Source organism: Pseudoxanthomonas sp. LjRoot143 (genome assembly GCF_964252945.1).
Lineage (GTDB): Bacteria > Pseudomonadota > Gammaproteobacteria > Xanthomonadales > Xanthomonadaceae > Pseudoxanthomonas_A.
In genome coordinates, this window is sequence record NZ_CAXUPM020000001.1 from 2,258,261 (window position 1) to 2,312,258 (window position 53,998).

Annotated in this window: 59 protein-coding genes and 2 tRNA genes (1 of these 61 only partly in view); 16 read left to right on the plus strand and 45 right to left on the minus strand. The window is 67.2% G+C overall.

The features are described 5' to 3' along the window. The first annotated feature begins 72 nt into the window (after positions 1-72). From ACSQ1W_RS10690 to ACSQ1W_RS10715, 6 genes are all read left to right on the plus strand, one after another. Positions 73-1,005, plus strand: coding sequence for an endonuclease/exonuclease/phosphatase family protein (locus ACSQ1W_RS10690; protein WP_436043393.1), 933 nt, complete (start codon positions 73-75; stop codon positions 1,003-1,005). Positions 1,006-1,032: 27 nt separating this feature from the next. Next, positions 1,033-2,160 (plus strand): homoserine O-acetyltransferase MetX, encoded by a 1,128-nt coding sequence (gene metX, locus ACSQ1W_RS10695; RefSeq protein WP_436043394.1) that lies wholly within the window; start codon positions 1,033-1,035, stop codon positions 2,158-2,160. A gap of 238 nt (positions 2,161-2,398) precedes the next feature. Further along, positions 2,399-2,986, plus strand: a complete 588-nt coding sequence (locus tag ACSQ1W_RS10700) for a cysteine dioxygenase family protein (RefSeq protein WP_192271558.1) — start codon at positions 2,399-2,401, stop codon at positions 2,984-2,986. A 58-nt stretch (positions 2,987-3,044) separates the two neighbouring features. Next, positions 3,045-3,130, plus strand: a tRNA-Leu gene (locus ACSQ1W_RS10705). A gap of 90 nt (positions 3,131-3,220) precedes the next feature. Continuing rightward, positions 3,221-4,249, plus strand: a complete 1,029-nt coding sequence (locus ACSQ1W_RS10710; RefSeq protein WP_436043396.1) for a helix-turn-helix domain-containing protein — start codon at positions 3,221-3,223, stop codon at positions 4,247-4,249. A gap of 81 nt (positions 4,250-4,330) precedes the next feature. Next, positions 4,331-5,503, plus strand: coding sequence for a nuclear transport factor 2 family protein (locus ACSQ1W_RS10715; protein WP_436043398.1), 1,173 nt, complete (start codon positions 4,331-4,333; stop codon positions 5,501-5,503). Between the two features lie 147 nt (positions 5,504-5,650). On the opposite strand, the gene ACSQ1W_RS10720 is transcribed toward ACSQ1W_RS10715, so the two are convergent. After that, positions 5,651-6,217 (minus strand): hypothetical protein, encoded by a 567-nt coding sequence (locus tag ACSQ1W_RS10720; protein ID WP_436043400.1) that lies wholly within the window; start codon positions 6,215-6,217, stop codon positions 5,651-5,653. 262 nt (positions 6,218-6,479) lie between these two features. Here ACSQ1W_RS10720 and ACSQ1W_RS10725 point away from each other — a divergent pair, with 262 nt between their 5' ends. Next, the gene (locus ACSQ1W_RS10725; RefSeq protein ID WP_436043402.1) at positions 6,480-7,121 is read left to right on the plus strand and encodes a TetR/AcrR family transcriptional regulator; all 642 of its coding nucleotides are present in this window, start codon (positions 6,480-6,482) and stop codon (positions 7,119-7,121) included. Further along, positions 7,118-7,633: a hypothetical protein gene (locus ACSQ1W_RS10730; RefSeq protein WP_436043404.1), complete on the plus strand. Its 516-nt coding sequence runs from the start codon at positions 7,118-7,120 to the stop codon at positions 7,631-7,633. The genes ACSQ1W_RS10725 and ACSQ1W_RS10730 overlap by 4 nt, the downstream gene beginning before the upstream one ends. 234 nt (positions 7,634-7,867) lie before the next feature. Here ACSQ1W_RS10730 and ACSQ1W_RS10735 read toward each other — a convergent pair whose 3' ends face one another. The 4 genes from ACSQ1W_RS10735 to ACSQ1W_RS10750 all read right to left on the minus strand — a co-directional run bounded on the left by ACSQ1W_RS10735 (position 7,868) and on the right by ACSQ1W_RS10750 (position 11,634). Further along, a complete protein-coding gene (locus ACSQ1W_RS10735) occupies positions 7,868-8,629 on the minus strand; it encodes a hypothetical protein (protein ID WP_436043405.1) in 762 nt (253 codons plus the stop codon). Positions 8,630-8,748: 119 nt separating this feature from the next. Continuing rightward, on the minus strand, positions 8,749-9,018 hold the full coding sequence (locus tag ACSQ1W_RS10740) for a hypothetical protein (protein ID WP_436043407.1): 270 nt from the start codon (positions 9,016-9,018) through the stop codon (positions 8,749-8,751). A 386-nt stretch (positions 9,019-9,404) separates the two neighbouring features. Then, positions 9,405-11,051 carry a GMC oxidoreductase gene (locus ACSQ1W_RS10745; RefSeq protein ID WP_436043409.1) on the minus strand — a complete coding sequence of 549 codons (1,647 nt, stop codon included), beginning with the start codon at positions 11,049-11,051 and terminating at the stop codon, positions 9,405-9,407. Between the two features lie 187 nt (positions 11,052-11,238). Beyond that, complete coding sequence (locus ACSQ1W_RS10750; RefSeq protein ID WP_436043411.1) at positions 11,239-11,634, minus strand: hypothetical protein; 396 nt, start codon at positions 11,632-11,634, stop codon at positions 11,239-11,241. Positions 11,635-11,800: 166 nt separating this feature from the next. Here ACSQ1W_RS10750 and ACSQ1W_RS10755 point away from each other — a divergent pair, with 166 nt between their 5' ends. Further along, complete coding sequence (locus ACSQ1W_RS10755; protein WP_436043413.1) at positions 11,801-12,496, plus strand: aspartate/glutamate racemase family protein; 696 nt, start codon at positions 11,801-11,803, stop codon at positions 12,494-12,496. Between the two features lie 10 nt (positions 12,497-12,506). On the opposite strand, the gene ACSQ1W_RS10760 is transcribed toward ACSQ1W_RS10755, so the two are convergent. Further along, complete coding sequence (locus ACSQ1W_RS10760) at positions 12,507-12,899, minus strand: RidA family protein (RefSeq protein WP_192271574.1); 393 nt, start codon at positions 12,897-12,899, stop codon at positions 12,507-12,509. Positions 12,900-13,035: 136 nt separating this feature from the next. On the opposite strand from ACSQ1W_RS10760, the gene ACSQ1W_RS10765 reads away from it, so the two are divergent. After that, on the plus strand, positions 13,036-13,959 hold the full coding sequence (locus ACSQ1W_RS10765) for a LysR substrate-binding domain-containing protein (RefSeq protein WP_436043415.1): 924 nt from the start codon (positions 13,036-13,038) through the stop codon (positions 13,957-13,959). A gap of 65 nt (positions 13,960-14,024) precedes the next feature. Here the strand turns inward: ACSQ1W_RS10765 and ACSQ1W_RS10770 are convergent, their stop codons facing one another. From ACSQ1W_RS10770 to ACSQ1W_RS10830, 13 genes are all read right to left on the minus strand, one after another. Further along, positions 14,025-14,459 (minus strand): hypothetical protein, encoded by a 435-nt coding sequence (locus tag ACSQ1W_RS10770; protein ID WP_436043417.1) that lies wholly within the window; start codon positions 14,457-14,459, stop codon positions 14,025-14,027. A 71-nt stretch (positions 14,460-14,530) separates the two neighbouring features. Then, positions 14,531-14,884, minus strand: coding sequence for a PilZ domain-containing protein (locus tag ACSQ1W_RS10775; protein ID WP_192271587.1), 354 nt, complete (start codon positions 14,882-14,884; stop codon positions 14,531-14,533). Positions 14,885-14,903: 19 nt separating this feature from the next. After that, a complete protein-coding gene (locus ACSQ1W_RS10780) occupies positions 14,904-15,878 on the minus strand; it encodes a DNA polymerase III subunit delta' (RefSeq protein ID WP_436043419.1) in 975 nt (324 codons plus the stop codon). Beyond that, positions 15,875-16,537, minus strand: coding sequence for a dTMP kinase (gene tmk / locus ACSQ1W_RS10785; RefSeq protein ID WP_436043420.1), 663 nt, complete (start codon positions 16,535-16,537; stop codon positions 15,875-15,877). The genes ACSQ1W_RS10780 and tmk overlap by 4 nt, the downstream gene beginning before the upstream one ends. After that, entirely contained in the window at positions 16,534-17,601 is a 1,068-nt protein-coding gene (mltG, locus tag ACSQ1W_RS10790; protein WP_436043422.1) for an endolytic transglycosylase MltG, read from the minus strand. Before mltG ends, tmk begins: the two co-directional genes overlap by 4 nt. Positions 17,602-17,685: 84 nt before the next feature. Continuing rightward, positions 17,686-19,047, minus strand: coding sequence for an aminodeoxychorismate synthase component I (locus ACSQ1W_RS10795; protein ID WP_436043424.1), 1,362 nt, complete (start codon positions 19,045-19,047; stop codon positions 17,686-17,688). 112 nt (positions 19,048-19,159) lie between these two features. After that, the gene (fabF, locus tag ACSQ1W_RS10800; RefSeq protein WP_436043426.1) at positions 19,160-20,401 is read right to left on the minus strand and encodes a beta-ketoacyl-ACP synthase II; all 1,242 of its coding nucleotides are present in this window, start codon (positions 20,399-20,401) and stop codon (positions 19,160-19,162) included. A gap of 114 nt (positions 20,402-20,515) precedes the next feature. Continuing rightward, positions 20,516-20,755 carry an acyl carrier protein gene (gene acpP / locus ACSQ1W_RS10805; RefSeq protein WP_014161144.1) on the minus strand — a complete coding sequence of 80 codons (240 nt, stop codon included), beginning with the start codon at positions 20,753-20,755 and terminating at the stop codon, positions 20,516-20,518. Between the two features lie 142 nt (positions 20,756-20,897). Beyond that, entirely contained in the window at positions 20,898-21,641 is a 744-nt protein-coding gene (gene fabG, locus ACSQ1W_RS10810) for a 3-oxoacyl-ACP reductase FabG (RefSeq protein WP_436043427.1), read from the minus strand. A gap of 63 nt (positions 21,642-21,704) precedes the next feature. Next, on the minus strand, positions 21,705-22,649 hold the full coding sequence (fabD, locus tag ACSQ1W_RS10815) for an ACP S-malonyltransferase (protein WP_436043429.1): 945 nt from the start codon (positions 22,647-22,649) through the stop codon (positions 21,705-21,707). Positions 22,650-22,870: 221 nt separating this feature from the next. Next, positions 22,871-23,866 (minus strand): beta-ketoacyl-ACP synthase III, encoded by a 996-nt coding sequence (locus ACSQ1W_RS10820; RefSeq protein ID WP_192271604.1) that lies wholly within the window; start codon positions 23,864-23,866, stop codon positions 22,871-22,873. Between the two features lie 88 nt (positions 23,867-23,954). Then, positions 23,955-24,149 (minus strand): 50S ribosomal protein L32, encoded by a 195-nt coding sequence (rpmF, locus tag ACSQ1W_RS10825; RefSeq protein ID WP_162336389.1) that lies wholly within the window; start codon positions 24,147-24,149, stop codon positions 23,955-23,957. A 67-nt stretch (positions 24,150-24,216) separates the two neighbouring features. Then, a complete protein-coding gene (locus ACSQ1W_RS10830) occupies positions 24,217-24,723 on the minus strand; it encodes a YceD family protein (RefSeq protein ID WP_192271606.1) in 507 nt (168 codons plus the stop codon). A gap of 123 nt (positions 24,724-24,846) precedes the next feature. Here ACSQ1W_RS10830 and ACSQ1W_RS10835 point away from each other — a divergent pair, with 123 nt between their 5' ends. Beyond that, entirely contained in the window at positions 24,847-25,416 is a 570-nt protein-coding gene (locus ACSQ1W_RS10835; RefSeq protein WP_436043432.1) for a Maf family protein, read from the plus strand. Between the two features lie 9 nt (positions 25,417-25,425). Here ACSQ1W_RS10835 and ACSQ1W_RS10840 read toward each other — a convergent pair whose 3' ends face one another. After that, positions 25,426-27,267 (minus strand): ArnT family glycosyltransferase, encoded by a 1,842-nt coding sequence (locus tag ACSQ1W_RS10840; protein ID WP_436043434.1) that lies wholly within the window; start codon positions 27,265-27,267, stop codon positions 25,426-25,428. A gap of 44 nt (positions 27,268-27,311) precedes the next feature. Here ACSQ1W_RS10840 and ACSQ1W_RS10845 point away from each other — a divergent pair, with 44 nt between their 5' ends. The 4 genes from ACSQ1W_RS10845 to ACSQ1W_RS10860 are packed head-to-tail and all read left to right on the plus strand — an operon-like array spanning position 27,312 to position 31,690. Beyond that, positions 27,312-28,265: an AAA family ATPase gene (locus tag ACSQ1W_RS10845; protein ID WP_436043436.1), complete on the plus strand. Its 954-nt coding sequence runs from the start codon at positions 27,312-27,314 to the stop codon at positions 28,263-28,265. Positions 28,266-28,267: 2 nt separating this feature from the next. Continuing rightward, positions 28,268-29,221 (plus strand): DUF58 domain-containing protein, encoded by a 954-nt coding sequence (locus tag ACSQ1W_RS10850; protein ID WP_436043438.1) that lies wholly within the window; start codon positions 28,268-28,270, stop codon positions 29,219-29,221. Continuing rightward, entirely contained in the window at positions 29,208-31,160 is a 1,953-nt protein-coding gene (locus ACSQ1W_RS10855; RefSeq protein ID WP_436043439.1) for a transglutaminaseTgpA domain-containing protein, read from the plus strand. The genes ACSQ1W_RS10850 and ACSQ1W_RS10855 overlap by 14 nt, the downstream gene beginning before the upstream one ends. A 17-nt stretch (positions 31,161-31,177) precedes the next feature. After that, positions 31,178-31,690, plus strand: coding sequence for a Slp family lipoprotein (locus ACSQ1W_RS10860; protein WP_436043441.1), 513 nt, complete (start codon positions 31,178-31,180; stop codon positions 31,688-31,690). Positions 31,691-31,751: 61 nt separating this feature from the next. On the opposite strand, the gene ACSQ1W_RS10865 is transcribed toward ACSQ1W_RS10860, so the two are convergent. From ACSQ1W_RS10865 to dnaX, 4 genes are read right to left on the minus strand one after another with little or no spacing between them, the layout of a single operon-like run. After that, positions 31,752-32,105 (minus strand): histidine triad nucleotide-binding protein, encoded by a 354-nt coding sequence (locus ACSQ1W_RS10865; protein WP_436043443.1) that lies wholly within the window; start codon positions 32,103-32,105, stop codon positions 31,752-31,754. Positions 32,106-32,133: 28 nt separating this feature from the next. Beyond that, complete coding sequence (gene recR, locus ACSQ1W_RS10870) at positions 32,134-32,730, minus strand: recombination mediator RecR (RefSeq protein ID WP_192271619.1); 597 nt, start codon at positions 32,728-32,730, stop codon at positions 32,134-32,136. A gap of 52 nt (positions 32,731-32,782) precedes the next feature. After that, on the minus strand, positions 32,783-33,103 hold the full coding sequence (locus ACSQ1W_RS10875) for a YbaB/EbfC family nucleoid-associated protein (protein ID WP_062358613.1): 321 nt from the start codon (positions 33,101-33,103) through the stop codon (positions 32,783-32,785). A 7-nt stretch (positions 33,104-33,110) separates the two neighbouring features. Next, entirely contained in the window at positions 33,111-34,874 is a 1,764-nt protein-coding gene (dnaX, locus tag ACSQ1W_RS10880; RefSeq protein WP_436043445.1) for a DNA polymerase III subunit gamma/tau, read from the minus strand. Between the two features lie 131 nt (positions 34,875-35,005). Here dnaX and ACSQ1W_RS10885 point away from each other — a divergent pair. Further along, positions 35,006-35,098 (plus strand) — tRNA-Ser (locus ACSQ1W_RS10885). 92 nt (positions 35,099-35,190) lie between these two features. Here the strand turns inward: ACSQ1W_RS10885 and ACSQ1W_RS10890 are convergent. The 21 genes from ACSQ1W_RS10890 to ACSQ1W_RS10990 form a co-directional block, all read right to left on the minus strand. After that, positions 35,191-35,403, minus strand: coding sequence for a hypothetical protein (locus tag ACSQ1W_RS10890; RefSeq protein WP_436043447.1), 213 nt, complete (start codon positions 35,401-35,403; stop codon positions 35,191-35,193). 411 nt (positions 35,404-35,814) lie between these two features. Then, complete coding sequence (locus ACSQ1W_RS10895) at positions 35,815-36,558, minus strand: hypothetical protein (protein WP_436043449.1); 744 nt, start codon at positions 36,556-36,558, stop codon at positions 35,815-35,817. A 29-nt stretch (positions 36,559-36,587) separates the two neighbouring features. Further along, a complete protein-coding gene (locus ACSQ1W_RS10900) occupies positions 36,588-38,120 on the minus strand; it encodes a hypothetical protein (protein WP_436043451.1) in 1,533 nt (510 codons plus the stop codon). Continuing rightward, complete coding sequence (locus ACSQ1W_RS10905; RefSeq protein WP_436043452.1) at positions 38,120-38,893, minus strand: hypothetical protein; 774 nt, start codon at positions 38,891-38,893, stop codon at positions 38,120-38,122. Before ACSQ1W_RS10905 ends, ACSQ1W_RS10900 begins: the two co-directional genes overlap by 1 nt. Before the next feature lie 3 nt (positions 38,894-38,896). Continuing rightward, positions 38,897-41,026, minus strand: a complete 2,130-nt coding sequence (locus ACSQ1W_RS10910) for a hypothetical protein (RefSeq protein ID WP_436043454.1) — start codon at positions 41,024-41,026, stop codon at positions 38,897-38,899. Then, entirely contained in the window at positions 41,023-41,541 is a 519-nt protein-coding gene (locus ACSQ1W_RS10915) for a hypothetical protein (RefSeq protein ID WP_436043456.1), read from the minus strand. Before ACSQ1W_RS10915 ends, ACSQ1W_RS10910 begins: the two co-directional genes overlap by 4 nt. Further along, the gene (locus ACSQ1W_RS10920; RefSeq protein WP_436043458.1) at positions 41,541-41,864 is read right to left on the minus strand and encodes a hypothetical protein; all 324 of its coding nucleotides are present in this window, start codon (positions 41,862-41,864) and stop codon (positions 41,541-41,543) included. The genes ACSQ1W_RS10915 and ACSQ1W_RS10920 overlap by 1 nt, the downstream gene beginning before the upstream one ends. Before the next feature lie 2 nt (positions 41,865-41,866). After that, on the minus strand, positions 41,867-42,739 hold the full coding sequence (locus ACSQ1W_RS10925) for a hypothetical protein (RefSeq protein WP_436043460.1): 873 nt from the start codon (positions 42,737-42,739) through the stop codon (positions 41,867-41,869). An 8-nt stretch (positions 42,740-42,747) separates the two neighbouring features. Beyond that, on the minus strand, positions 42,748-46,656 hold the full coding sequence (locus ACSQ1W_RS10930; RefSeq protein WP_436043462.1) for a hypothetical protein: 3,909 nt from the start codon (positions 46,654-46,656) through the stop codon (positions 42,748-42,750). 81 nt (positions 46,657-46,737) lie between these two features. Then, positions 46,738-47,016, minus strand: a complete 279-nt coding sequence (locus ACSQ1W_RS10935; RefSeq protein ID WP_436043464.1) for a hypothetical protein — start codon at positions 47,014-47,016, stop codon at positions 46,738-46,740. A 17-nt stretch (positions 47,017-47,033) separates the two neighbouring features. After that, positions 47,034-47,405, minus strand: coding sequence for a hypothetical protein (locus tag ACSQ1W_RS10940; protein ID WP_436043466.1), 372 nt, complete (start codon positions 47,403-47,405; stop codon positions 47,034-47,036). Between the two features lie 100 nt (positions 47,406-47,505). Then, positions 47,506-47,973, minus strand: a complete 468-nt coding sequence (locus tag ACSQ1W_RS10945; RefSeq protein ID WP_436043468.1) for a phage tail tube protein — start codon at positions 47,971-47,973, stop codon at positions 47,506-47,508. A gap of 69 nt (positions 47,974-48,042) precedes the next feature. Continuing rightward, complete coding sequence (gene gp17 / locus ACSQ1W_RS10950) at positions 48,043-48,402, minus strand: tail completion protein gp17 (RefSeq protein ID WP_436043470.1); 360 nt, start codon at positions 48,400-48,402, stop codon at positions 48,043-48,045. Next, positions 48,403-48,906: an HK97-gp10 family putative phage morphogenesis protein gene (locus ACSQ1W_RS10955; RefSeq protein ID WP_436043471.1), complete on the minus strand. Its 504-nt coding sequence runs from the start codon at positions 48,904-48,906 to the stop codon at positions 48,403-48,405. Beyond that, a complete protein-coding gene (locus ACSQ1W_RS10960) occupies positions 48,896-49,246 on the minus strand; it encodes a phage head closure protein (protein ID WP_436043473.1) in 351 nt (116 codons plus the stop codon). Before ACSQ1W_RS10960 ends, ACSQ1W_RS10955 begins: the two co-directional genes overlap by 11 nt. Further along, on the minus strand, positions 49,243-49,821 hold the full coding sequence (locus ACSQ1W_RS10965; RefSeq protein WP_436043474.1) for a head-tail connector protein: 579 nt from the start codon (positions 49,819-49,821) through the stop codon (positions 49,243-49,245). The genes ACSQ1W_RS10960 and ACSQ1W_RS10965 overlap by 4 nt, the downstream gene beginning before the upstream one ends. Before the next feature lie 51 nt (positions 49,822-49,872). Continuing rightward, complete coding sequence (locus ACSQ1W_RS10970; protein WP_436043476.1) at positions 49,873-50,169, minus strand: hypothetical protein; 297 nt, start codon at positions 50,167-50,169, stop codon at positions 49,873-49,875. 73 nt (positions 50,170-50,242) lie between these two features. Continuing rightward, positions 50,243-51,460, minus strand: a complete 1,218-nt coding sequence (locus tag ACSQ1W_RS10975; RefSeq protein ID WP_436043477.1) for a phage major capsid protein — start codon at positions 51,458-51,460, stop codon at positions 50,243-50,245. An 89-nt stretch (positions 51,461-51,549) separates the two neighbouring features. After that, positions 51,550-52,209, minus strand: coding sequence for a head maturation protease, ClpP-related (locus ACSQ1W_RS10980; protein WP_436043479.1), 660 nt, complete (start codon positions 52,207-52,209; stop codon positions 51,550-51,552). A 61-nt stretch (positions 52,210-52,270) separates the two neighbouring features. Continuing rightward, entirely contained in the window at positions 52,271-53,596 is a 1,326-nt protein-coding gene (locus ACSQ1W_RS10985) for a phage portal protein (protein ID WP_436043481.1), read from the minus strand. Between the two features lie 17 nt (positions 53,597-53,613). Beyond that, on the minus strand, positions 53,614-53,998 hold the 3' end of the coding sequence (locus ACSQ1W_RS10990; protein WP_436043483.1) for a terminase large subunit. Its footprint extends 1,367 nt past the window's final position; only the last 385 of its 1,752 coding nucleotides appear in the window; its start codon lies beyond the right edge, outside the window; it ends in the stop codon at positions 53,614-53,616.

Consider the following 53,998-nt stretch of genomic DNA (forward strand, 5'->3'; position numbering starts at 1 on the left):
GCACCTACATGACATGGCATCGCCTCTGCGCCATGCCTACACTCCGGCGATGATCCATTTCCCGCCTGTCGCATGAGCCGCGCACGCCTCGTTTCCCGGCTCGCGCCGTGGATCGCCGCACCCGCCCTACTCGGACTCCTGCTGCCGCTGCAGCGCGCGTGGATGCCGGGCCAGGGATCGATCGGCTGGGCCTTGGACCTGTTCGCGCACTGGCAGCCGCTCTACGCCCTGGCATGGCTGCTCGCCTGCGCGCTCGGCGCGCTGCGCGACAGGCGCTGGCTGCTGGCGCTGCCGTTGCTCGCCTTGCCATGGTTCACCGCCAGTCCCGTCGCACCGCACGCGGACGGGCCACCGGAACTGGTCATCGCCGTCGCCAACGTCAACATCCGCCAGCGCGACCCCATGGCACTGCTCGACTGGCTGGATCGCCAGCCGGCACACATCGTCGTGCTGACCGAGCTATCGCCCGACTACGCGGAGGCGCTGGCGCGGCAGGGATACGGCGGGTTCCCGCACCGGGCATTGCATCCGCTCGCATCGCCGCCGGGCCTGGGCATCCTGTCCGACCGTCCCCTGCACGATGTGCGCGTGGTGGCCGACCGTCTCGGCGCATTGCGGATGGAGATCGGCCTGGACATTGAAGGACGTCGCGTTCGCTTCGTCGCGGCGCACCCGAAGCCGCCAATGGCCACGCGCAAGTACCGCGCACGCGATGACCTGTTGCGCGAACTGGCGGCATCGGCACAGCAGACGCCGATGATCGTCGCCGGCGACCTCAATGCGACGCCTTGGTCCAGCGCGCTGCTGGGTACCGATCTGCGGTCGCTGAGACGTGCCACAGGCTGGACACCGACGTATCCGAACGAAGGCAAAGGTCTGTTCAGCATTGGCATCGATCACGTGCTGGTCTCGTCAGGGTTCGCGCAGACGGGCGCGGAGCGTGGGCCCGACATCGGTTCGGACCACCTGCCGGTGCGTGCCGGGCTGCGGTGGCGGGGCGAATAGCGGCGCCCGGATCGCTACACTTGGCGGATGACCGAATTCACCCCCCCCGGTACCCGCTTCCATCCCCTGCCCTCGCCGTTCCGCATGAAGCGCGGCGGCGAGCTGCACGGGGCGCGGATGGCGTACGAGACCTGGGGCACGTTGAACGAACGCCGCGACAATGCGGTGCTGATCGTCACCGGGCTGTCGCCGGATGCGCATGCCGCACGTAACGCCGGCAACGAGGCCGAGGGCTGGTGGGAAGCGATGCTCGGTCCGGGCAAGCCGATCGACACCGACCGCTGGTTCGTGGTCTGCGTGAACTCGCTGGGCAGCTGCAAGGGCTCGACCGGCCCCGCCTCGATCAATCCGGATACCGGTGCGCTGTACCGCCTGGACTTCCCCGAGCTGTCGGTGGAAGACGGCGCGAACGCGGCGTTCGACGTGGTGCGCGGACTGGGCATCGAGCAACTGGCCTGCATCATCGGCAATTCGATGGGCGGGATGACGGCGCTGGCTTACCTGCTGCTGCATCCGGGTGCGGCGCGCACGCACATCAACATCTCCGGCAGCGCGCAGGCGCTGCCGTTCTCGATCGCCATCCGCTCGCTGCAGCGCGAGGCGATCCGGCTGGATCCGAACTGGAACCACGGCCAGTACGACGACGAGACATATCCGGAATCCGGCATGCGCATGGCGCGCAAGCTGGGCGTGATCACCTACCGCTCGGCGCTGGAATGGGATGGCCGCTTCGGCCGCGTGCGCCTGGAATCGGATCGCCCGGACGAGGAGCCGTTCGGCCTGGAGTTCCAGGTGGAAAGCTATCTGGAAGGCCATGCGCGCCGGTTCGTGCGCCGCTTCGATCCGAACTGCTATCTCTACCTGAGCCGGTCGATGGACTGGTTCGATCTTGCCGACTATGCCGGTGAAGAGCGGGCGGACGGTGACGTGGAGAAGGGGCTGGCGAAGATCCGCGTGCAGCGGGCGCTGGCGATCGGCGCCACCACCGACATCCTGTTCCCGCTGCAGCAGCAACAACAGATCGCCGAGGGGCTGGCGGCCGGCGGGGCGCAGGCGGAGTTCCTGCCGCTGGAGTCGCCGCAGGGGCACGACGCCTTCCTGGTGGATTTCGAGCGGTTCGGGCCGGCGGTGGCGGAGTTCCTGGGCTCGATCTGAGCGTGGATTGCTCCCTTCTCCCCGCTAGGCGGGGAGAAGGTGCCCGGAGGGCGGATGAGGGGCAAGCGCGGTACTTGCCCATGCGCCGAAGCGCTCCCACTCCGTTCGCCCCTCACCCGCCTTCGGCACCCTCTCCCCGCACGCGGGGCGAGGGGAAACACTGGCCATCCCGCACCGCACGACCCCCTCCACGCCCCGGCCGGCTAAAATGGCCCCACTCTCTCAAGCGGGCCGTGCCATGACCCTCGATTTCCCCGGCGCCGACAAGCTGGTCGCCTCGCTGGACGCCGCCGTCACCTTGGGCGACGACCGTGCCGTCACCGATGCGTTGCGCAAGTCGTTGTGCGAACTGATCTGCGACGAGGAGGTCAGCCTGCCGGCCTGTGTGCTGGAGCCGATCTCCGACCATTACGCACGCCGTGAGCTGTACACCAGTCCGGAGCATGGCTACAGCGTGATCGCGATGACGTGGGGTCCGGGCCAGGGCACGAAGATCCACGATCATTCGGGCATGTGGTGCGTGGAGGGCGTGTGGCGCGGGCGGTTGGAAATCACGCAGTACGAGCTGGCCGAGCACGACGATGTGCGGTACCGCTTCGTGCCGGCCGGCACGATCGAGGCCGGTACGGGCTCGGCGGGCAGTCTGATTCCGCCGCACGAGTACCACACGATCCGCAATCCGAGCGACAAGGCGATCGCGGTCAGTCTGCATGTGTACCAGCGCACGATGGTCCGCTGCGGGATCTTCACGCCGGAGGAAGAGGCCGGCGCCGAGGGCTGGCAGCGCCGCGGCGAGCGGCTGCTGGGCACGGACCAAGTCAACTGAGGCCGCTGGCCCGGCCCCTGTCGGCCGGGAGCCGGGCTCGGCTATACTTCGCGTCCGCGCCGGAGTGGCGGAATGGTAGACGCAGCGGACTCAAAATCCGCCGCCCTTAAAAGCGTGTGGGTTCGAGTCCCACCTCCGGCACCAAGATCAAACCCTGGACCTCCAGGGTTTTTTCGTTTGGGACATGGAGTGCTTTCGCAGAGTGGGTGGAGCCCGGTTCTCGATGCGACGATCATGCTGAGCCAACATTTCCTGTTCTTCTTCGCCATGCTCGGCGCCTTCAACGGCATCGCTGCAGCAGCGTTTCTCTGGTGGCAGGCGAACGGCAGGCCGACGCAGCGTTGGCTGTCGCTGCTGATCCTGGCGGTCAGTGTGCGGGCAGGAAAGTCCGTGGCGTTCTACTTCTGGCCACATGTTCCCAAGATCGTCCTCCAGATCGGCCTGACCGCCTGTTTCATGATCGGGCCCTGCTTGTTCTTCCTGGTGCGTTCGAGCCAGGGCGACAGTCCCGCACCCGGGCGAGCCGACCGTTGGCATATCGTCGGCTTGCTGATCATTGCCGCCGCCGTGAACATGTTTCTGCCCTATGCCGACCATCTCGATCTTTGGCGACACATCATCGTGCCGACGATCACTTACACGTGGCTGGGCTACCTGCTGCTGGCCACGGCGCAGGTGTACCTCCACCGCACACGACTTCCACGTGCGCCATCCGGCACGTTGCTGCTGGGGGTCGTAGGCAGCATCTGGTTGATCTGGATCGCCTACTACACGTCCGGCTACACCTCCTACATCGTGGGAGCGCTGTCCTTCACCTTTGTTCTGGCGGCGAGCGTCCTGGTCTACCTTCGCCTCCGGTCCGGCCAAGCCACGATCGAGCCCTATCAGGATCGGCGGATTCCGCAGCCCGAGGCCGTCGCGCAGTTGGAGATCTTGGCGGAGTTGATGGCGCGCGAGCGCTTGTACCTTGACCCTGCCTTGACCCTGCCCCGCCTTGCTCGCCGGCTCGGCGTTCCACAGATCCGCCTGTCGCAGCTCCTGAACGACAACAACCAGACCTCGTTCAAGCAGTACCTGGCGCAACTGCGCGTGGGCGAGGCGAAGACGCTGCTGCGACATGTTCCCCCCAAGCCGCTCGACGTCGTGGCCGAAGAAGCGGGCTTCCAATCGATGTCGACCTTCTACAGTGCCTTCAAGAAGGTGGAAGGCACCACCCCGGCGGCGTTCCGACAAAGCGTCCCGACTCCGGGAATCGATTCCTAGAGTCCTGAAGCAGATTCCAACGCATTGATTCGAAAAGGCGCCTGTAGCGTTCGCGGCGTCTTTCCACTCCGAGCATGCGTCATGTCCCCATTTCGATTCCTGCGATACGTCGTCCTGCCTCTGGCCTGGCTGACGATCCTGCCCGGCGCCCACGCGGCTGATGAGACCGCCGACCGGATCGCCATCACCCGCACCCTGACCGACTACATCGATGGCAGCGCCTACGCGCGGCCTGAGCAGTTGCGGCGCGCCTTTCATCCTGACGCACGCCTGCTGCTCAGCCGGCCTGACACCGCCTACTGGCCGGTCAGCGTCGATGAGTACGTCGGCTGGTTCTCTGGGCCCAAGGAAGGCAAGCCAACCGGACGGATCGGAAACGTGCTGTCGATTGACGTCGAGGCGGACACCGCAACCGTCAAGGCCGAGATCCTGGTTCCCAGCCAGGGGGCACGGTTCATCGACTTGTTTCTGCTCCGAAAACTGGAGGGCGAATGGCGAATCGTCTCCAAGACGGCCACCCGCGAGTCGACCCCTCGCACGGGGGATCGTGTGCTGCTCATCCTGTCCAGTGCGAAGTTCCACGGGGATTCGACACTGCCCGCAGGGGTGAGTTTCGGAGAGGTCGTAGAGGCCTGGGATGCTTTTCTTGCCGCCGGCCTGACGATGGACTTCGTATCTCCCGATGGCGGCGCCGTGCCGATCAACGTGACCGAAGCGGGGGAATTCCGCAGCAGGTTCTATGACGCGGACCTGATGTACGCGCTGGAGCACACCCATTCGCCTTCCCAGATCGACCCCGCGCGCTACCGTGCGGTGTACTTCGTCGGAGGCAGCAACGCCGTCTACGGCGTGCCGGAAAACACCTTGCTGCAGGACATCGCCATGCACGTCTACGAGCAGAATGGCGTGGTGTCGGCTGTGTGCCATGGCACGGCGGGGCTGGTGAACCTCAAGTTGTCCGACGGCCGATACCTGCTGGGCGGGAAGCGCGTCAGCGGCTATCCCGAGGAGTTCGAAAGGCAGGACGCCGCATACTTCAAGGAGTTCCCTTTCCTCATCCGGCAGACGGTCGAGGCGCGCGGCGGCACGTTCCTCACGTCGGCACGCGACAAGGGATACGTCGTGGTCGACGGCAGACTGATAACGGGACAAAACTACCTCTCTGCGAAGCAGGTAGCGGAAGCCGTCATCCGCCTCCTGCAGAACCAATCCGGGCAACCCTCCGGTCGCAGTACATCGGAAGACGAAAAATAGCGCGCAGATTGTGCGTGCCCCTGCCAACCCCACGGCCATGGCCACCGGGTTGCCACGGCGCAACGCTTCATTCACCGCACCCTGCCCTGCGCCACATGCCACCGGGAGCGCGGTGCGGCGCAGGGGAAGGCGTCAGCGATCACTCGCTCAGTCGGCAGCGCAGTACTTGCCCGAGGCGACGATCTGCGCGGCGTCCTGCGGGGTGTAGTGGGTCTCGCCCCAGTTCTCGTCATCGCCCCACCGGGTTTCGCTCTGGTAGTAACCCGAGAACGTGCAGTCCGCCCCCGCGGCGCCGGCAATCACGGCGTACATGCCTGCGGGCGTCGGGGAGTCAGGATCCGTCCAGGTGAAGCGATGCGGTCCGTTGCCGGTGCACGCCGCCGAACCAGCCGCCGCGCGCACCTCCACACGCACCACATCGCCATCGTCCACCGGCGGCGGCATCTCGCGCACCACGCCCTCGGCATCCGCCGTGGCGCGATAGAGGAATACGCCCGAGCGCGCATCCCCTTCGCCGCAGGCGACCAGTGCGTCCGTCGATGCGGGTGCAACCGCCGCCTGCGCGGGCGCTGCATCCGCCGGGGCCACCGCCGTGGCATCGGCGGCGACCGGAGCCGCCGCTTCGTCCTGCGAGGGTGCGGAGCAACCGCCAGTGGCCAGCACCGCGGTGACGAGCAAGGGAGCGAGGGACAAACGCAAGCAACGTGTCTTCATGGAACTCCTGGTCGAAGGCTGCGCCCCGCTGCCACGGGCAGGCGAAGGCAAGGGTTGGTGGGCTCGCCGTCACCCTGCGCGGTGCGAAACCTCGCCTGCAGGAGACACGGCGCCGCGGAGTGTAGGGAATCAGGCCGCCACGGTGTACTGCGACATCGCGTCGCATCCACGCCCTTGCTCGCCGCGATGCCATCGACGACGGCATGGGCGGACAGAGGACAGTTCACCATCCACTCAGATATTTAATGTAAGTCTTACTTACATGAATAAGCCGACACGTGCCTACAAGTCCGACCTGCGACGGGAACAGGCGGACGCTACCCGCGCCCGCATCCTCGACGCCGCCGCCGCCCTGCTGGAGGCCAGCCCGGACGGTGCCGCCTCCGTCACCACCAAGCGCATCGCCGAGGAGGCCGGCATCACCGAGGTCACCCTGTACCGGCATTTCCCCAGCCGGACAGACCTCAACCAGGCGCTCTGGCAACACATGAACAACCAGCAGGGCGTCGCGGGCGGATTCCCCACCCGGCTTTCCGAGATGCCGCCGCGCCTGCTGCCACTGTTCACCTCATTCGACGCCACCCCCGCGCACATCCTCAACACGCTGACCAGCGCCACCGGCCGCGAGATGCGCAGCAGCCAGAACGCTGCACGCAGCGCGGCCTTCCTGCAGGCCGTGCAGTCCGAAAATCCTCACTTGGCGGACACCGACCGCATGCAGGCGGCCGCCGTCCTGCAACTGCTCTACTCGGCCTATTCCTGGCTTTCCCTGCGTGAACAGTGGGGATTGAACGGCGCCGACACGGCGCGTGCCGTCGGCTGGGCCCTGGAAACCCTGTCCCAGGATCTCCGCATGCGCGGCGACCTGCCCCTCGACCAACCCCTGAAGACACCCTCCCCATGATTGCCCACTTCTCCCTCCCCGCCCGCAACCCCGAACGCGTCGCCCGCGTGTTCGCCCGCCTGATCGACGGCGAAGCCATGCCGTTCCCCGTCGTCCCCGGCGCCTGGGTGGCCATCGCCCGCGATGGCTCCGGCTGCGGTGTCGAAGTGCTGCCCCACGCGTCCGCGCACACGCCCGGTGCCGGCGACCGTGATCCCACACGCGTGGCGCAAGGTCCCGAAGTGATGCCGTGGGAAGTGCAGATCCGCCAGGAAGGCCGCCTGCAGGACCACAGCGGTTTCCACGTGGCGTTGAGCAGTCCGCTGAGCGCGGAGGAGATCCTCGCCATCGGCGATGCCGAAGGCTGGCGCAGCGTCTACTGCGAGCGCGGCGGTGTGTTCGACCTGGTTGAAGTGTGGGTGGAGAACCACTTCATGCTGGAAGTGCTGCCGCCGCACGGCCTGCAGCGTTACCTCAGCTTCTACACGCCCGAAGTGGCGGGCCGGATGTTCGCCGCGCCGCCGCCGTGCTGAGCACGCAGTGGCAAAGCGGGCGCTTTCGCACGCGCCTGGTGTCGATGGCGTTCCAGTACCTCACGTGCCAAGCCGGCACGGATTCCTGCCATCGCCGCTCGACACCACGGCGGGCAGGAACCGCATCCTGGTCTTGAAGGGAACGACGTGGAAGGTGCGCGCGCCGTGCGCGGCTACCTTCGAGTGACATGCGGTGGTGGCGGCATGCGCACGCCCAGGCGGGCGTTGCGCCGTTTACCGGCGGGCGGAGCGTGCGCGCTTTCCACCGCCGCCTTTCGCGGCGGCACGGCTCTGCTCGAATTCCGGGAAGGTCTCCACCATCGAATCCTTCTCCGGCAGGATGTAGAACACCCCACCCTTTTCCAATGTCGGACGGACGATCTGCTCGTAGAACCCGGGCGCCACATTGATGCAGCCGTGGGTCACGCGGTTGTCGTCCGGCGATGCCGAGGCGAGGCGCTCGGCGCGCCGTTCGCCCGGGACCGTCGCGGTGGGATGCATGGAGACGGCGGAATCGTAGTCCACCCACAGCACGCGTCCGGCGTCTATCGACGGACCGTAACCGCCCACGTAGCGGCCCGCAGGCGTGGTGCGATCCCGGCCCGGGATCTCGCGAAGCGCGAGTCCGGCGATGCCGGGTGCGGTGTGGTCGCCGACCGCCGAACCGAAGAGCCCGGGCGCCGCGCCACGAAGCCGGCCGTCGCCACCGAACACCAGGATCTGTGCAGCCGTCTTGTCCATGATCACGAACGGATAGCCCTGGTTGTCCTTGCTGGCGACAACCCAGCCCGCGAGCGCGATCACCGTGTCGGACACGTCCTGGCCTTGCGGCAGCTGGTCGGCGCCGGTGTCCACGTGTGCAGTGGCTTTCTCGGCATCGGTTTTCTCGGCGGCGGCCTTCCCGCCCGTGGCTTTCTCGGCGCTGGCCGCACTGAAGCTGATGAACGCAAGCGCGAGTACCAGCGCGCCACCAAAGGTCCGGATCGCAGGGTGCATATACGTGCGGATGGGACAGCTCCTCGGAACGGGGATCGGATCAAACAAGGAGACCGGTGGCCCTGCAGGGCCACCGGGTCTCGGGTTCACACGGTGTATCGCAGATCGTGCAAGCGCGATCAGCCGCGCGGCACTCGGCGCGGCGCGGTTTCAAGACGCTGCACGCGGCCTTCGATCTGGTCCAGGCGCTGGTTGGCCTGCTGTGCGGACTGGTTGGCGGATTCCGCGCTCTGCGCTGCGCCCTGCACCTTCGTGTCGAGCTGGTCGAGGCGCGAGTTGATGCCTGCGAACTCATCGTCGTAGGTGGCGCAGGCGGAAAGGCTCAGGGCGGCCACGAGCGCCACGCCGAGCGTACGCGCCATCGACAGGTGTTGTTGGTTCTTGAACATTCGAATCCTCCTTCGGCTGGGGAGTCGAAATATAACGGCCTTTTTGACGGAGTTTTGACCGTCATAAACCGCCTTTACCTGAGATTGGAGTACGTCGATAACGCGTGAAGAAACACGGTTTTATGCGCGTTGTCGGCATTACGGAGGGCTCGACATTCATCCGACGCGGTTGGCCTTGACCGCAATCACAGATATGAACACGCGGACTTGATAATCGCGCCATGTTTCACTGACGGATCTCGATGACGCATTGCCCCTTTCATCAGTAAGGCGCACTACACACGCGCCTGGCTGCAATCAGATCGTCGACATCGTCGCGTTCCGCACCACGCCCGCAGCGCGCACGCGATATCCGTTTCGAATCATTCCGGGCCGGCATGGAATCACTACAGGATGACGTGCAGATGCTCCGCCAGCCGCAGGCTCATGGCCACGATAGTGAACGTGGGAAATGCCCATCCACCCGTGGGGAAGACCGAACTGCCTGCCACATGCAGGTTGGCGACCCCATGCACCCGCGCATCGAGATCGACCACGCCTTCGCGCGCAGACGACGCCATGCGCGTGGTGCCCATGTGGTGTGCGGTGCCGTGGATCGGCGCGTCGGAACGTGCATCGTCCGCCAGCCATGCGTCCGGCGTGAAGCGTCCTGCGCTGGCCTTCGCCAGTTCCGAACCGAAGATGGTCGCGGACATCCGATACGTGTGCCAGTCGAGATCGGTCAGCCGCCAGTCGACGACCACCTTGCGCTGCCCCAGCGCATCCCGTTCGTCTCCCAGGCGGATGCGGCTGTCCGGATTCGGCGCCTGCTCGAAGTAGCCGACCACATCCACCCGCTCCGCGGCGACCGGCAGTTTTCCATGACGCTTGCGGTACCACGCCCGCGCCACCTGTCCCGAATGCAGGCCCGCCGTGGCCACCGCCTTGCCCAGCGCAGTGATCGAACGGTCGGTGCGCGACGCATCGACGGCGGGCTGCGCCGATTCCAGCTGTCCATCCAGCGTCATCGCCTCGTCGTGGGTGGGTTTGCGGAAGGCCCGCCGAAGTTCCCGCAATGCACGCACGCCTGCGGGCACGGCGCCTTCCACCGCGAACGGCCTGACCCGCGCATTGAGCAGGCCGTAGTGCGCGCGCGCAGCGTCGGACAGGCACAGCTCCGGATAGGACGGCGTCGGTCCCCTGCCCCCGGTGCGGTCGTAGGGCCGGGTGACGCGTTCGGGTACGCCGCCCTGCAGCGTGCCCAGCCGGCAGGTCGGATGGTCCATGAAGTAGCGGCCCACCAGACCGTGCCGATTGCCCAGACCTTCGGGCGCCACGTCGTTCGAGAGCAGCAGCAACCGCGCATTCTCGATACCGCCGCAGGCCAGGACGTACTGCCGCGCCACCAGTCGTGTCGTCTGGCCGGACAGCGAGCGGATGGTGAGCGACTCCACATGCGTCGCCTCCGGACCGGCATCGAGCGAGGTGACGTTGGCGTGCAGCAGGAGCGTCACGTTGCGCGCCTGCGCCAGTTCGTCGCGGAACGCTTCGCCGAAGAAGACCGGGCTCCTGACGAATGTCCGGTGCTCCAGCAGTTCGCTCACGACGGCGCGTGTTTCCTGCCCGTCCTGCTGCAGGAACGAGCCATCCGCCAGGGCGTGGTGCCCGATGCCGAAGGTCTCGCGCGCACGCTCATAGAACGGCTGCAACGCCTCGTATGCCAGCGGCCAGCCGCTGTTAGGCACCCAGGTGCGCCGTGAGAGATCGCCATTGCTCAGCGGGATGCAGCCGCCGCCCCATACATGGGTGCTGCCGCCGAGCGCACGCAGGCGGCTGCGCACGGGATCGAAGCGCCCGTCGCCGACGGCGGCGCCTTCGTAGAGCGATTGGCTGAGCGATTCGGGACGGTGGCCCCCGCCTTCGACCAGGCAGACGTTGACTGGGGTATTCAACCAGGATCGCGCGAGGGCGATGCCGGCGGGGCCCGCGCCCACGATGCAGAGGTCCGCATCGATACGGCTCGGCAAGGGGGCGCTGTTCGCATCCAGGATCACGGGACCATCCGGGGGTTGATACCGCGACGCGCGGCATCTCGGTGGAGTGGCGTGGCCGTCGGCGGGCAGGCGCGGAAGCGGGAACGGGCGCGTGCTCGGAACGGGCGCCGCAGACACTGCGACCCGTTCTGTTACTCCCGCGTGATGACAGGCCGCCCGGCGATGCCGTCCGGCGTCCCCATGTGCGCTAAGGCGCCGGTGTTGCGTCGCCGAAGACCAGCTTCACCGTCGGACGCGCGGGGTCGCCCGCGCTGTACTGCGTCTGCGGGAAGTCGGGATAGCCGGGATAGCTCGCGTGCAGGGTATCGCCGGACAGCCACTGCAGTGCCAGGGGCGCGTGGTCCAGGGGCGCGTCGAAGCCGGCCACGCCGGTGGACGCCATGCATTCGGCCTTGCGCGACGATTCCAGCACGGTGACCTGCGTGCGACGGTAGGTCGTGAGGCTGCAGCCGCAGTGGCGCAGTTCGGCCTTCAACGTGCCATCGGGGGACGGCAGTGCGTACACCGGTTCGTCCACGCATCCGCAGGCGGCAAGGCCGGACAGCACAACGCACGACACGACGAGGCGGGACAGGCGCTTCATGGCAGGACGGACTCCCTGGAACGTGACCCTCCCGATCGTAGGGGCCACGCACGCGATGGGCAACGCCGCGCCAGTTGCCGCACGTCGCGGTACGCGTTGCCAACGGCTCAACACGCGCGCGTTCGGCCCCGCATAATCGCGTCATGGAGACACGGCGAACATGCGCATGAAGACGATCGGACTGATCGGTGGGATGAGCTGGGAATCGACGGTGCCGTACTACCGCCAGATCAACGAAGGCGTCAAGGCGAGGCTGGGGGGACTGCATTCGGCGAAGGTGGTGCTGTACAGCGTCGACTTCCACGAGATCGAGCAATTGCAGCGCGACGGCGACTGGGACGCCGCTGGCGAACGGCTGGCCGACGCCGCGCGCCGCCTGCACGCGGCCGGCGCCGACCTGCTGGTGCTGTGCACCAACACCATGCACAAGGTGGCGCCGCAGATCGAAGCGGCCGTGCCCATTCCGCTGCTGCACATCGCCGACGCCACCGCCGCGGCCATCCTGGCGGCCGGCCATCGCAGCGTCGGCCTGCTCGGTACCCGCTTCACCATGGAGCAGGACTTCTACCGGCAGCGTCTGCAGGAACGGCATGGCCTCCAGGTCATCGTGCCGGACGCGGACGACCGTAGCGTCGTCCATGACGTGATCTACGACGAGCTGTGCCGCGGCGTGGTCCGCGATGCCTCGCGCGACCGCTATCGCCGCATCATGGACGACCTGGTGACCGGCGGTGCGGAGGCCATCATCCTCGGCTGCACCGAGATCGGCCTGCTGGTGACGGCGCAGGATGCGCGCGTCCCGTTGTTCGACACCACGGCCCTGCATGCCGCCGCGGCCATGGAGGCCGCACTGGCGGCGTGACGCGGCACGCTCACGCCGGGATGCGGGCGATGGCCTTGATCTCGAAGTCGAACCCGGCCAGCCAGTTCACGCCGATCGCAGTCCAGTTCGGATAGGGCCGCGCCGGAAAGACCTCGTCCTTCACCGCCAGCACGGTCTCGAACTGGCGCTCGGGGTCGGTGTGGAAGCTGGTCACGTCGACGATATCGTCCAGGCTGGCCCCGGCGGCATGCAGGATCGCTTGCAGGTTCTTGAAGGCCAGCCGGACCTGCTGTTCGAAGTCCGGCTCCGGCGAGCCATCCTCGCGGCTACCCACGGTCCCGGACACGAACAGGAAGCCATCCGAGCGCACGGCGGCCGAGTAGCGGTGATGGTCATACAGGGCCTGTCGGCCAGCAGGGAAAACGACGTCGCGCGTGCTCATGGGAATCTCCTGGAGGGGCCGGCGGCCCCGATGGGGTAGCGATCACTCTAGGTGCCCGATGCGGCGGGATATACACGGCCATCCCGGTATCACTGTTTGTAGAATCCAAACAATTCCCTTTCCTCCAGGAGCCCGCATGGACCGCATCGACGCGATGCAGGCCTTCGTCCGCGTGGTGGAAACCGGCAGCTTCACCAAGGCGGCCGACACGCTGCAGGCCAGCCGGACGCGGGTGACGCACCTGGTGCAGCAGCTCGAAACGCATCTGCGGGTGAAGCTGCTCCACCGCACCACGCGCAAGGTGAACACCACCGCCGACGGCGCCGCGTACTACGAGCGCGTCGTCCGCCTGCTGGCCGACCTGGACGATGCGGAGACCAGCCTGTCGACCGCCTCCGAGGCGCCACGCGGCCGGCTGCGCGTGGATGTGCCCGCCCCGTTCGCCCTGCACATCCTGGTCCCCGCCCTGCCCGGTTTCCACGCGCGCTATCCGGACATCCAGCTCGACCTCGGCGCCAGCGACCGCAAGATCGACCTGATCGACGAAAACGTGGACTGCGTGGTGCGCGGCGGCGAACTCACCGACGCATCATTACGTGCACGACACGTCGGCGACCTGCTGCTCGGCGTGTACGCCTCGCCCGCCTATCTGGCGCGTGCCGGCACGCCCGCGCATCCGTCGGCACTGGAGGATGCCGCGCACCGCATCGTGGGCTATCGCAGTTCGCGCACCGGCAGTCCCTTGATGACGCCGATGCATCGCGACGATGAGGCGCATGTCGTGCAGGGCCGTCACGTGCTGTCGGTGGACGACGGCAATGCCTACCTCGCCGCCGGCATCGCGGGCTTGGGCGTGCTGTGGCTGCCCCGGTACATGGCGCGCGCACCGCAGGCGCGTGGCGAACTGGTGCCGCTGTTCGCGGACTGGCGCCTGGATCCGATGCCGATGTACGTGGCGTTCCCGCCCAACCGCCATGTCAGCCGCAAGCTGCGGGTGTTCATCGACTGGATCGTCGAGCTGATGGCGCAGCATGCGCCAGCCATCCAGCCGCCGCGATAGTCTGAACGGCGGCGCACAGACCATCGCGCTGGCAAGGCATCGATGCCGACGGCCCGCCGCATCCCTCACAGGTGCTTCTGGACCGCCTCGGAAATGCAGTCGCCCAGCGCTTCGGACTTGTCGGTTCCGTGACGGTCCTGGCACGCGACCAGATCGTCCGCGATCCTGCGGAAAGGGATGCGGACATCGATTCCCTGGGCCCGTGTCAGGCAGACCATGCCCCTGTAGTGGAAATACGGGAACGCAGCGACATCGGGTCTGGCGTAGATATCGTCCAGGATCGCGTGCAGCAGGATCGCGCGCGGATCGTTCCGGGTCTTTGCGCGCGGAGGCAGCGTGGCCTCCAGGTCCGCCTTGGTCTTGCCGTGGTCGCGCATGCCGAGCGCCGCGTTGGTCGCGTCGAATTCGTACTGGCATGCGCTCATGTCGATGTCCTTCGACAGCGCGACCGTCGCCGGGAGCAGCAGCAGGCACAGCAGGCCAGACCTGATTCCGTGCATCGGTTCCTCCGTCGGGAGCGCCGCCTTGAGCCCATGGCGGTCGCAACGGCCCGGTCGCGGGCCGTGTGCGCTTACATCGTGTGCGTCGGCTTCTCGCCGTTGAGGCTGCCGGCCAGCATCGTCTCGATGCGGTTCTTGATGGCCTCGCCCTCGCCATTCTCGGCGAACTGCACGCCGATGCCGGCCGCGCGGTTGCCCTGCGCACCGACCGGCGTCACCCAGACCACCTTGCCGGCCACCGGCAGGCGGTCACTGGATTCGGGCAGGGTGAGCAGCAGGAAGACCTCGTCGCCGAGGAAGTAGCGCTTGGGCGTGGGCACGAAGATGCCACCGCCTTTCACGAACGGCATGTAGGCGTTGTACAGCGCGGCCTTGTCCTTGACTGCCAGTGACAGGATGCCCTGTCGTCCACCTGCTGCATTCATCACTGTCTCCGTGTTTCCGTCAGCGGCGCGCCCCGACAGCGCGTCCGCGATCATTGCCGGCCCAGGCCAGCAGCAGCTCCACCATGGCCAGGTCGCCGCGTACCGTCGTCCGCAACAGGTCGCGGGTGCGGTTGGCGGCGTCGAACCAGGTGGCCAGCTTGTTCAATCGGGCCGGATCGGTCAAGCCGACGGTGCCGGCCTGCGCCAGCGCCAAGTCGGCCGCATGCCGCAGTCGCGCATCGGCCAGTTCGTCGTTGGCCCAGCGCTGCGCGGTCTCGACCACGCCGATCTCGCCCTTCTCCAGCCGCTGCAAATCGCGTGCCACGGCTTCGCGCAGCGCCAGGCCATCGTTGCGCAGCCAGTCGTCGGCCAGGCCGGGATGGCCGCGCGCGGCGTCCAGCGCGCGCACTGCGTCGGTCGCCGCATGCCCCTGCGCCTGCAGCCAGGCGAGCGCTTCGTCGCGGGGTGGCAGGCGGAATTCGATGCGCTGGCAGCGGCTGCGGATGGTCGCCGGCAGGCGCGCGGGTTGCGCGCTGACCAGCCACAGGTAGCGGTTGGGCGCCGGTTCTTCCAGCGTCTTCAGCAACGCATTGCAGGCCGAACGGTTGATCGCGTCGGCCGGATCGATCAGCGCCACCTGCGCGCCGCCGTACTGCGGCGTCAGCGCCAGCTTCTGCGACACCTCGCGGATCTGGTCGATGACGATCTCGGTACGCAGCTTGCTGCCATCCTTGGTGGCGACGAACGAGATGACCTGCAGGTCCGGATGCGTGCCGGCGTCGATCAGGCGGGTGCTGCGGTCATCCGGCGCAGGCTCACCCTCCGCGTTGCGCTGCTGCGCCAGCACGCGCCGCGCCAGACGGTCCAGCACCGCGCGCTTGCCGAGGCCGGCGGGACCGCACACGAGCAGGCCATGACCGAGACGGCCGGACTCCAGCGCCGCGACGGCATGGTCGTAGGCGCGCTGCTGCCAGGGTGAGAACGCAGTGCTCATGCCAGATCGCTGTCCGTCAGGGTACGCAGGTAGGCGGTGATGGCGGTATCGACGGCCGCGGCGACACCCGCGGGCGGCAACGATGCATCGATCACGCGGAAGCGCTGCGGTTCGGCCGCGGCACGCGCACGGAAACCCGCACGCACGCGTTCGAAGAAATCGTCCTGCTCGCTCTCGATGCGGTCGGGCCACAGGTCACGGCCGGCGGTGCGCGCGCGGCCCTCACGCACGTCCAGGTCGAGCAGCAGGGTCAGGCCGGGCTTCAGGCCGACCGCACGACGTTCCAATGCGGCGATCCATTCGGGATCCAGTCCGCGGCCGGCGCCCTGGTAGGCGTAGCTGGAGTCGGTGAAGCGGTCGCTGATGACGAACGATCCGCGCCGCAGCGCCGGTCGTACCACCTCGCGCACATGCTGCGCGCGCGAGGCGAACATCAGCAGCAATTCGGTCTCGGCGGCGAGCGGTTCGTCCTGCGCACCGAGCAGCAGCTCGCGGATGCGCTCAGCCAATGGCGTGCCACCCGGTTCGCGCGTCAGCACGACATCATGGCCGGCGGCCTGGAGTCGATCACGGATGGCCGCGATGGCACTGGTCTTGCCGGCGCCCTCGCCACCTTCCAGCGTGATCAGCCGCGGCTGCGACAGCAGGGCCTCGCTCACGGCGCTTCCGCCTTGCGCAGCGTTTCCCGGCGCGTCACGAGATAACGCGCCACGGCGGCGTTGTGCTCCGCGAGCGTGGCCGAAAAGATATGGCGCCCGCTGCCATCGCCGACGGCGACGAAGAACAGCGTGTTGCCGTCGGCCGGATTCACCGCGGCCTTCAGCGCGTCGGCGCCCGGCATGGCGATCGGCGTCGGGGTCAGGCCCTTTCGCGTGTAGGTGTTGTACGGCGTGTCGGTCAGCAGATCACGCTTGCGGATGTTGCCGTCATAGCTGCTGCCGATGCCATAGATGACGGTGGGATCGGTTTGCAGCGGCATGCCGAGCTTCAGCCGGCGCGCGAACACGCCCGCGATGGCCGGCCGCTCTTCGGCGATGCCGGTTTCCTTCTCGATGATCGAGGCCAGGATCAGCGCCTCTTCGGCCGACTGCAGCGGAACGTCCTGTGCGCGCGCCTGCCAGACGCCGTCGAGCGTCTTCTCCATGGCGGCGTACGCACGCTTGAGCACGTCCAGGTCGGTTTCGCTGCGCGTGTACACGTAGGTCTCGGGCAGGAAGCGGCCTTCCGGATGCTGGCCTTCATGACCCAGCGCGGCCATCAGCTCGGCATCGCTCATCTGCGCGGTCTTCTGCTGCAGCGGCGTGGCGCTGCGCAGCGCGGCGCGCAGCTGACGGATGTTCCAGCCCTCCACGATCGTGACGCGGTACTGGAGCGTGCGGCCTTCGCGCATGCGCTTGAGCAGTTCGCGGGGGGTGAGGGTCGGCTCCAGCGCGTACTCGCCCACCTTCAGCTGGCTGGCGGTGTCGGTCTCGCGCGCCAGCAGGCGCCACTGCAGATCGGAACCCTGGGTCACCCCGTGCTCGCGCAGCTTGCGCAACACCGTGGGGAACGCGTCGCCGCGGGCGACCTCCACCGTGCTACCGGCCACGACACCGTCCAGGGGTGTGTCGCCGAAGCCGCGATGGCCCTGCCACAGCCACAGCCCGGCGGCGACCGCCACGGCCAGCAACAGGACGAAGGTGATGACGATGAAGCGGCAACCGCGCTTGAGTGCTGACGCCACGCAATCCTCGGGGTGTGAAGCAGGCCGTGCAGGATACCCGGTCGCCGTCTCAGGGCGTAGGCGCGCGGCGGCGGAGGGCCGACGTCAGCCTTCCAGCGCCTTCAGCACGCCCCGGGCCTTCGCGCGGGTCTCGTCCAGCTCTCTGTCGGGAATCGAGTCGGCGACGATGCCTGCCCCGGTCCGGAAGCGCGCCACGCTGCCCGCTCCGTCCGCCACGACCTCGGCGCTGCGGATCAGGATGTTCAGGTCCAGGTCGCCGTCGCGGTTCAGCCAGCCGAAGGCGCCCGTGTAGGCGCCGCGCGGGACCTGTTCCAGCTCGGCGATGATCTGCATGCAGCGCACCTTGGGGCAGCCGGTGATGGTGCCGCCGGGGAAGGTGGCGCGGATGACATCGCCCGGTGTCGCATCGTCGCGCAGATGCCCGCGCACGTTGCTGACGATGTGATGCACGTGGGCGTAGCTCTCCACGGTCATCAGCTCGTCGACCTGCACGCTGCCGGGCGTGCAGACGCGCCCCAGGTCGTTGCGCTCCAGGTCGATCAGCATGACGTGCTCGGCGCGCTCCTTCGGGTGGCCGACCAGCTCGCGGATGCGTGCCGCGTCGTCGTCGCCCTCGAAACGCGGGCGCGTGCCGGCGATGGGCCGTGTCTCCACGACGTCGCCGCGCACCGAAACCAAGCGCTCGGGCGAGGAACTGACCACGGTCCAGTCCTGCGTGGCGAACAGGCCAGCGAACGGCGCGGGATTGGCCGTGCGCAGGCGTGCGTACAGTGCGGCGGGATCGAGCGGCGCATCGAAATGGGCACGCCACGCGCGCGACAGGTTCACCTGGAAGATGTCGCCCGCGCGCAGGTAGTCGAGGATGCGGTCCACGCCATCGGTGAAGCGCGACGGTTCGTCTTCGTCGATGCGGGCCGGCGGTTGCCAGGCCGGCAGCGGCGCCATCTGGACGACACGCGCGACGTCGGCAGCGGTTCGAGCGATCAGGTCGCCCTGCCCGGCTTCAGCCACGATCACGCAATCGCCGGTACTGCGATCTCGCAGCACCGCCGCCGGACAGCGCAGCGCGAGCGCGACGGGTTGTGTCGCCGGCCCGTGAGGCAGCCGCAGGACCGGTTCCACCTGCTGCGCCAGTTCGTACGCCAGCAGCAACGCCCAGCCACCGCGGAACGGCCAGCGCGGCTCTTCGCGCGGCGTGCGCTGCGATTGCCAGTGGCGATCGAGCACGGCGAGAAAATCGTCCGCCTCCACGCCGCCTTGCAGGTCCCGGGTGACACCGTCGGCGCCCAGAATCAGCCCGCTGCCGTCGGCGACCAGCAGGAAGTCCCAGCGGCCCTGCGCGGTGCCCGATGCTACGGACTCGAGCAGTACGGGATAGCGCCGCGGGTCCAGGCGATGCAGGGACAGCAGGTCGGTGTCGGGCGGAAGCGCGCGGGTTTCGATCATGAACTCGTCATCCCGGCGCAGGCCGGGACCCAGTGGCTTGCTGTGCGAATGGAACGTAAGACGCTGGGCCCCGGCTTGCGTCGGGGTGACGTCGATCCTGCGGGTCTGCGGATCAGATCCGCTTGAACACCAGCGTACCGTTGGTGCCGCCGAAGCCGAAGCCGTTCGACACCGCGACGTCGATCTTCTTCTCGCGCGCGATGTTCGGCACGTAGTCCAGATCGCAGCCTTCGCCCGGCGTGTCCAGGTTGATGGTCGGCGGGATGATGCCGTGGTGGATGGCCAGCACGGAGAAGATCGCTTCCGCACCGCCGGCCGCACCCAGCAGGTGGCCGGTCATCGACTTGGTGGAGCTGACCATGATCTTGTACGCGTGGTCGCCCAGTGCGCGCTTCATCGCCAGCGTTTCGGCCAGGTCGCCCAGCGGCGTGGAAGTGCCGTGCGCGTTGAGGTACTCGACCTGGTCCGCATTCAGGCCGGCATCCTTCAGCGCCGACAGCATGCAGCGCGCGGGGCCTTCACCGTTCTCGCTCGGCGCGGTCATGTGGAACGCGTCCTGCGACGCGCCAAAGCCTGCCAGTTCGCAATAGATGCGCGCGCCGCGCGCCTTGGCGTGTTCGTACTCCTCCAGCACCAGGATGCCGGCGCCGTCGCCCAGCACGAAACCGTCGCGGTCCTTGTCCCACGGGCGCGAGGCCCGGGTCGGATCGTCGTTGCGGGTGGACATGGCCTTCATCGCGCAGAAGCCGCCGACCGACGTCGGCGACGAGCCGCGCTCGGCACCGCCGGCGACCATCACGTCGGCGTCGCCGTACTGGATGGTGCGCATGGCGATGCCGATCGAATGGTTCGACGTGGCGCAGGCCGAGACCGCCGAATAGCCGGGACCCTTCAGCCCCTTCATGATGCTCAGGTGGCCGGGCAGCATGTTGATGATGGTGCTGGGGATGTAGAACGGGGAAATCTTGCGCGGGCCGCCTTCATGCAGCTTCACCGCGGTTTCCTCGATACCTAGGATGCCGCCGATGCCGGCGCCGATGATCGCGCCGATGCGCTCGGCGTTGGCCTCGGTCACTTCCAGGCCGGCGTCGTCCATCGCCATCAGCGAAGCGGCCAGTCCGTAGTGGATGAACGAGTCCATCTTCTTCACGTCCTTCGGCGACACGAAGGCGGTGGGATCGAACCCGCGGATCTCGCCCGCGATCTTGGTGCTGTAACCCTCGGTATCGAAGGTGGTGATCGGGCCCAGGCCCGAACGCCCGTTGACGATGCCGTCCCAACTGCTGGCCATGTCATTGCCCAGGGGGGACACCAGGCCCATGCCGGTGACGACGACGCGACGACGCTGGCTCATATCGGATTCCTCTTGGATCTTGACGGCCCTGCCCTGCAGTACGCGGGCGGATGGGGCCGGATACGCGCGGGGCCGCATGCGCGGCCCCGACACGGTTTGCTGCAACTGCCGGACTTACGCCTTGACGTGTGCCTTGACGTAGTCGATGGCCTGCTGCACCGAAGTGATCTTCTCGGCTTCCTCGTCCGGAATCTCGCACTCGAACTCTTCTTCCAGCGCCATCACCAGTTCAACGGTGTCCAGCGAGTCGGCGCCCAGGTCATCGACGAACGATGCGCTGGTGGTGACTTCTTCTTCCTTAACGCCGAGTTGTTCGACGACGATTTTCTTGACGCGTTCTTCGATGCTGCTCATGGATTCGCTCCAGACGGAGATGGGTGACTTGTTGGATTCTGCCGACGCGGGGCGAAGGCAAACCGGGGATAGTGTAGTGGAAACCGGCGACGGCGGGCAGGTATCGCCAAACGCCACCGAATCAACCACTTACAGCTAATTCTTACGGCATGTACATGCCGCCGTTGACGTGCAGGGTCTCGCCGGTGATGTAGCCGGCGGCCGGACCGGCGAGGAAGGCGACCGCGTTCGCGATGTCGGCCGGTTCGCCCAGGCGACCCAGTGCGATCTGCTCGCCGAGCGCCTTCTTGGTCTCTTCGGGCAGGTCCTTGGTCATGTCGGTGGCGATGAAACCGGGGGCGACCACGTTGACGGTGACGCCACGGCTGCCGATCTCCTTCGCCAGCGACTTGGAGAACGCAATGATGCCGGCCTTGGCGGCGGCGTAGTTGGCCTGTCCGGCGTTGCCGGTCACGCCGATCACCGAGGCGATGTTGATGATGCGGCCCTTGCGCGCTTTCATCATGCCGCGCATGACCGCCTTGGACGTGCGGTAGACGCTGGTGAGGTTGGTATCGAGGATGGCCTGCCAGTCTTCGTCCTTCATCCGCAGCAGCAGGTTGTCGCGGGTGATGCCGGCGTTGTTGACCAGGATGGAGATGCCGCCGAATTCCTTGGTAATCGCGTCGATCAGCGCATCGACCGCCGCCGCATCGGTAACGTTCAACTCGCGACCGTGCCCGCCCGCCGCCGCCATGCGCTCGCCGATGGCCTGCGCGCCCGACGCGGTGGTCGCGGTGCCGATGACCGTCGCGCCCTGCGCGGCCAGTTCGTCGGCAATGGCGGCACCGATGCCGCGGCTCGCGCCGGTGACCAGTGCGATTTCACCTTGCAGTGGCTTGCTCATGATGATGTCCTCGGAACGTTCCGCGCGCGGCGGATCAGGATAAGGGAACGGACGCAGCGTGCGTCAGACCTGCCAGTCCGCGAGCGCGCCCTGGAAATCGCCCACGCCACCGATGGCACGTGCATCCAGGCCCTTGTCGATGCGCTTCACCAGACCTGCCAGCACCTTGCCGGGGCCGCATTCGGCGATGCGCACCGCGCCGTTCGACGCCAGCACCTGCACGCACTCCGTCCAGCGCACCGGCAAGTACAGCTGGCGCACCAGTGCATCACGGATCGCGTCGGCGCCCACATGCACCTGCGCGTCCACGTTCTGCACGACGGGCAACGACGGCGCCTGCCATGCGAGGCCTGCCATCACTTCGGCTAAACGGTTGGCGGCTTCACGCATCAGCGGCGTGTGCGACGGCACGCTGACCGCCAGCTTGACCACCTTGCGGATGCCACGTTCGGTGAGCATCGCGATCGCGCGATCGACGGCTTCGGTATCGCCACCGATCACGATCTGGCCAGGAGAGTTGTAGTTCGCAGGCACGACGACCTTGCTGTCGGACGCCTGCGTGCAGACTTCCGCGACCATCGCATCCTCGGCGCCGAGCACCGCCGCCATCGCACCGACGCCGGCGGGCGCGGCATCCTGCATCAGTTGACCACGCAGGCGCACGAGGTGCGCGCCGTCCTTCAACGACAGCGCCCCTGCAGCGACCAGTGCGGTGTATTCGCCCAGGCTGTGGCCCGCCAGCTGCGACGGCTGCACGCCACCCTGCTGCTGCCATGCGCGCCAGACGGCGATGCCGGACGCGAGCAACGCGGGTTGCGTGTACTCGGTGCGGTTGAGCATTTCTTCGGGGCCACCCTGCGACAGCGCCCACAGATCGACGCCAGCGCCTTCGGATGCTTCGGCGAACGTCTCGCGCACGACCGGATGCAGTTCCGACAGTTCGGCCAGCATGCCGACCGACTGCGAGCCCTGGCCCGGGAACACGAAAGCGAGTTGCGTGGAAGTCACTCGGACACCCTGCGTGAAATCAGGCGGCGATGATACGGGCGAACCCGCCGGATTGTCTGTACCGGGGCGTATGCGCATGCGTAGCACTGTCGCATGCGCGCTGCATCCGTGCGCGCTCGAACGCGCACGACGCTGTCGACCATCGGGACGATCGATCCCCGAAACGAAGAAGGCGATGCTCTGCAGCATCGCCTTCCATTTTTAACCGTGTCGCAGCCGCTTCAATAACGCACCAGCACCGAGCCCCAGGTGAAGCCGCCACCGAACGCCTCCAGCAGCAGCAGCTGTCCACGCTCCACGCGACCCGAGCGGACCGCCGTATCGAGCGCCAGCGGCACCGAGCCGGACGAAGTGTTGCCGTGCTTGTCGACGGTGACGATGACCTGGTCCATCGACATGTCCAACCGCTTGGCGGTGGCTTCGATGATGCGCAAGTTCGCCTGGTGCGGAATCAGCCAGTCCAGGTCGTGCTTGTCCAGGCCGTTGGCGTGGAGCGTTTCGTCGACGACGCTGTCCAGTGCCTTGACGGCGTACTTGAAGACGTCGTTGCCCTTCATCTCGATGCGGATGCCGTTGTTCGGCTCGTCCGCCTTGAATCCGGTGGAGACGCCGACCGGATTCCACAGCAGTTCCTTCTTGCTGCCGTCGGCATGCAGGTGGGTGCTGAGGATGCCGGTCTCGGTGTCGGCCTTGAGCACGGCCGCGCCCGCCCCGTCGCCGAACAGCACGCAGGTGGTGCGCTCGGTCCAGTCGACGATGCGACTGAGGGTTTCGGTCCCGATCACGAGCGCGGTCTTGGCATCGCCGCAGCGGATGAATTTCTCCGCCACGCTGAGCGCATAGATGAAGCCCGAACAGGCCGCATTGACGTCCAGCGCCGCGCAGCCGGCCGCGCCCAGGCGCGCCTGGATCAGGCAGGCGGTGGACGGGAAGATCAGGTCGGGCGTGGTGGTGCCCACCACGATGAGATCGATCTCGGACGCGTCGACGCCGGCGGCCTCGAGTGCGCGGAGCGCGGCCTGGTAACCCAGATCGCCAGCGGTTTCGCCTTCGGCGGCGATGTGGCGTTCGCGGATGCCGGTGCGGGACTGGATCCATTCGTCGCTGGTATCGACCAGCTTCGACAGGTCCTCGTTGGTCAGCACCTTTTCGGGCAGATAGCTGCCCGTTCCGGCGATGCGCGCGTAAATGCGCCCCTTGTTACCCGGCTCGCTCATGCACGCTCCCATTGCCGGCCCGACGACGGGCCCTGGTTGTCATCGATCATGCGGGAAGCGCGCCCTTCGCGAGGGCGCGCCGCACGGATCAATCTTCCTCGACCGCCGAGGTCTTGGTGGCGATGACCTTCTTGCCGCGGTAGTAACCGTCGGCGGTCACGTGGTGGCGCAGGTGGATCTCGCCCGTGGTCGGGTCGGTCGACAGCTGCTTGGCGGTCAGCGCGTCGTGCGAACGACGCTGGCCACGACGGGACGGGGTGACGCGGGATTTCTGCACAGCCATGGGATTGCTCCAGCTCTTCTATCTGTTGGTGAACCTTGCGGTTCGTGTTGCCAGACCGCGTTAGCGGCTAGTTTTTCTTCAGCGAGGCCAGCGCCGCGAACGGACTGGATTTCGCCACTTCTTCTTCGTCCGCGGCCCATTCGCTTTCGACGGCCTCGGACGCGGGGTCCACCGGCACCACCGGTACGGCGAGGACCAGTTCGTCCTCCACCAGGTCGGCGGGGCGAAGCATACCGTCCTCAGGTACCAGCAAGGCCTCGTAGCCCGGCGGCAGCGCGGATTCCTCATCCTCGCTGCGCACCAACCCGAGCCGCTGCTCCACCGTCACCGGCAGTACGAATCGTCGCAGGCTGCGCTGGCACACCAGCGGCAGCTCGGCTTCGATCCGCAGCCCGACGTAAGGCACCCGCAGCGCATCGTGATCGAACTCGATCGCGTAACGTACTTCGCCTTCGGTATCGACAAGAAGGCCCTGCAAGCGCGTCATCGAGGACAACGGCAGGCGGCCTTCAAAGCTGCGCCGGGTCGCGACCATGCGCCAAGCATCCAACATCTCGGGCGTATTCGCGGACATAAGCCGCTGAATGTTAAGGATGAAAGACCGAACTGTCAAACAACCTCCGTCGACGAGGATGGCTTGCCCCCGCCCCTGCCGGCGGGCAGACTCCCCCGCCCTGTCCCTGCCGGTGCCCCACCCATGCCGCTGATGCTCGCCTCCACCTCCCGCTACCGGCGTGAATTGCTGGAACGGCTGCGCCTGCCGCTCCACATCGCGCGGCCCGAGGTGGACGAGACCCCCCAGGACGGCGAGTCGGTGCCCGCCATGGCCGCCCGCCTGGCCCATGCCAAGGCCGAGGCCATCGCCCGGCAGCACCCCGGGGCCTGGGTCATCGGCTCCGACCAGGCAGCAGAACTGGATGGGCAGCCCTTGGGCAAGCCCGGCCACCGCGAGGCCGCCCTCGCCCAACTGGCGTCCATGTCGGGCCGGCAGGTGCGCTTCCATACCGCCGTCTGCCTGGTCAGGGACGGCGACGCGCTGCAGGCCCAGGACGTCACCACCGTCCGGTTCCGCACCCTCTCGGCCACCGAAATCGAGCGCTACGTCGACGCCGAGCAGCCTTTCGACTGCGCCGGCAGCTTCAAGTCGGAAGGGCTCGGAATCGCCCTGTTCGACGCCATCGAGTCGACGGACCCCACGGCGCTGGTCGGCCTGCCGCTGATCGCCGTGTCCAGGATGCTGCGCGAAGCGGGCTTCGAGCTTCCCTGAGCCGGGGCGTCAGCGTACCTCGACCGGCTGTTCGGCCCAGGTTTCGACGCTGCCGTCGCCGCCGGTCACCCGCAAGCCCAGCCAATGCCGGCCGGCGGGCACGTCTCCGGCATCGACCTCGGCCGTGAACTGGACCCGCGGCATGCGCGGATCGCGCGATGCGTCCTTCAGGAAGCCGCGCAACCACTCGTTGGCGCCCGCGTCGCCGGCCACGGCGACGACCCGGCCATCGAGCAGCACCTCGACCTTCGCCACGCCCACGACGTCCTTCACCGCCCAGCCGCCGACGCTGAAGCGCCTGCCCACGCGGGCACCCGCTTCGGGCACGTCGATGTTGGCGACTACCGGCGTGATGCATTCACCCTGCGCGCGCGCCGCGGGTAGCGCGAACAGGAGGAACCGCCGTGCGCCGTGGTCGATGTTGACCACGCGCGGCGGCGGCAGCGGACCGACGACCCGGCACAACTGCTGGTAGTGCGCCAGAAGTGCACTGAACTTGACGTCGGTCGCGCCGACGACCAGCAGCGTGGGCGCGTCACGCGCGCCGTCATGGTGCAGGCCCCACAACTGGAGCTGTGGCGCGCGCCCATGCTTGCGGTTCAGCGGGTGGTCGAGCACGGGGATGTCAGCGTCATCCAGGGCGAAGCCCAGCTCGGCGCCGGTCTTGAAGTTGTCCGCAAGCAGTACCGTGTCCGCCGGCAAGGTCACGCGCACCGCCTGCACGCTTTCGGCCAATGCATGCCAGCCAGCGAAGTTCTCCGGGTAGTACTTGCTGCCTGCGATCTGCGTCCTCAGGCCGGGGAGCGAGACGGCCACGTAATAACCCAGCATCAGCACCGTACCGAGTGCCGCGATGCTCCAGGTCGCGCGCCGACGCGCCGGCGACCACTCCCGCAGCAGCAGCGGCACCACCACGAGCAACGCGAGATAGCCCGGCAACGGCCAATGGAAGCTGACGCGCTCGTTGTCGGCAAAGAAGCCGAGCGCGAAGAAGCCGAACGTCGACACCGCACCCAGCAACGCGAAATAGCGCCACGCCGTATCGGCGCTGCCATCGCTGCGGACGCCCCGCATGCAGACCACGAGCATGGCCCAGAACAGCAGCGGCGTCGCCATCGCCGCCTGCACCAGCAAGAAGCGGAAACCATCGCCGTGGAAGCTCCACGGGTGGCGATCCAGCAACTGGAAACGCAGGCCGGCGTCAGCGTATTCCAGGTTCCAGGCCAGCAAAGGCGCCCACGCCAGTACGCCCACCGCCAGCGCAACCCACACGCGCGGGTCACGCAGCACCTTCCTTCCTGCGGGCACCCAGAGCAATGCGAGTAGCCCCACACCGATCACGCCGATGAATCGGTAGTGGCTGAGCGCACCCAGCATGAGGCCGATCGCCAGTTCGGTGGCGGACATCGCATCGACCTCGCGCAGCAGGCGCGCACCGGCGTCCGCACACAGCACCGTGGCCAGCGCCATCGGCACATCCGGCAGCGCGAGCAGTCCCAGCGTGCCCGACAACGGCATCAGCACGGTCAGCAGCGCCGCCTGCCAGCCTGCCGTCGCACCGAACCAGTGCGCCGCGCTCCGCGCGACCAGCCACGGCAACAGTGCCGCCATCAGCAGAAACGGCGCACGCACCGCCACTACATGGTGGCCACCGATGTCGGTGCCCAGCCGCGTCAACCACGCCGTCAATCCCGGCAGGTCGGAGTAGGCAGCGGCGAGATGCCGCCCCTCCTGCCAGTAGAAGGCCTCGTCGACGAACAGCGGCAGGCGGGCGGCGATGACGACCTTGACCACCGTCACGATTGCCCACACCGCCAGGAACCATTGCCGCGCGCGTCGTTCTTCGTCCATCTCGCTACACTGCCCTCTACCCACGATCGGAAACCCAGAGCGCGATGTCCGCCATCCCCAGCAACCGCCCTATGCTATCCGAAGGCCTGGCCGATGCCCTCACGCGTGCCCAGGCGCAGGTCAATTCCCTGGTGCTCGGCAAGTCGCACGAAGTGCGGCTCGCCTTCGTCGCGCTGCTCTCCGACGGCCACCTGTTGATCGAGGATCTGCCCGGCCTCGGCAAGACGACACTGGCGCATGCACTTGCGGCCACGCTGGGGCTGGGCTTCCAGCGCGTGCAGTTCACCTCGGACCTGCTGCCTGCGGACGTGCTGGGCGTGTCGGTGTACGACGCGCAGACGCGCGCGTTCACCTTCCATCCCGGCCCTGTGTTCACCAATGTCCTGCTCGCGGACGAAATCAACCGCGCACCGCCACGCACGCAGAGCGCACTGCTCGAAGCGATGGCCGAGCACCAGGTCACGCTGGACGGCGTGACGCACGCGCTGCCGGCGCCGTTCTTCGTGATCGCCACGCAGAACCCGGTCGACCTGTCGGGCACCTACCCGCTACCCGATTCGCAGCTGGATCGCTTTCTGTTGCGGCTGGCACTGGGTTATCCCAGCCCGGAGTCCGAACGCGAACTGCTGGCCGGCAGCGACCGGCGCACGATGATCGCGCAGGCCATGCCACTGTTGTCGTCCGACGACGTACTCGCCCTGCGCAGCGCCGTGAGCGACGTCCACGCCAGCGATGCGCTGATCGACTACGTGCAGGCGTTGCTGACGCGCAGCCGCCAGCATCCCGGGGTACGCGTCGGCCTGTCGCCACGCGCCGGCATCGCGCTGCTGCGCGCCGCGCGCGCCTACGCACTGCTGCTGGGCCGCCACCACGTACTGCCGGACGACGTGCAGGCGCTGTTCGCCGCCGTTGCCGCGCACCGCCTGGTGCCGGAAGCCGAGGCCGCGTCGGCCGGCGCGCTCGCCAAGGCCATCCTGCACGCGGTACCGGTGGATTGAACATGGCGCCCTCGCTGGCACGCCGCTTCGCCCTGCTGGCGCGGCCCCGCCGGCCGGAATCGCTCCCGGTCGCGCTCGATCGCAAACGCATCTACGTCCTTCCCACGCGGTTCGGACTGTTCTTCGCCGCACTGGTGTTCACCATGCTGCTGGGTGCGCTGAACTACAACAACAACCCCGCGCTGCTGCTCGCGCTGCTGCTGAGCGCGACCGCGCTGGCCAGCCTTATCTTCGCGCACCTGCAGCTGGCGGGCCTGCGTGTCGAGGCGATGTCCGCCGATCCTGTCCCGGTGGGATCACCATTGCTCCTGCATGTCGCGCTGGCCTCGCGCGATGCGCGCGTACGCCATGGCCTGAGGCTCGATGCAGGTGGAACGCACGCCTTCTCCCTGCTACCGGCCGGCGAAGGCGTCGTGGTCGAGTTGCCGTTGCCGACGCACCAGCGCGGCTGGTACGACCTCGACCGCGTGCGCGTGTCCACCACCCAGCCGCTTGGCATCGCGCGCGCCTGGTCCTGGATATGGCCCCACTCGCCGCTGCTCGTCTATCCCGCGGCGGAAGTCCAGGGGCCACCACTTCCGCTGGCGGAGAACGGAGGCACCAAGGCGCGACTCGATCCTGCGGGCGAAGACGTCCACCAGTTGCGCAACTACCGCGCAGGCGATGCGCGCCGTGCCATCGCATGGAAACCCTCCGCACGCCGCAGCCAGTTGCTGGTGCGCGATTACGAACAACCGCTCGGCCGCGATGTCGACCTGGACTGGGCGACGTTGACGACGCTTTCCCATGAGCACCGCATCCAGCGGCTGGCGCACTGGATCGAATCTGCCGAGCGCGAGGGTCTTCGTTACCGCCTGCGGTTGCCGGACCAGCCCGCATTGGGGCCGGCCAATGGCCCGGCGCACCGCCACCAGTGCCTCCGCGCCCTCGCCCTGCTCCCGCATGCCACGCCCTGACGTCCCCACGCTCGACAGCCTCAGTCGCCGATGGACATTGACGGCGGCCGCGGTATGCCTGTTGGCCCTGCTGATCCAGCTGCCGCCGATGCTCGCCTCCGGTATAGGCATCACCGGCGTGCTGTTGGCATTGGCGTCCTGGCGGCGCCCGCTGCCGGGGCTGTTGCGTGGCCTGCTCGCCCTGGCGCTGGTCGCGGCGGTGATGTCCGTCACCGGCATGCAGTTCGGTCGCGACACCGGCTGCGCCCTTCTCGCCGGGATGCTGGCGATCAAGCCGACCGAGACCCGCACCCTGCGCGACAACCGCAGCCTGCTCGGTTTCGCATTGTTCGCGCCGTTCGCCGCGTTCCTGCTCGAACAGGGGCCGTTGAGCATGGCGCTCGGCCTGGCCGGCGTGCTGTGTGCACTGGTCGCACTGCACCGTCTGGCCGATGCCGAGGCAACCGCCCTGGCAGGCTCGACGAGACCGCTGCAGCAGGTGCGGGAGATCGGCAAACTGGTCGCCCTCGGTATCCCGCTGGTACTGGCGACCTTCTGGCTGTTCCCGCGCTTCCCGTCACCCTTGTGGGGTGTGCCGGAGCGGGCGCTGTCGAAGCCCGGCCTCAGCGACGACATGTCGCCTGGCAGCTATCTCGACCTGATCGCCGACGAAGCGCCGGCACTGCGCGTGCAGTTCTTCGGCGCTACGCCACCGACCAGTCAGATGTACTGGCGTGGGCCGGTGCTGTCGGATTTCGACGGCCGCACCTGGACGCGCGGCCACCGCCTGACCGGCATGCCAGCCGCCAGCACCACCCGCAGCGCGGCAACCTGGGACTACCAGATGGACGTGGAACCCAGCGACCGTCGTGACCTGGTCGCCCTGGATCTGCCTGCGTCGACGCCCGACGGTGTGCGGGTGGCGCGCGACTACAGCATGTCGACCCCGACACCCCTCGTGTCGCTGACGCGCTGGCGACTGCAGTCTTCGGCGCCCGTCCAGTTCGAAGCGGACCTGTCGCCCTCCCTCCGACAGCAAGCCCTGCAGCTGCCCGCTGGCTTCAACCCGCGTACCCGGGCGCTAGGCGCACAGTGGCGCAGGGAGGCCGGCGACAACGATGCCGCCATCGTGGCGCGCGCCCTGCAATGGATCCGCTCCGACTTCGCCTACACGCTGGATACGCCGTTCCCGGGGCGCGACACCGTCGACGAGTTCCTGTTCGACCAGCAGCAGGGATTCTGCGAGCACTTCAGTTCGTCCTTCGTCTTCCTGATGCGCTCTTCGGGCGTCCCCGCCCGCGTGGTCACCGGTTATTCGGGCGGGCAATACAACCCGCTCGGCAAGTACTGGATCGTCCGCAATCTGGACGCGCATGCCTGGGCGGAGGTATGGATGCCGCAACGAGGCTGGGTACGCGTGGACCCGACGGCGGCGGTGGCGCCGGAACGCATCTACGACACGATCGAGGATCGTCTCGGCGCAGTGGGTGCCGTAGGCGCCGTCGCCAACCTGATCGGTGTCGACAACCTGGGCCAGGTCGGAGACTGGCTGCGTCGTGGCTGGAACGACCTCGTGCTGGGCTTCGATGCGCGGCGGCAGGCACGCCTGCTGGAGCGCTTCGGTGCGAAACACCTGGGTGGCGGCGCGTTGACGGCGCTGTTCGGCATCTTCGCCATCGCCGCGCTGGCGTGGATGGCCTGGCTGCTCGCGCGGGGTGAGCACCAGCGCGACCCGTTGCTGCGCGCTTGGCACCGGCTCGGCGCGCGGTATGCACGGCTCGGGCTTGGCCGGTTGCCGCATGAAAGCCCCGCCGACTGGGCACGCCGTGCCGCTGCCGGACGACCGCGGGCCGCCCAGGCACTGCTTTCGCTCAGCCACCGTTTCGCCGATGCGCGCTACGCTCCGGGTGAGGGAGACCACCGCGCACTGATCGAAGACCTGCGCCGGCACCGCCCATAACCCGCTGGAGACTGGCCATGAACCTTCGCTTCGCCGTCGTCGTCGCAACCGCCGCGCTGCTTTCCGCCTGCGCCACGGCACCCAAGCCACTGCAGGGCGCCTTTACCCAGGTCAATCCGCGCGATTCGGTCGGCGCACCGCAGGTGGGTGCCCCCGTCCGCTGGGGTGGCCGCATCATCAGCACCACGCCCGGCCAGAACTCGACCTGCTTCCAGCTCGTCTCGCGGCCCCTCGCCGGTACCGGCCGACCGTTGTCGTCCGCACCCGACGCCACCGACGGCCGCTTCGTCGCCTGCCGGGCCGGCTTCTATGATCCGGCCGTGTTCGCCGAGGGTCGCGAGGTGACGTTCGTCGGCAAGATTGAGGGCTATGAAAGCACCCGCATTGGCGACTACGACTACCAGTTGCCGCGTGTCGCCGCCGACGTGGTCTACCTTTGGCCGGAAGTGCGTGAAGTCGAAGTCGTCCGCCCCTACCCGTACTACGACCCCTTCTGGGGGCCGCGCTGGGGTCGTTGGGGCTGGTGGTGAATCCATCGCCATGAAAGAAAAAAGCCGCTCGATGAGCGGCTTTTTTTTGCCCGGACGACACTCAACCCGGCGTGCCGAAGCGTCCGAGCGAGGCGCCAGCGAGAAGATGCAGATGGATGTGGAACACGGTCTGCCCACCGTCCTCCCGGCAGTTCATGACGATGCGGTAGCCGTCTTGCGCGAATCCTTCGTCGCGCGCGTAGTGCGCCGCCGCCAGTGCCAGCTTGCCGATCAGGTGCGCCTGCTCCGGGCGCACGTCGTCCAGCGTGGGGATCGCCTCGTTCTTGGGAATGAAGAGCACATGTACCGGCGCCTGCGGGGCGATGTCCTTGAAACCGAGGACGTCGTCGTCCTCGTAGACGATGGTGGCCGGAATCTCGCGGCGGATGATCCTGGCGAAAATGGTGTCGGTCATGGCGGTGCGCGTCCTCGTGCTCGTACGGTCAGGTCATTTCGCTGCGGCCGCCGAAGGCATGCGCCAGCGTGCCGCGGTCCACGTATTCCAGCTCGCCGCCCAGCGGTACGCCGTGCGCCAGGCGGCTGGGGCGCACGCCCTGCTGCCGCGCCAGCTGCGCCAGGTAATGCGCGGTGGCCTCACCTTCGACGGTCGGGTTGGTGGCGATGATCAGTTCGGTGACTTCGCCCTGGGCGAGACGCGCCGACAAGGCATCCAGTCCGAGCTCACGCGGCCCGATGCCATCCAGCGGCGACAACCGGCCGTGCAGGACGAAATAGACGCCGCGGTAACCGGTGGCCTGCTCGATCGCGAGACGGTCCGAGGGCGACTCCACGATGCACAGCTGGTGCCGGTCTCGGCTGGCGCTCGCGCACAGCGTGCAGATCGCCCCTTCGGTGAAATCACGACACTGCTCGCAGTGGCCGATGTGATCCAACGCCTCGGCCATCACGCCGGACAGACGCCTGCCGCCCTCCCGCTCGCGGTCGAGCAGGTGGTAGGCCATGCGCTGCGCGGTCTTCTGCCCGACGCCGGGCAGCACGCGCAACGCTTCGATGAGCTGTTCGAGCAGCGGACTGGACATGTCGTCTCAGGACGAAGGCGGATGGACCGCCGTCACCCGATCCGGAATGCGCTCAGAACGGCATCTTCATGCCGGGCGGCAGCGGCATCCCGGCCGTGGCGGCACCCATCCGCGACTTCGATTCCGCGTCCACCTTGTTGGAGGCATCGTTGAACGCGGCGGCAATCAGGTCTTCCAGCATTTCCGCATCCGACAGCAGCGAAGGATCGATGCGGACCTTGCGGCATTCCTTGGCGCCGGTCAGCGTCACGCTGACCATGCCGCCGCCGGCGTTGCCGGTGACTTCGAGCTTGGCAAGTTCTTCTTGGGCGCGCTGCAGGTTCTCCTGCATCTTCTGCGCCTGCTGCATCAGTTGGGCGATGTTTCCACGCATGTCGTGATCACTCTTCGTAAGGTCGGATGGAGTCCGGCACAAGCCTGGCGCCATGTTGCTGCATCAGCTGCCGCACGTCCGGATGGTTCATGAAGGTTTCTTCGGCGACGTTCTGGCGTTCGTCGCGCTGCCGATGGCTGCGCTCCTTCAACGTCTCGCCAGTGGGCGCGGCCGCGGCGAAAGCCAGCCGCGGCGCCACGCCGTAGCGGCTGGCAATGGCCTCGCCAAGCTCGCCCAGCGTGCGCTCCGAGCGCAGGTAGTCGAAACCGCTGTCCAGCGCCAGCGTCAACGTTCCGTTCGCGTAGCCGGCGAAGGCGACGTTGTCGACCAGTTGCTTGCCCACGCCCTTAAGCCCGCAGCTACCGGCGAAGTGCAGCCAGGTCTCCGCGTCGGTGATGCCGATGTCGACAGGCATCGTCGACGCGACGGGTGTTGCAGCGGCGACGGGGGCCACAGCAGCGACAGGTGCCGCTTCTGCCGGGCGCCACGGCGGCACATCATCGACCGCCGGCGCCACGGGACGCGAGGGTGCAGGCAGTTCCTCTCGGGCCATCTGCTGGGGTGGCATCACCGTTTGCGGTGCGGAAGCCGCCTGCATCTGTGGCACGGCCGGACTGGCGGATGCGGCAGGCGTCGCGACCGGGGATGCCATTACCGATGACCCACGTGCTTCGCCCCGCATCTCGCCGGCCTGTGCCGGCCGGAACGCCAGCATGCGCAGCACGCTCATCTCGAATCCCGCGCGACCGCTCGGCGCCAGGTGCAGGTCGCGACGGCCGTTGATCGCCATCTGGTACCAAAGCTGGACGACTTCGGGCCGCAGCTGGCCGGCAAAGGCCTCCACATCGACGCCCTCCGCCTCCACGCTCGCCGACGGCACCAGCTGTCGCACCTGGATGCGATGCAGCGCTTCCGCCACGGCATCCAGCACACCGGCCCAGTCGGGCGAGAACTCCGCCAGCCGCGCGACCACCTGCAGCAGTTCGTCGCCATCTCCCTGCGCCAGCGCGCCGAGCATGGCGTTGACCTGGGTGCGATCCACCGTACCCAGCATGGTGCGCACGCCCTCCTCGCGCAGCGCGCCGCCGGCGTAGGCGATGGCCTGGTCGAGCAGCGACAGGCCATCGCGCAGCGAACCGTCGGCCGCGCGTGCGAGCTGGGCGATGGCGGGCGCGTCGGCTTCGATCGCTTCCGCGCCCAGGATCTTCGTCATCTGGCCGCGGATCTGCTCCTCGTCCAGGCGCTTGAGATTGAACTGCAGGCAGCGCGACAGCACGGTGACCGGCAGCTTCTGCGGATCGGTGGTCGCGAGCAGGAACTTCACGTGTTCCGGCGGTTCTTCCAGCGTCTTCAGCAGCGCGTTGAACGCGGCCTTCGACAGCATGTGCACTTCGTCGATCAGATAGACCTTGAACTTGCCGCGCGACGGCATGTACTGCGCGTTCTCGATCACCTCGCGCACGTCGTCCACACCGGTGTTCGACGCGGCGTCGATCTCCAGCAGGTCGATGTAGCGGCCGGCATCGATGTCCAGGCAGGCCGGGCACTGGCCGCAAGGGTCGGCACTGGTGCCTTTCTCGCAGTTCAGCGATTTGGCGAAGATGCGGGCGATCGTGGTCTTGCCCACGCCGCGCGTGCCGGTGAAGAGGAAGGCATGGTGGACACGACCGCTGTCCAGCGCGTTGGTCAGCGCGCGGACCACGTGTTCCTGGCCCACCAGCTCGGCGAAACGCTTGGGACGCCACTTGCGGGCGAGGACGAGGTAGGACATGCCGACATTGTGCCACGCTCCGCCCGTCCTCCCTCCGCCCCACGGCCTATGCACGGCCTCGCTTGTGGCGGCACCCCTGCGAAGGCTAGAATTCACGCCCCTGAAAGCGGCCCCGGTCGCGTTCAGGTCCCGGAGAGGTGTCCGAGTGGTTGAAGGAGCACGCCTGGAAAGTGTGTAAGCGTCTAAACCGCGCTTCGGGGGTTCGAATCCCCCTCTCTCCGCCAGATGATTTACCGAAACCCTTGCCCTGCAAGGGTTTTCGTGTTTCTGGGGTAGGCTCGCCCACACTTCCGCCCATACTTCGGACGGCGAGCGCCTACAGACCCCGTTCCTCGAAGCGCGCGGCCATGCGATCGAAGCGAGCCGCTTCGGCTTCCAGGTGAGCGATGCGTTCGAACTTCCGGCGGGCCTTGATCGACGAGCCGGCCGACGACCTATATCGGAGATCGGTGGCGAGAGCTCTTGCGTCGGCGGCCTGTGCGGCGGCCCACCCAGCCTTGGTCGGGAATCGGGGGCGTCTGCTTTTCATGGCCGGGATCGTGACCGGCCCGGGTCTCGCTGGCTGCGCCTGTCGAGTCGTCGCGGGGGCGCCAGTGCTGCTTCTGCAGCCACTGTTCATGCATAGCGGCCAGCTCTGCGCGAAGCCTGTCCGCATGCCGCTCCGCCCACAGCTCGACGCCGCGCCGCCCCGCTTCGTAGCTGGTGCATGCGCGCGTTCGGCTGGAGCCTGGCTGGTGATAGTCGAGATGCGCGAGCCACGTGCCGCCGAGCCGCTCGGTCAGACGCGCAACGGGCGTGATGCCGTGTTTGTAGAGCACCTCCGGGCCTGGGTATCCCGGATTCAGCGCCGACCACTTGAACTCCGAACCTGCCACCGCGAGCGACCTCCGGCGGCCATCGTACCGCCGCCCGGCTCACGCGCTGAGACTGGCTTCCCGAATCAGGGCGGGATCTCTTCGACGGTCATGGTGCCGCTGAAGTACTGCCGCTGGATGTTCTGGGGACCGGGCACCTCGAGGGCGATGCCGTAGAGCGCCGTCCGGTTGCACAGCGCCGCGTCGAACACTCCGCCCGGCAGCGTGCGGTACTGGGGGATGACGACGCACCGACGGCCGCCAGTGAGCGCTGCAGCGATCGTCTCCCAATCCTCGCCATTCGCCAGTCCGCCTCCGCGGGCCTCTGCGGTCGCCACGCCCGCCAGCGAGCCGGTGAAGCGGCGGTAGCTGGCGCCGGCAGCGGTGAAGACCTGCCCGCCGCGGTTGCGCGCGTGGACGCTGGTGTCGACTCGCTGGAGAGACCACCCCTCCGACAGGCGCACGGTGACCGACTTCATGGCGACGATTTCCCCGATCTCGACCACCGTCTGCGCGGCATCGATCACGACCACCAGCGAAGCCACAGGTGCAGCCGGCGCCGCGAGCAGCCAGCAGCCGACGGAACCGTCAGCAAGCCTTCGGGTGACCCCCGCCGCGCCGGCGGCTGTGATCGTCACACCCTCCGGCAGATTGAGACCCAGAAGCGCAACAACGCCCAACACGATCGGCGACTGGAAATTGAGGGTGATCGCCAGCGGCCCCGAGATCCTCTGCACTCGTGCAGCTCGGCCCGGTTTGCCGTCGACCAGGGCGGCACCTTCGTCGCTCGTGAGCCACGCAGCGCCGGCGCCCAGGACGACGGACTCCACTGCGGGCGCGCCATATCCAATAATCATCCCTACCCCCAAAGAACCATCGAGATTTCCCCGGTGACGGGGTTGCGCGGGAGCGACCGGACAATCATCAAGCGCCCGGCGTGCAGGCCGTACCGCGAATGCGTGAACTTGCCGACCTGGCCTGGACTGATCGACAGATCCACGTCGCGGGCTCGCACCTGGCAGACCATGCGTGGGACCGCGTACAGCCCGACGACCCGATCAATCTCCGCCTGCGCGTCCTCCTTCCGCCAGAACACGCTGGAGAATGGGTCGGCCGCGTCGGCATGCGCGTACTGCGGTGCGAGCGGCAGTGCTGAGTAGACCTGCCCCCGGTAGAGGCTGGACAGCTCCGCGCGCCGCGAAGCGGGAACGTCGACCAGGTCGGTCACGAAATCACCCGCGCCAAGCGCTTGCGCGTTCGGTCGATACGCCATACGGCGCGTGAGGTTCGGCGCAAGGTCAGGGGTGACGACGAGGTCTCCCTCCAGATCATCTTCCGACAGGTCGAACGCGAGATCTCCGACATGGGCGGCCGGGTCTGTGACCCGAGAGAATCGCAGCACGCCTTCGGCGTCCTCCCACCACCAGGCGCCATAACTCGGCAGGATGGCCGACAGCACCTCGCGGACGCTGACCGATTCGCGCGTGTAATAGCCGATCCCGGCATATCCAGTCGCCGCATCGATCGCCGCTGCATCCTCCAGAGACCAGGCGCCCTCATCGGCACGCCGGAAGATCTCGCGAAGCGCCTGCACAAGCGTGGCAGGCTGCATGTCAGGGCCGACGCTCGACACGTCACACACGACCGGCCCAACCGGCGGGCTCACCATGATGAGCTGCTGACTGTCCGGCGCAAGCTCAAACGTGCCTGGCTCCATCGCATCGCCACGGTCGAGAACGGCGCCGAGCTCTGCAACAGGCGTGTCGCAAAGCCAGCTCACGGTGCCATCGCTGTTCACCGGCAAGGCTGGCACGCTGCCGACAGCACCGATCACCACCGGGACGGAACTCCACGCAAGCGCGGGTACATTGGGCATGAAGACTGCCCGCGTGATCGGCTCATCGAGCGTCGCGCGTGAACCGCGCAGCGTGAGCGCCTTAGTCAGGTTGTCGAGCACCTCGACACGTTCCAACCTGTACCGGCCGACGGGAAGGGAGGACGCAGCGGTACCACCCTGTTCCGCTTGGCGAACCACCACGTCTGCACCGTTCACGTCCGCGAGCGCCAACGCATCGAGCAGGCCGGCGGAGTCGAGAACCCGCAGGCTCGCCCCCGCTACCGGCACCTCTTCCGACCCCGCCCAGGGCCAGAAGCTCACCGACTGAAAGGTCGTCACCCCTTCCGCGATCAATCCCTCATAGCGCGCGTGCGCCGGCGTATCCGATCCCGAGCTGAGGTAGTCCACGTCGGAGAGCTTGGCGAGGTCATGGTGGACGGTCCCACTGAACCACCCAGCGCGCGCGGCTGGGCCGCGTGCCGGCCATCGTCCAGCATTGACGATGCACCGGACGGTGGTGTCCGACGCAATGGAGACGGCGAACCGGTATGCCATCACACAGCCAGTCCGCGAGTGGCAAGGAACGCCTTGGCTTGGGCGTACACCGCCGCCAGTTCACCGGCCGACAGTGCGCGGCTGTAGATCGCAGCGAATGCGATGTCGGACGGACCCGCACCCAGACTGCTCGAATTTCCATAGCCGATGCGGAACGGCGACGAGCCGACGTCTGCCTGATTGTTCGGAGCAGATGCGGTGCCGGTGTTGGATGCGCCCGTGGCGAGGTTACGGATCGTGGCTTGGTTCGCCGCCTCATCGTGGACGCCCGCGATGCATCTCCACGTGTTGATCGCCTGCGAGTTCAGGGAGCCAACCAGAGTCGTAGCACCAGCGTGTGCGCTGGTGCCGTCGAACTGATTCTGGTTGAAGCTAATGTTTACCAAACCGTCCCCGGTCGTGCCCACAATGTTCCACAGCGACGCGCCGAAGGTGTTGCCCGTCAGGGGGGCCTTTCTGGGCGATGGATTGTTGCCGATGATCTGCGCCGCGACCTCCGTCGGATTTCGAAAGACCGCGACCAGCGTTTGATCTGGGGTGTTCGGCGCCTGGGTGATGACGTATGCCGTCTGGCCCAGCCTGGCATAGGCCGTGTCGTAGGTCGGTGCCCCCACAATGACGCCGCTCGGCTTTCCCGGAGCGAGGTTGCGCGCGGTGACTGCAGCGTTCACTCCGAAAAAGTTCAGGTATTCAAGACCCAACCCGACCGCCGGAATGAAGCCCACGGCGTTGTCCGCAAAGCTCACATCCTTTGCCTTCAGAATCACTCCCATCGTTCAACCCTCCACGCCAATTTGAAATGCAATGCACCAGTTGTGAAGCGGATAAGGCTTCCCAACCAGTGCGGGGATGTTCGCGCTTGCGTACTGGCCGGTTCCGGCCTCGTACTCGTAGCTCGCGTCGGCCACCGTCGTGTCGCTGTCGTGCAGGCAGCCGTTCCCGTTGTAGACGGTCTTTCCGGCATAGCGCACCTGTAGCGCGCCGGTCGGCATGGTCAGGAGCGACAGCCTCACAACGCAGTCGGCCACGATGGTCACGCTCGCGATCGTGGCGCTCACGCCATCGATGAGCACCTCGAACCCCTTGTTCGCGTAGTTCGTCTCGGCAAGCAACACGTACGGCATACCGAACTGAAGTGGCGGCGCAGGCACGTGAAAAGAGACGTACACGTGCAGACCATCTCGAACGGCACGCAGCGGCGAGAGCGGCTTCCAGTCCTGGCCGAGTTCGACCACCCGGTGCCAGACCTTGCCGAATTGCGCCCCAATCCAGCGGTAGCCGTTCGGGTCCATGTGCCCGCCTTTGTCGGTGTACGGATACACCGGGCATGCCATGACCCAATTCCGCTTTTCCTCCGACAGTTCCCACTGCGCCATGCCGATGCTCAGGGCATCCGTGTCGCGCGTGTACGACGCACCGGTCTGGTAAGTGATGAACAACGGCGGCGCGCTCTGCCCCGAGATCGCCGAGACGACGTCTTCCTCGAGGTCGTTGTACAGCGTAAGCAGCGCGGCGCGATATGCCGCCTTGCTCGTGCTGCCGCCGAAGTCGGTCACGTAGTTGTATTCGCCCTGCAAGAACGCGACCGCCGTGATCCCGTAGCTTTTCGACGCCGCGGTGGCCTGCGCCTTCACCTTGGTCGCTGCCTGGGTAATCCGCTGATACAGGTCGGGGCTCGCGCCACTGGAGAGCTGCTCGATGGTCTTGCCGGAGACACCGCAGCTCGTGGCAACGAACACCCGCGCCTCATCGTTGGCGACCTGCCAGCGCTGGTTGTGCTGGTGCTTGGCGAAGTTGACGAAGGCGACAACAGGATCCTCGCCGAGATTCTGGGCACCGGGCGCGAGCGCGGCGACAGCGGCCGGTGCCATCACTGCGCCCGACCCATCCTGCACGGCGGCGACCAGCGGCTTGAAGGCATCGGAGCCACCGACCGAAGTCCAGGACGCCGCCGAGCCAGACAGTGGCCGCGTGCAGTCGCCGAGCATCACATTCCCGTAGCGCGCCACCTTGGAAAGCGCCGGCCATCCCTCCTGTCCCGTCGAGAGCGATTGCCCGTACATGATGAAGTGATTGAAGTCCCACACCGGCCGCGCCACTTCCGCGTTGTAGCTGTTCGCCACCTTAAAGCTCGATGCGAGCGCGGTGGTGTTCAGTTCACCCACCAGGTCGTCGGCCGCAGAGGCGCCGTCATCACCGAGGGGGAGCTTCGCGGTCCCGTCAGCTCCGAGCATCAAGCCGATGAAGCCGTGGTCGTCGACCACAGCGAATGCGTAGTCCTCGGTGCTCTCAAACCTCTGGCTTCCGAATACGATGCCCTCCGTCGAGACCGAGACGTTCTTCGCCCGGATCTCATCGTCTCGCACCTCGAAGGCACTGAACCCGGAAGGGTCCGTGACTGCGAACACCACCGCCCCCGTATTACCGACGCGCGATTCGAGCTCAAGCTCGAGGGCGTCGAGCGAGGTCTGATCGGCCTTCAGGGCGAGACCGTCGGCGCGAACCCATTGCCATGCGTTCGCGGTGGTGCTCCATGCGTACTGCCCCGCGTTGGGCACCGTCGTGCTGCTCACCGGGTCGGTATGGGTTCCGGCGTCGTTGAGAACTTGAGCCCCTTTGCCGGCCGAGCCGACCACAGGGGAGAGCTGCGCCCACGTACTGAACACGAGTTGTCCTGCCGCCTGCCCAGCCTCCACCGCAGAGATGCGACTCGGGATGTTCAAGGGAAGCTTGTCGACCGGCAGCAGGCCATCTTCGGAAGCCACCATGAGGCCTTTCGCCCCGCCCACAGCGATCCGCCTGGAGCGCTCTTTCATGCCAACAACGAACGCCCCCTCGGGGTCAGCTTCGATCGGGATGGTGTGGACCGGCCTCACGACAAGATCGTTCATCTTTTCGGTACTCATAGAAGTGAAATTGCCTCGCCCTCAGGCGAGAGAATCAGCGCCGCGTCCACGTCCGCGAGGCATGCGAAGGGGTGAGCGGCGAATGCGCCGGGGTGTAGGTCGACGTAGCCGACCAGGTGAGCCTCGATGTAGAAGCGCAGGCGTGGCGGCGTCAACGACTCGTCCAGCACCATTCCGACGATCGTCTGCTCTTCTGGTATCTCGAGCTCCGTAGCGATCACGGTGCCGGAGGCTGCGATGGCGCCCTCGGGAAGCCGCCACCCCACGGTGCCCGCCGCAACGCCTGGAATGGCGTCCGCGTCTTGCGAGTCGTCGACCAACCCGACGACGCCGGTGTATTCCGTATCCCCGTAGAAGACGAACTCGGCCCCACGAACATCGGATGTGCCCGGGAGATCGGCCCGAGCGTGCCCGGCCAGCTCTTCGCCGACGCTCACGATCTCGAGTCCGGCATTCGCGATCATCTGGCCGTCGCCGATCACAGCGGCGTCGAAGCGGGAGAAGGTGCGTGCCATCAGATGCCTACCGCCTGATTCGCTGCCCTTACCGCGATCTCATTGGCGAGCGCCTCGATGGCGGCCGTCGTCGCACGCGCGGCGACCTCGGCGGCGACAGCTGCGGGGTCAGCGATCAGGGCAGATTTCAAGACGGCTTCGGTGTGGCGCCCCTCCGGTCCGCTCTGCACCTCTCCGTTCGCGTCGATCTGGTGCGCGACTGCGAGGCATCCGTACATGGTCACGGCCGCGCCTTGTGGGCGGGACAGCGTCACGACGCAGAGCGTGGTGCCGTTGATCGAATACGCCTGCTTGCCCGCCACGGTGACGGGTTCGATGGTCATGCTCACTGGATCAGATCCTCGAATGTTCCAGGGGGCCGGCCACCACCACCGCCGACACCACCGCTGCCGCTACCACCGCCGCTGGCGCCGATCACCACGACGAACTCGCCGACCCAGACAACGCCATCCGTATCGGCCAGCGTCGCGACATTCGTTGTGACGTTGAGCGTGCGGTCGCCGCCCTGCCACGCCTCGTCCAGGTAGTAGCCGTAGTAGCGCGCGGTGGTGTCGCGCGCCTGGGTCACGTTCGTCGACGAGGCGGCATAGCTGACCGTGGCGCTGCCGACGCGCAGGGTTGCAGCGGATGCGGACAGGGTGACCGTCGCCGGCGATCCGGTGTCGAACGTCGCCGACAACGTCAGTCCATCCCACAGCGATCGCGTCGACGCCACCGTGACCGGCATGAGGTTGCGCTGATCGCCCAGCTGCACGCCGCTCCCCGGCTGCGTGAGGCTGTCCGCGTGGTCCGCCGTGTCCTGCGCCTGCTGCACTTCCGCCTGCGTCGGCGCCACCACTCGGCTCGCGAGAACCGGCGTCGTGTATGCCGACGTACGCCCGTGCAGCACGGTCCGCAAGCGAACCCATCGCGACGCCGCCGGCAGCGTGAGCTGGTGGCTCGACTCCTCGGTCAAGGCGGCACGCGTCCACGCGCCAGGCTCGCCCGAAACATCCGGCGCGATCTCCACCAGCGTCAGCACGCCCTGCAGTGCAGCGCGCGTCCACGAGATGACGGCCCCGTCGACGACCGACTGCACCGCGACGTCCATCGGCGATGGCAATGGCGGCGGCGTGTACGGCCGCGGGAACCATGACGCATTGACCGCACTGACCGGTACCACGACAGGCAGCGGCGGCGCCCCAACGTCGACGAGCAAGATCCGCCTCACAGCACGGCCTGCCCGCTGCGAAGCATGATCATGTCGGAAACCGACTGCTGGCGGCGTGCCAGGTCCACAAGCTCCTGCAGCAGCGTGGTCGTTTCGTCGCGACCGCCGCCGATGCCCACGCCACCACCTCCGCCATCACCCCCAGCAGCACCAACGACCGGCACGGGTTGGGAGTTGCCGCCGGTGGGGCGGCCAGCGGTGCCGCCGGCCGGAAGCGGGATTTCTGCACCGCTCGCCAGCGCGAACAGCTGGCGCGCGATGTTCTGCGGGAGATCGATCAGGATGCCGGCCAGGTCGCCCATGGTGGTCCCGTCGTCCATGTCGAGATCGGGCAAGCCCATGCCGCCGATCATCCCCGTCACCTGCTTATAGAGGGCGTTGTAGTCGTTGCCCGATGCGTACAGGTTGCGGCCCAGGCCGAGCACGGTTTGAGACAGGGCGGACGCCCCGGACAGATCGCCGGCCGACACCGCGTCCTGCAGCTGCTTCATCGCCTCGGTCAGCTTCTCCTGATCCGTGAGGGGGGAGTACTGCGACAGCGCCAGGCCGCCCAGGATGCCGTCGCGCTCCTTCTCGATCGCCTGCTGGAGTGCCGCCATGTTGTGCGCCCGCAGCTCTTCGATCTTCGCCAGATCTTCGGCACGAGCGCCGCTGAGCCCCAGCGCGCGCGCGTACTCATTCGCGGCGTTGACCTGCTGGCGGTACGTGGTCTCAATCCCCAACGCGGCGCGCTGGTAGTCGTTCAGTCCGGCGGTGAGCAGCTCGCCTTGCACGTCGGCCATGAGCGCGCCGTAGTTGCCGAGCACGCCCGTGACGCGCGAGATCTCTTCCTCGAGCGTGGTGCCGTTTTCCTGGGCCAGCTTCATGAAGAACTCGACGCCCTTCGTGATGTTGCCCAGCTCCCACTTCTCCAGCGCGCGGCCCAGCCCTTCAGCGCTACCCGTGACGAGGGAGATGCTGGCGGCCAGTGCCGACATCACGTCGCCGGCCTCGAAACCCTTGTTCAGCAGGTTGCCGAAGCCCAGGATCTTGACGCTCTCCGTGGAGAGCTGCCCGATCATCGTCGCGATCAGCGCCTCGATCTGCTGCTGGGCCTTGTCAGGATCTGCGTCCAGCTGGAGCTTGCCGATGTTCACGCGGACGGCGCTCAGCTGTTTGCTGATATCGATGCCCAGCTGCTTCGCCAGCCTCTCCGCGCCCTTCCTGAGAGTCGTGCCCGCGCGATCGAGCACCTGATCGAGATCGCTGTCGAGTGCGGAGTACTGCGTACCGCGCTTGTCGCTACGGAACCAGCCGCCCTTCTGCTTCCAGTCGACGTAACTCTGCCCGCTGAAACCGTCGAACCCATAGCTGCCCGTGATGCCGCTGCCGGTAGCCTTCGGCGCGCTGCGCCCGAACGCCTTGCCCAGCAGCGACGAGCCGGAGAAGATCGCCGCGGTGCGCCTGTCCATGCCGAGCGCACGACCGATCACGTCGAGGGACATGCTGTCGAGCATGAGCGGCGTCGCGAGGCCGCCCGTCGCCAAGTTGCCGCGCATGAGCAGTTCGCCGCGGTTCTGGTGCTGCAGCCCAAAGCCTTCGCCGTAGGCTTTGTCCGCCATCTTCATTCCGGCCATGATGAGCGCGACCCATGGCATGAACGATGCGACCGAACCCATAGCACCGGCCATGCCGGACGCTGCGCCTGTTGCGCCGCTCACCGCGCTGGTGCCGGTCGACGCATTCGCCATGCCGACCAGCCCGCCCCAGGTGGTCCCGCCGCTGGAGACGGCACCGGTGGCAGCGCTGGTGCCTCCGCCGAACAGGCTGCCGATCGCGGACAGGAAACCTCCGCCGCCGTTGCCGCCGATCATCGAGGCCCAGTTGCCCGCGTTCTGGCCGGCACCCGCGAAGCCGTTGCCCTTGAACAGCCCGGCCAGCGAACTCCAGAAGCCGCCGCCGCCCTGCCCGCCGCCGTTGAACATGCCCATCAGCGACGACCAGAAGCCGCCGCCGCTGCTCTGGCCGTTCATCCCGTTGAGGATCTGGGTCTGGATTGGGATAACAATTTTCTGATTGAGGAACTGCCGGATCAGGTCGGCGACGCCGCGCTTGGCGATGTCCTTCAGGTCGTCCCAGAAGTCGCCGAAGTCGTCGGCACCGTTGGCGACGAAGTCAGCGAACGCGCTCGACGCATCGGCCACGCCGCCGACGACGATTCCTGCCCACTCTTCCGCCCGCGCCGCGGCTTCCTCGACCTGCATCGACCAGTCGGCGAACGCGCGGGCCTCGGCGATCAGCTTGGCCTGCATGTCGGGCGAGTCGCGAAGCGCGGTATTGCCGCCCTCGATCGCTTCCGTAATCGCGCGGCGCATGTCGTTCTCGTTTTGCAGCTGGCGCTGGTAGCGCTCACGGGCCGGGCCGATCATGCCGAGCAGCCGCAGCTCGCCCGTCATGGTGTCCAGCAGCGCCTGCGGCGCCTTCTGCTGCTTCTCCAGCTCGACACGACGCGCGGCCAGCTGCGCCGTCTGCTGCTTCACCAGCGCGGCGTAGTCGGCCTGGGTCATGTTGCCGGCTTCGAGCTCCTTCCGCCACGCGGCGTCCTGCTGGCGCGCCTTCTCGACAGCACTGGCGTACGGACCCTCAAGGTCCGCTGCAGCCTGGCGCGCCTGCGCGGCGTGCTTCTCCAGCGCGTCCGCCCGCTGCTTTGCCTCGCGCTCGGCTTCCTTGGCCCGCGCGGCGGCGTCCTTTCGGGCCTTGTCCGCACGCCCATCGTTGTCGCCCAGAAGCCCCTGCAGCTCGCGGGTATAGCGGTCGACGTCTGCCTGGGAAACGTCTCGAACCTCGACCCTCTGACCGCGCCGGCCCCCGCGGGACTGTCGCCCGTTGCCCGGGTTCTTCGGAGCGTCCAACAGTCCGCGTTCGATAGCGCCCGCCTCGCCGTAATACGCCAGATTGGAGCCTTCGTTCGCGAGATCCATGCCTCGCTTGATCCGGTCCCAATCCAGGTCGATCACGCCCTGCGCCGCTTCGGCCAGACCCTGAAAGCCCCACGTCGTGCCGACAATGACGTCGTCGATTGCCTTAAAGTAGCCGCCGACGAAGTCCAGCGTGCCGCCGAGCACGTCCATGACGTTGTCGATCTGCTGGCCGACCTCGGCCACCTTCTCGCCATCGCTCACAAATGCGGTGAACGACTGCGTCGCCTGCGTCATGGTGGGGAGGAGCTGCTCGGCAAGGCCGAGATAAAGCCCCTCCATCGCGAGGGTCATGTTGTCGGTCTCGTCCCTGAACTTCGCGGCAGCGGCGGCGGTCTCGCCATCGATGATGCCGCCCAGGGTGCGAGCCTTGTCGCTCATGCGGTCCAGGCCATCCGAGCCCAGGTTCAGGAATTCGAGCAGCTCGCCGCCGCTCTTCCCGAAGATCTCCATTGCTACCGCGGTTTCGAGCGTCTCGTTATTGAGCGTCTTGAACCGGGTCATGAGCTCCGGCAGGACGTCTTCCGCCCGGCGGAGCTGCCCCAGTGCGTCGGTCACGTCGACGCCCAAGGTCTTGAACAGTTTCGCCTGCTTGCTGGTCGGGTCCAGCGCAGCGGCCATGCTCTTCGACAGCTTGCCGATGGCACCGCCCAGCGAATCCAGGCTGGTCCCGGTCAGCTGCGCGGCGTAGCGATAGCCGGACAGCGTCTCGGTGCTGATCCCGAGCCGCGCACTCAGCTCGTCGACCTTGTCCGCGGCATCGATCGCGCCGTTAAAGCCGTTCCATGCCTGGGCGATGCTGTAACCGATGCCAGCTACGGCTGCCAGTTCGCGCACCGACGCGGAGACCGCGTTCGAGATCGAGCGCTGGATCTGCTTCGCGTTCTTGTCGACTATGCGCGCCGCGCGACCCATGTCGGTTTCGAGGCTGCCCGTCTTGAGCAGCATGTCGATCGTCAGTTGGCCGAGCGAACGGACGGACATAGGTCACCAGATAATAAGAAACCCCCGCCGAAGCGGGGGTGGGTTTCAGAGGAATGCGTTAAAGACGGACCAGGCTTCGTCGTCGGGGTGCGGCGGGACCAGCAGACCGAACACGTCGTCGAAGGTCTCGCTCGTCTTCGCCATCCCATATTTCGCGGTGTAGAAGGCGCCGAGCGCCGCCGGTCGTATGTGCATGCCGATCGGGTCTATCGGGTTGCGCTGGTGAAACTGCCACCAGCGTCGAAACTCTGCCCGCGACATGCGCGAGCGGAGCTCCGCGACTGTGCAGCCCAGGTGCAGCGCCAGCACATGCCAGAACCACACCTCGCCCTTTCGGCTGATTACTTTCCCGCGTTCTCGTCCGCTTCCGCCGTCGCATCGCCGGCGCCGTTGACCTCGAAGCAGATGCGCTCAAGATCACGGGCGACGCTCACCTTCAGCGCCGCCGCTTGCTCCACGGTGAGAACCGGATTACCAGCCTCGTCCACGACGCAGGCGGCGATCAGGTTCGAGCGATCGTAGGGCGCGCCGACCTTCTTCCGGAACTCGGCGTCGGGCAGTTCGCGCACGAGCACGTCGGCGGTCTTGTCCTTGCCCAGCTTCAGCTGGCGGGTCTGGGCTTCGGTGGACGCGAAAGCGCCGCCGGACTGCAGGGCACCCAGCAAGGTCGTCGGCGCGGGCGTGGCGGTGTTGGGGGTGTCGTTCTGTTTCATGGCCGTTTTCCATTGGTGCCCGGACGCGCGGGACGCGCACGGCGAACACGCGGGAGACCCCGCACGTCCGGGCGTGAAGTGATGTCGCCGTTCTTCGCGGTTACGCCTTCGCGGTGAACACGCGGGGGCCGGTGCCCTGAACCGTCAGGGTCGAGCGCCACACGTCGTTGTCGGCCATCGAGACCGCGTAGTTCGCGACGTAGCCGCGGAACTTGACGTTATCGACGCTGGTCACGGCGGCGAACGCGCTGGCCGCAACGGTCGGAGCGGTTGCCGCAGCCGATTCGCTGGCGGGTGCCAGGATCAGGAACTCGGTCTCTTCGCCCGACTGGTAGAGCGCTTCCAGCTTCTCGTGCGCCGCGGTGTCGTGGATGACCTCGATCGTTGCCGAGCCGGTCGACTTGCGACCGGAGGTGAACTTGTCGAAGTCGTCATCCCAGCTCGAGACGTCGATCTGCGAAGCCTGGCCGTCGGGGACGCCGGCCTGGCGGACGCCGACGATCTTCGTCGCTTCCGTCGCGCCGGTGACGACGTAGATGGTGGTGTGCTTGGTCTTGGTGCTTGCCATGGTGGTGTTCCTTGTGAGGGGCCAAAAAAAGCCCGCACAAGGCGGGCGGGACTTTCCTGCAGCGCGGGTTCAGCGCACTACGTGGAACTCTGCGTCGAAGGAGTACTCGTAACGTCCGGTAACGTCGTTCACTCCCCCGGGGTTGTATGACGTGACATAGCCGACACGCTCGACCGCGTCGCGCACGGCGCGGATCGCGGCGATGAACGTGGTCTGATCTTCCGCGACGATGTCGACCTGGCCGGCGAAGTGGTCGTGCGGCGGCGGCCCGTCCATCACGTTCTCGGGGTTGCCGCCGGCGAGATGCCAGACGACATACGGCAGGGCCGCGCCTTCCTTCGCCTGCCCGAAGTAGCAGCGCACCGGGTCACCGATCGCGGCCTTGCACGCTGTATCGCCGGCGAGCAGCGCGTGGATGGGTGGGAACACTTACGACCTCCGCAGCTTGCGCGTGATGCGATCGAGCGCCTGGCGCAGGTCGACCGCGAATTGATCTATTACCGGATCCGCCAGCTTCCGCAGCGCACGACGGAAGAACGCGAGCGGCTGAATGTTTCGGGACGGCACGCCGAACTCCTGAAATCGCCAGTAGTAGGCGTTCGACGGCTTCTCGTACGTCTGGCCGACCCGCCCCTTGCCCCTGTTCCGGCGCGTGTTGGCGTAGCGCGCGCGCGCGCCGCCCTTCACGCCGACGGAGTAGAGCTCACTGCCCCCGTATGCCTGCGGCTGCCGGCTCCGCATGGCGACAATCTGCGTCTCCAGAAAGCCGGATCGCTTCGGCGCGTTCGCCCTCACCTCGTCGCGCATGCGGCGCGCACCGCGCGCCAGCGCCGCACGGGCCGGGCCGCCGTTCTTCGAGACAATCTCCGCGGGGAGCTGCTTCATCGCCCCCAGCAGGCCGTCGAGCCCTTGGACGTAGCGGCTATCGGCCATCGGTGACGCCCGCGCTCACCATGAGCGTGAGGTGCCGTCGAGCGGTGGGGTCCGGCAGCACGGCGGCGATCGCGTACACCTGACCGTCGAACAGGACGCGCATCGTGTCGAGCACGCCCGGCAGCCACCGGATCTCGATGCGGGCCGACACCTCCGACTGTTTCTCGCCGGCGGCGATGAAGTCGCGCCCGGACAGCGGCACCACCTCGGCGGGGATATCGGCGCCCTGCCCCGGCTCTGGCTCCCAATCGGTCCAGGTTGCCGGCTGGGGGCCGAGCGGACCGGTGGTCTCCGTCTGCACCTGCAGGCGGATCTGGTGCCGGTACTTTCCAGCGCTCACGGCCGCACCAGCTTGAACGGGAACAGCAGCAGATCCGACGTCGGGTTCGGGGCGACCGACTTCCCGACGATCGAGGACTCGCGGTTCTCGAACAGATCGGCAACGCGAAGCAGGATCGCCGAGCGGATCGCCGCCGGCACCTTGTCGCCCGTGCTTCCGTACCCGGCCTTGAAGCGCACGCGCACGGCGAGCGGCTGGGCACGGGTGGCCGGCCAGCGCGTGCCGTGAACGGGCATCGCGAAGCCGTGCTCGCCCGGCTCCACCGTGTAGCCCGCCGCATCCATGGTCTGCTGCACGCCTTCCGGGTCGACGTACTTCACAGACTCGACTGACAGCAGCGGCGGCAGCGGCAGACAGATCGCAGACGACGGGAACGCATCGAGGGCCAGTTCCCATTCCTGCTCCACCAGGGCACGCCCCAGCTCGCCGGCGCTTCCGTCCAGGCCCGACACCACTGCCGCGACCATGGCGGCGAGCTGCGGGTCGCTGGCGGTGCCGTAGGCGTTCACCTGCGCGCGTGCTTCGGCCGTGGTGACGACCGGGGCACTCGGGGCGGTGATGAGGCGCAGACGCATGGGATTGCTCCAGAAGACTCACGACAGGGGCCGGAAGCCCGGCCCCTGCGATCAGGCTTCGAGGGCTTCTTCGTCTTCGCCGCCCTTGCCCAGCGATTCGGCGTACTTCACCGCCTCGGGACTCGGGTCCACGTTGCCGGCGTACGCCTTCAGCTCGCGCTCGCTGAGCAAAAGCACGTCGTTCGCCTTCACCGGCTTGCCGCCCAGGTCGAAGTCCACGAGGGCGCGTGCCTTCGTCTTCTTCGGGGGTTTGCTGTCGGCGGGCTTCGGGTTCGGATTCGGGTTCGGGTTGTTGCCGGCGCCGTTCTCGCCGCCTGCGCCCTGGCCGTCCTTGTTCGGTTCGGTCATTGCTGCATTCCTCTGAGAGTGGGCGCCCGGTGTGACCGGGCGCCGGTGGGACCGCGATTGCTCCCGTGAGGGATCAGGTCGCGGAGTTCTGGTAGTACTTCACCGTGGCGCCGCTCACGTCGAGCAGGTTGCCGCCCTCGCGCGAGAACGCGAGGAAGCCGACCTGGCCCTTCTTCGCGTAGGCCGAGTCCGTGAAGCGATGCAGCGTCGCGGCGAGCACCTGGCGGATGCGGTAGTTCTTCAGGTTGCCGAACAGGATCGACTTGGCGTTGGCCGCCATCGCGGCCACGTCCTGATTGATCTGGATCTTGCGATCGAGCAGCGTCGCCGGCGCGCCGCCCGGGGCGCCGGTGGCGTAGCCGGGGACGAAGATCGGGCGACCCTCGGTGTCCTTGATCTTGCGGATCACCTTCAGGCTGCTGTCGTTCATCATCCAGCCGACGCCCGGTGCCTTGCGGTACGCCGGATCGATCGAGTGCTCCAGGTCGACGAGGTCGTCGTACGTCACCGTGAGCGTCTGGCCGGTGGTGCCAGCCTTGCCCAGCGACGCGGCCGTCACGATGCCGCGCGGCTGGCCCGTGCCGGTGCCGACGGTGAACATGCGGTTCTTGATCCGGCCGTGGCGCTCGCCCAGCAGCGCCCACACCACGGACTCGATATCGATCGAGCTGTCCTGCAGCAGTTCGATCGGCACGGTCACGACCTTCGAGCTGAACTTGAAGGTGTTCAGCGACACGGTGCCGAAGCTCGGATCCTGATCGGTCGCGGTGGTGTTCTCCGGCACGATCTCGCCTTCGTTGCCGGTGTCGTCCATCGTCGGCCAGCTCATCGCCTCGCCCTTCGCGGTCGAGAAGACGGTGGACGACTCGAACATGCCGCCGAACTCCTTCTGCGCCTTCAGCAGTTCGGCGGCCACGGTGGGATCCACGGTGTAACCACCCTCGGCCGGCGTGGTGGTGCTGGTGGCGGCGCGCACCGACTCCCAATCCGCGGCGTTCAGTGCGTTGTCGCCACCGCGCAGCCACTTGCTCAGCAGCGGGTTGCGGTTGCCCTGCTGGCCGTCCTGCACCTTACCGCCGGCGTCGTGGAAGGTCCGCTCCGCCGAAGCGTCGAGCAGGCGCTGCTCGCGATCCAGCGCGGCGTCGATCCGCTCGATCTGTTCGAGGTTCTCGTCGTACTTCTTCTGGTGCTCGGCGTTCCAGGTCGACGGACCATTCTGGTCGAGCACGTTGCGGACTTCTTTCGCCAGCGCGTTACGGCGCTCCCGCATGGCTTGGATGGACTCACCCATTGGGGTATCTCCTGAGGGGTTGAAAATGAAAAGGCCGCCGAATGGCGGCCCTGTTACTGCGTGCGGGAGCGATCCCTACACAGAACGACTCACGCTGCCGCCGGCTGTGCCAGCAGGCGGAAGCGCCGCTCGAGCGAGGCACGGACGGCCTCGGGATCGGGCTGGGGTTTCTCTTCGGGCTTGGGTGCGTTCGCGTACGCGGACAGATCCCAATCGGCCACGTTCTTCGTTCCGGACACGACCTCGACGACCTTCGCTGCAAAACCGCGCTCGACGGCCTGATCGGCGGTCATCCAGGTTTCGGCGTCCATCCAGCCGACGATCTCGCTGCGTTCGCGGCCGGTCCGGGCCACGTAGTCGTCGGCGATGTCGTTGTCGACGCCCTCGAGAATCGAGGCGGTCTCGCGGAGGTCGGACTTGTTCCCGATGGCGAGCGTCCATGCGTTGTGGATCATGAAACGTCCACCCTTCACGATCTCGACCTCGTCGCATGCCATGCAGATCACGGTAGCGGCGGAAGCAGCCATACCGTCGATATGTGCGACGACCTTGGCGCTGTGCTGTTTGATCGCGGCCATCATGGCGCGCGCGTCGAACACGTCGCCGCCTGGCGAGTTGATCCGAAGATGGATCACCTTGGCATCGATCGCGGCCAGCGCACTCGCGAAGCTCTGCGCGTCCACGTCTCCCCAATAGCCGCCGATGACACCGTAGACGTAGACGGTGGCCTCGTCGTCCTTCTCGTTCACGACCCGGAAGTCGCGCGGCTTGGCTGCGTTGTCGAGGATCAGGCGCGCCAGGTTGCCGATCTTATTCTTGAACATCGTCGTCGCCCTCCTGGGGCTTGTTGTCGTCGGTGGGGTCGTCCGCCTCCAGCGGCTTCGGTTCTTCCGGGGCTTCGCCGCCGGCCTTCATGACCTTGGCGAACTCGCCACCCATCGGCGGCAGGTTCTTGATCCGGCGCACTTCGTCGACGGCCATGTAGCCCTGCGAACCCGGGCCGCCGAGTGCCTTCGCGAAGTACTCCGCCTGTGCTTTCGCGTCGCCCTCGAGGAAGCCGTCCACGTTGTGCTCGACGAAATGCCGAGACGTGCGGAACAGCTTTCGATTCAGCTCGTGATCGAATCGCGTGATGTGGGGTTTCAGGGTGTACTTGACGAAGCCGATGCCCAGGCTCTCGACACCCGACCCGAAGCTGGTCTGCTTCTCCGTCTCGCCGATCAGGAAGGGCGGAACACCGAAGGCGCGGGCGATATCGATTACCTGCCACTTCCGCGTCTCGATCAGCTGAGCGTCGACGGCCGACATCGTCAGCTCTTTCACGTCCAGCCCTTCCGTCAGGATGAGCGGGACGCGGTTGTCGGAATAGTCGCGATATTTCTCGTTCCACGCATGCTGGAACTCGCCCTGCATCTTCGGCGTCATGGACTTCGCCGACGTGATCGCAATTTCAGGCTTGCCACCGGACGAGAAGAAATTGCCGGCCATGTCGTCACCCTTGATCGCGATGCCGATGCCGTTCCGCGCGCCCCACTGGATCACGGACATGGAATGCACGCCGTTAAAGCCGAAGCCCGGGAAGTGCAGCACGTCGTCTTGATCGGCGCCGAAGGTGCCCTCGTCGGAGAGGAAGTAGTACTTCAGCCGGCCCGGGTCGCGCGCGGACTGCTTCACAAGCTCCCAGCGCACCTTCGACCGTGCCCAGGGCACGACGGCCGTCACGACACCCGCGCGGTTCCGCAGCAGGTACGCGATCGCATCGCCGCGCAGCAACACCTGCAGCTGGGCGAACTCGCGCCATGCTGAAGCGCTCCAGGTGGCGCAGGGCTGCTCGTTCAGCATCCACCAGTAGTCATGCTCGACACGCTGCCGGCCTTCGACGCCCCGCTGGTAGACAGGAATCGGAAGGCCAGCGATCGCGCCGGAGATCAACCGGGTGCAGGCGTAGACCGCCGAGACGCGCATGGCCGTGCTTTCGTTCACCACCGCACCGGCCACCGTGTTGAACGGGTCGCGGAAGATCTGCGCCATGCCCTCCCGGTCCGACGACAGGGTCGTCGCCGCGCCATCCGCGCGAATGGAAGCGCGGGCGGCATGATCGAGGGCGACCACCACGGACAGGCGTTCGCGGGCCATCTGAGCGGAATTGGACATCAGAGCACCACGAAGCCTTGGGAATGTTCTTCGCTCTCAGCTGGGGCGAGGCCGACGCCTACCGCCATCAAGAGAGCAACCATGTCGTCGATCTTGTCCGCGGACTTCTTCTTGTCCGGGGCCGTGTTCAAGTTCTGGTCGCTCTTCGCGACCATGTTCGAGGCGCACCACTCGAGCACCGGATCCGCGTCATGCACCAGCTTGCGCGACCGGTAGAGCCGTTCTAGCTCCTTCATCGCGGGGTGGTACGACTTCGTTCCCTGCACGAACTCGAGCAGGGGGTGCCCGTCTTCGATGAGTCGATTCGCCAGCTCTTGCGCGTTCCAGCGGTCGTAGGCGATGGCGTACGGCTTGAACCGTTCGATGTCCTCGCGAATCGCCGCC

What these genes read in the sequence shown, in the direction of transcription:
- ACSQ1W_RS10840 (WP_436043434.1), bottom strand. Translation starts at nt 27,267, where the DNA reads ATGGACGAAGAACGACGCGCGCGGCAATGGTTCCTGGCGGTGTGGGCA.
- dnaX (WP_436043445.1), bottom strand. Translation starts at nt 34,874, where the DNA reads ATGTCCTACCTCGTCCTCGCCCGCAAGTGGCGTCCCAAGCGTTTCGCC.
- ACSQ1W_RS10845 (WP_436043436.1), top strand. Translation starts at nt 27,312, where the DNA reads ATGTCCGCCATCCCCAGCAACCGCCCTATGCTATCCGAAGGCCTGGCC.
- ACSQ1W_RS10735 (WP_436043405.1), bottom strand. Translation starts at nt 8,629, where the DNA reads ATGCACCCTGCGATCCGGACCTTTGGTGGCGCGCTGGTACTCGCGCTT.
- ACSQ1W_RS10750 (WP_436043411.1), bottom strand. Translation starts at nt 11,634, where the DNA reads ATGAAGCGCCTGTCCCGCCTCGTCGTGTCGTGCGTTGTGCTGTCCGGC.
- ACSQ1W_RS10770 (WP_436043417.1), bottom strand. Translation starts at nt 14,459, where the DNA reads ATGCACGGAATCAGGTCTGGCCTGCTGTGCCTGCTGCTGCTCCCGGCG.
- ACSQ1W_RS10920 (WP_436043458.1), bottom strand. Translation starts at nt 41,864, where the DNA reads ATGACCATCGAACCCGTCACCGTGGCGGGCAAGCAGGCGTATTCGATC.
- ACSQ1W_RS10855 (WP_436043439.1), top strand. Translation starts at nt 29,208, where the DNA reads ATGCCACGCCCTGACGTCCCCACGCTCGACAGCCTCAGTCGCCGATGG.
- ACSQ1W_RS10945 (WP_436043468.1), bottom strand. Translation starts at nt 47,973, where the DNA reads ATGGCAAGCACCAAGACCAAGCACACCACCATCTACGTCGTCACCGGC.
- ACSQ1W_RS10875 (WP_062358613.1), bottom strand. Translation starts at nt 33,103, where the DNA reads ATGCGTGGAAACATCGCCCAACTGATGCAGCAGGCGCAGAAGATGCAG.
- rpmF (WP_162336389.1), bottom strand. Translation starts at nt 24,149, where the DNA reads ATGGCTGTGCAGAAATCCCGCGTCACCCCGTCCCGTCGTGGCCAGCGT.
- ACSQ1W_RS10860 (WP_436043441.1), top strand. Translation starts at nt 31,178, where the DNA reads ATGAACCTTCGCTTCGCCGTCGTCGTCGCAACCGCCGCGCTGCTTTCC.
- ACSQ1W_RS10900 (WP_436043451.1), bottom strand. Translation starts at nt 38,120, where the DNA reads ATGGCATACCGGTTCGCCGTCTCCATTGCGTCGGACACCACCGTCCGG.
- fabF (WP_436043426.1), bottom strand. Translation starts at nt 20,401, where the DNA reads ATGAGCCAGCGTCGTCGCGTCGTCGTCACCGGCATGGGCCTGGTGTCC.
- ACSQ1W_RS10755 (WP_436043413.1), top strand. Translation starts at nt 11,801, where the DNA reads ATGAAGACGATCGGACTGATCGGTGGGATGAGCTGGGAATCGACGGTG.
- ACSQ1W_RS10915 (WP_436043456.1), bottom strand. Translation starts at nt 41,541, where the DNA reads ATGGCACGCACCTTCTCCCGCTTCGACGCCGCTGTGATCGGCGACGGC.
- ACSQ1W_RS10710 (WP_436043396.1), top strand. Translation starts at nt 3,221, where the DNA reads ATGCTGAGCCAACATTTCCTGTTCTTCTTCGCCATGCTCGGCGCCTTC.
- ACSQ1W_RS10905 (WP_436043452.1), bottom strand. Translation starts at nt 38,893, where the DNA reads ATGGGAGTGATTCTGAAGGCAAAGGATGTGAGCTTTGCGGACAACGCC.
- ACSQ1W_RS10890 (WP_436043447.1), bottom strand. Translation starts at nt 35,403, where the DNA reads ATGAAAAGCAGACGCCCCCGATTCCCGACCAAGGCTGGGTGGGCCGCC.
- ACSQ1W_RS10795 (WP_436043424.1), bottom strand. Translation starts at nt 19,047, where the DNA reads ATGATCGAAACCCGCGCGCTTCCGCCCGACACCGACCTGCTGTCCCTG.
- ACSQ1W_RS10835 (WP_436043432.1), top strand. Translation starts at nt 24,847, where the DNA reads ATGCCGCTGATGCTCGCCTCCACCTCCCGCTACCGGCGTGAATTGCTG.
- fabG (WP_436043427.1), bottom strand. Translation starts at nt 21,641, where the DNA reads ATGAGCAAGCCACTGCAAGGTGAAATCGCACTGGTCACCGGCGCGAGC.
- ACSQ1W_RS10765 (WP_436043415.1), top strand. Translation starts at nt 13,036, where the DNA reads ATGGACCGCATCGACGCGATGCAGGCCTTCGTCCGCGTGGTGGAAACC.
- ACSQ1W_RS10740 (WP_436043407.1), bottom strand. Translation starts at nt 9,018, where the DNA reads ATGTTCAAGAACCAACAACACCTGTCGATGGCGCGTACGCTCGGCGTG.
- ACSQ1W_RS10970 (WP_436043476.1), bottom strand. Translation starts at nt 50,169, where the DNA reads ATGACCGAACCGAACAAGGACGGCCAGGGCGCAGGCGGCGAGAACGGC.
- ACSQ1W_RS10940 (WP_436043466.1), bottom strand. Translation starts at nt 47,405, where the DNA reads ATGAAACAGAACGACACCCCCAACACCGCCACGCCCGCGCCGACGACC.
- ACSQ1W_RS10930 (WP_436043462.1), bottom strand. Translation starts at nt 46,656, where the DNA reads ATGCTGCTCAAGACGGGCAGCCTCGAAACCGACATGGGTCGCGCGGCG.
- ACSQ1W_RS10865 (WP_436043443.1), bottom strand. Translation starts at nt 32,105, where the DNA reads ATGACCGACACCATTTTCGCCAGGATCATCCGCCGCGAGATTCCGGCC.
- ACSQ1W_RS10720 (WP_436043400.1), bottom strand. Translation starts at nt 6,217, where the DNA reads ATGAAGACACGTTGCTTGCGTTTGTCCCTCGCTCCCTTGCTCGTCACC.
- ACSQ1W_RS10780 (WP_436043419.1), bottom strand. Translation starts at nt 15,878, where the DNA reads ATGAGCACTGCGTTCTCACCCTGGCAGCAGCGCGCCTACGACCATGCC.
- metX (WP_436043394.1), top strand. Translation starts at nt 1,033, where the DNA reads ATGACCGAATTCACCCCCCCCGGTACCCGCTTCCATCCCCTGCCCTCG.
- ACSQ1W_RS10775 (WP_192271587.1), bottom strand. Translation starts at nt 14,884, where the DNA reads ATGAATGCAGCAGGTGGACGACAGGGCATCCTGTCACTGGCAGTCAAG.
- ACSQ1W_RS10965 (WP_436043474.1), bottom strand. Translation starts at nt 49,821, where the DNA reads ATGCGTCTGCGCCTCATCACCGCCCCGAGTGCCCCGGTCGTCACCACG.
- ACSQ1W_RS10690 (WP_436043393.1), top strand. Translation starts at nt 73, where the DNA reads ATGAGCCGCGCACGCCTCGTTTCCCGGCTCGCGCCGTGGATCGCCGCA.
- ACSQ1W_RS10700 (WP_192271558.1), top strand. Translation starts at nt 2,399, where the DNA reads ATGACCCTCGATTTCCCCGGCGCCGACAAGCTGGTCGCCTCGCTGGAC.
- ACSQ1W_RS10850 (WP_436043438.1), top strand. Translation starts at nt 28,268, where the DNA reads ATGGCGCCCTCGCTGGCACGCCGCTTCGCCCTGCTGGCGCGGCCCCGC.
- ACSQ1W_RS10725 (WP_436043402.1), top strand. Translation starts at nt 6,480, where the DNA reads ATGAATAAGCCGACACGTGCCTACAAGTCCGACCTGCGACGGGAACAG.
- acpP (WP_014161144.1), bottom strand. Translation starts at nt 20,755, where the DNA reads ATGAGCAGCATCGAAGAACGCGTCAAGAAAATCGTCGTCGAACAACTC.
- ACSQ1W_RS10820 (WP_192271604.1), bottom strand. Translation starts at nt 23,866, where the DNA reads ATGAGCGAGCCGGGTAACAAGGGGCGCATTTACGCGCGCATCGCCGGA.
- ACSQ1W_RS10715 (WP_436043398.1), top strand. Translation starts at nt 4,331, where the DNA reads ATGTCCCCATTTCGATTCCTGCGATACGTCGTCCTGCCTCTGGCCTGG.
- ACSQ1W_RS10955 (WP_436043471.1), bottom strand. Translation starts at nt 48,906, where the DNA reads ATGGCCGATAGCCGCTACGTCCAAGGGCTCGACGGCCTGCTGGGGGCG.
- ACSQ1W_RS10985 (WP_436043481.1), bottom strand. Translation starts at nt 53,596, where the DNA reads ATGGCCCGCGAACGCCTGTCCGTGGTGGTCGCCCTCGATCATGCCGCC.
- recR (WP_192271619.1), bottom strand. Translation starts at nt 32,730, where the DNA reads ATGTCCAGTCCGCTGCTCGAACAGCTCATCGAAGCGTTGCGCGTGCTG.
- ACSQ1W_RS10760 (WP_192271574.1), bottom strand. Translation starts at nt 12,899, where the DNA reads ATGAGCACGCGCGACGTCGTTTTCCCTGCTGGCCGACAGGCCCTGTAT.
- ACSQ1W_RS10975 (WP_436043477.1), bottom strand. Translation starts at nt 51,460, where the DNA reads ATGGGTGAGTCCATCCAAGCCATGCGGGAGCGCCGTAACGCGCTGGCG.
- ACSQ1W_RS10910 (WP_436043454.1), bottom strand. Translation starts at nt 41,026, where the DNA reads ATGAGTACCGAAAAGATGAACGATCTTGTCGTGAGGCCGGTCCACACC.
- ACSQ1W_RS10730 (WP_436043404.1), top strand. Translation starts at nt 7,118, where the DNA reads ATGATTGCCCACTTCTCCCTCCCCGCCCGCAACCCCGAACGCGTCGCC.
- ACSQ1W_RS10830 (WP_192271606.1), bottom strand. Translation starts at nt 24,723, where the DNA reads ATGTCCGCGAATACGCCCGAGATGTTGGATGCTTGGCGCATGGTCGCG.